We start from the raw sequence: 40,507 nt of genomic DNA on the forward strand, positions 1-40,507 counted from the left end.
CCGTATCGCCAGGAATGCCAGGCGTTCAGGGTGGTGGCATGTCGATGTCACCGGCCGGTCTCGGCCAGGGCCCTCAGCCCAACCTCGCCCAATCTTTCACGTCCGGCTTGGCGACCGGCCAGGCGACAGGCCCTGGGGGGCAAGCGTTTTCGGCGGGGACTCTAAACGCGTTCGACGGCGGGGCGCCTCAAACTGCTCAAGCGGCACCGGCAGTAACGCCGACCGTGCCCAGCGCCGGAGCATTCATCGCGGCAACGCCCCCCGTCGACGCACCCCCGGCCACGGCACCCGCGCCGTCGACCACGGGCGGTGCCACTCCAGTGTCACCAGCGGTGATGACCGGGGGTTGGTCGTCGCCCGCAGCGACCGTCGGAGGTGGTCCGTCCGTTCCCTCGGGGTCGTTGCCCGCCTACGGTTCTGACCTACGCCCACCCGTTGTGGCGCCCCCGTCCATGCCGTCCGCCCCGGCCGGTCCGGTCTCGGGCGCGCCGGTAGCGCCTTCGCCGGCGTCGTCGCCGTCGGCGGGCGGACCGCTGGTGTCGCCAGTAGAGCGGAGCGCTTCAGCAGGCGCTGCAGGGCAAGCCGGCGCGGGTTCTTCGGCGATGGCCAGCGCTTCGGCAGCGTCCGCGGCAACTGGCGCGACCGCCGGCGCGGCTTCCGCAAGGGCGGCCGAACAGCAGCGGCTCCAGCGGCTCGTCGACGCGGTCGCTCGCCAGGAGCCGCGGCTGTCGTGGGCGGCCGGGCTGCGCGACGACGGCACCACCACGCTGCTGGTCACCGATCTCGCCGGCGGATGGATACCGCCCCACGTGCGGTTGCCCGCCCACGTAACCCTGCTCGAGCCGACGGCGCGGCGCCATGACGCCAACGTCGTGGACCTGCTTGGCGCCATCACGGTCGCGGCCGCCCACCACGCCAACACCTATGTCGCCGAGCCGGGTTCCGACGAACCCGTGCTCAGCGGCGATCGGCCGGCCCGGTCGGCCGCGCCCCGCGTCGATGAGATCGGCCCCACTTTGGTCGAAGCGGTGCGCCGCCGCGACGGCCTGCCGCGGATCGCGCAGGCCGTCGCTGCGCCCGCGGTGCGAAAGACGGGTGTTCTGGAAAGCGAAATCGAGATGTTGCGCGAATGCGTCGCCGACATTCAGCACGCGGTGTTGGCTGCTTATCCCAATCATGAGCCGGCGTCGGTTGGGGATTGGATGCTTTTGGCGGCGATCGAGGCATTGATCGACGGCCATGAGTACCTCACCAATTATCACCTGGCCTGGTTCGACGCGATCAGCCACCGAGGCGGTTCGTAGCGGGTTCTCAATCGTCGGGTGAATACCGTTCGTGGCGCTTTGTGCCAAAATGACGGTACGAGTAATCGGCAGCGCCTGGATAAGCCTCGAACGTTTGCGGGCTTTCCGACTGGGGTGGAGGTGAGATTGTGGGTACTCCCGGCGGACCCATCCGATTTGATTTGCCAACTACTTTTGGGCTAGGTAGCGGGCCACCAGCGAATATCCCCAGGCCGTTTCCTGTTCCGCCGGGCGGCGCCTCGCCCGGCGACGGTGGGCAAGGGATGGTCGGAGCGGCCGGCAACGCTGGCGTCCCCCAAGACGCCGCCGACGCGGCAGCGGCCGACGCGGACCGCCGCGCTCATGCCGCCGACGCCGCGGCGAAGTTCCCGGCCAATGAGGCAAACGGGCAGCAAGAGATGCAGATGATCCAGCAGATGCTGTCCAGCGTGACGGGCGCACTCGGTGGCGCGATGGGTGGCGTCATGGGGCCGATGACTCAGCTTCCTCAGCAGGCGATGCAGGCCGGCCAGAGCGCCCTCCAGCCGCTGATGAGCGCGGTTCAGGGCGCGCATGGCGCGGCGGGCCTCGCCGACAGTGCGCATCTGGTCGACAGTGTCGGTGCGGGCGGCTCCGGCCTGGGTGGCGGCTCCGGCGGCGGTGGTGGCCTCGGGGGTGGCGGCACGGTTCCGGCCAGCTCGCTGGGTCCGCCGCCCGTGCCGACATCGTCGCCGCCGACGACGCCGGCAGGCGCCAAAGCTCCGATGATGCCGCCCGCCGGCGGCATGCCCGCCATACCCGGACAGACCGGAATGACCGGGATGCCGATGATGCCCCCGGGGGCGATGGGCGCCGGTGGCGAAGGCGGCAACAAGGACAAGCCGGTCGAGAAGCGGGTGACGGCCCCGGGTGTGCCCAACGGCCAGCCCGTCAAGGGCCGCCTGACGATCCCGCCGAGCGCTCCGGGCACCAAACCCGGCGAGGCCAAGCCGACGGTGGTCACCAATAGGCCCAACCGCCGGATCGTGATCATGCCGTCCGAGGACGAACCCAAGGACTAGCACCATCCGACCGAAAGGTGAGTGGTCGGGTAGTTCGGCCGCCAGTAATGTCGTCATGTAATCGCGGCCGGCCGACCCCAAGGCATACTGGATTGCCCGTTATTGACAGCAGAACTGTCAATACGTGCATGCTATGAGGTACGTCTGCAGCGACCGCGGAATCCGCGGCCAGGAGGGTGTGGGAGTACTAACTCGAGTGTCCGGCAAGGATGCGGCGCCGTGGCGGCGCGCAGGTGGATTGGTGCGGGGAGGTCGATGACCGATCCCCGGAGAATGCAAGCGGTCGCGGTGTTGGCCCGCGCCCACCATCTGTTCGCCGGTGCGGTGAGAACGGACCGTATCGGTGACGCACCCGCCCAGGCGGACGCGCACGCTGAAGCGAGATCGCACAGCGCCTCTGGGCTGCCCCCCGCGGCGTCGGCACGGGCGAGCGCCGCCCTAAAGCGGCTAAGTCGAGCGGGCCACACCGACCGGGCGCTCGGGGCCGTCATCGCGGCGGCGCGGGCCGATCACGCGCGCGGCCGCACGGCGACGCGAGCGGTCCTCGAAGACGCCGAAACGGACGCGACCCCGGCCGCCGATACGCCGATGGGTCGGCGAGAGGCCATGGCGCGCATGGCGACAAGGTTGCGGACACAGCACCGCCACATCGCCCGATCCCGACGGCGGGCAAGGCTGCTCGCGCGGCGGCTGCGACGCTTAAACTACCGACACAGGCCGTCGACAGCGATGCACAGCAACCAGGCCAGCGGACGCCCGGCGGTCCTGGCGGCCATCCGTAAAGCCCTGGACATCAAGGGTATTCACGGCCCGGCGGCGCGGGCCCGCTGGGAGCGCGGCATGGATCTGGTGGCCCGGCGCGAGTCCAACTACAACGCAAACGCGATCAACAATTGGGATTCCAACGCGGTACGGGGCACCCCCAGCAAGGGCGCCTGGCAATTCATCGCGCCGACCTTCGCGGCCTATCACCAGCCGGGAACATCGCGCGACATTCACAACCTGGTGGCGCAGGCGTGCGCGTTCATCAACTATGCGATGGGCCGTTACGGGGTCGCCGCCGACGCGTCGAATCTCGCCGATCGGATTCAGCAGGCCGATCCTCACCGAGCGCCCAAGGGGTACTGAGCATGCCGCTGAGTTTGTCCAACCGCGACCAGAATTCTGGGCACCTGTTCTACAACCGGCGGCTGCGCGCGGCCACCACGCGCTTCACGGTGCGCATGAAACACGACGACCGCAAACAGACCGCCGCGCTGGTGCTGTCGGTCCTCCTGGTGGCCATCGCCTCGGGCTGGATGCTGCTTCTGAACGTGCTGAAACCTACTGGCATCGTGGGTGATTCGGCGATCATCGGCGACCGCGACTCCGGGGCGCTCTACGCCAAGATCGACGGCCGGCTGTATCCGGCGCTGAATTTGACGTCCGCGCGACTGGCGACGGGGACGGCGAATCAGCCGACGTGGGTGAAACCCGCTGAGATAGCGAAGTATCCGACCGGGCCGCTGGTCGGCATCCCGGGAGCGCCGGCGGCGATGCCGGTCCATCGGGGTGCGACCTCGGCCTGGGCGGTATGCGACACGGCGGGCCGCCCGCGCAGCCCGGAAAGGCCGCTGGTGACCTCGATCGCCGGGCAACTCGATGCCTACGACCGCGCCACCCCGCTGAGCGACGACGCCGGCCTGCTGGTCACGTTCGAGGGCAACACTTATGTGATCTGGGGCGGCAAACGCTCCCAGATCGACCCGGTGAACCGAGCGGTCACCTTGAGCTTGGGACTCGACCCGGGAGTGACGCCGCCGGTGGAGATTTCACGGGCCCTGTACGACGCACTGCCCGCGACCGAGCCGCTTGGCGTCCCCGAGGTACCCCTGGCCGGCACCCCGTCGACGTGGGTGTCGGGCTCGCAGGTTGGCGCGGTGCTGCAGGCCCAAACCGCCAGCGGCGGCAAGCAGTTCTACGTTCTGTTGCCCGAGGGCGTGCAAAAAGTCACCAGCTTCGTCGCGGACCTGTTGCGCAGCGCCAACTCCTACGGGTCGACGGCGCCGCGCGTGGTGACGCCCGACGTGTTGGTCAACATCCCCGAGGTGACCTCGCTGGCTGTGGACTACTACCCGACCAAGCGCCTCAATTTCATTGATACCGCGGCCGATCCGACGACCTGCGTCGGCTGGGAGAAGGGGTCGACGGATCCGCGGGCCCGCGTCGTGGTCTACAACGGGCGCGGGCTGCCGACGCCGTCCTACCTGGACAACCGGATCGTTCATCTGGTGCGTGACGACCGCGACCCGGCGTCGGTGGTCGCAAACCAGGTCCTGGTGTTGCCGGGTGCGGCGAACTTCGTGACGTCGACCAGCGGCGTGGTCACCTCGGACTCCCGCGAATCGTTGTTCTGGTTGTCCGACAACGGGGTTCGGTTCGGGATCGCCAACGACGAGACGACGCTGCGGGCGCTGGGGCTTGATCCGGGCTCGGCGGTGCAAGCGCCCTGGCCGCTGCTACGCACATTCGCTGCCGGGCCCGCACTGTCAAGGGAGGCGGCGCTGTTGGCGCGTGACACCGTGCCGGCGCTGGGCAAGGTGGCTGTGGTGACGACATCGGCGAAGCCGGGAGGCTAGAGAATGTCCAAGAAAGCGTTCCCCATCAACCGCGTCAAGATCGAGCCGCCGAAACCGGTTCGGGTAGCACCCAGCGCGCCGATCGCACTGCCGGAACGCGAGCCGCGCAATATCTGGGTGATGATCGGTGTGCCGGCGCTGATCGTCGCGCTCATCGGCACCATCGTCATGCTCTACGTCTCCGGTGTCCGCAGCCTGACCACGGGATTCTTCCCGCTGATGGGGATCGGCGCGTTCAGCATGCTGGCGTTCTCCGGCCGCTTCGGCCGTGCCCGCAAGATCACCTGGGGCGAAATGGAAAAGGGCCGTCGCCGCTACCTGCGCGACCTCGACGGCAATCGCGACGAGATCCAGACCGCGGTGTGCGCGCAACGCGAATGGCAGAACTCCGTGCACGCCGACCCCCGCGGCCTGGGGGCCATCATCGGAGGCCCACGCATGTGGGAACGGGGCCGCTCGGACGCGGACTTCCTGGAGGCGCGGCTCGGCACCGGCGTGCAGCACGCACCGGACTCGGTGCTCTCGGTGACCTGGCCCGACATCGCTTCCGATGAGGAGCTCGAACCCGTCACCGGGCAGGCCCTTCGCGATTTCATCTTGGAACAGCGCAAGATTCGCGACATCGCCAAGGTGGTGAACTTGCGGTCAGCGCCCGGATTCAGCTTCGTCGGCGAGGATCTGAACCGGCTGCGGTCACTGATGCGCTCGGTGTTGTGCTCGCTGGCGGTGTTTCACAACCCACGCGACGTCAAGCTGATGGTGGTGACGCGCAACCCCGAGGTGTGGTCGTGGATCGTGTGGCTGCCGCACAACCTGCACGACGAACTCTTCGACGCGTGCGGGTTTCGGCGCCTGATCTTCGCCACACCGGAGGAACTCGAAGAGACCCTCGGCGCCGAGCTGCACATGAAGGGCAAGCGCGGCGCCTGGACGCCGCCCGCCGCGGCCAGCCCCACCGCCATGGGTTCGACGCTGGAATCCACAACGAACACGGTTGATTTGGGACCTCACCTGGTGATCGTCGACGACAACACCGGCAGCCCCGATGCCTGGGAGAGCGTCGTCGGCCAGGTCGGTAAGGCGGGAATCACGCTGCTGCGCATCGCCTCACGGATCGGCACCGGCGTGGGCTTCGCCACCGACCAGGTGTTCGAGCTCAGCGAGCGACACAGCACACCTAGCGGTTCGAACAACGGCGAGATCGCTCTGCACCGAAACGGCTCGGACTCCGACGGCGAAGACGGCCGGCCGGCTCCGCTGCTGCGGGTGCGCAACAAGTTCTTCGCCCACGCCGACCAGCTCTCCGTGCACCGCGCCTACCGTTACGCGCGGGCAATGGCGCGCTGGTCGCCGACCAGCCGCAGCGAGATCGCCGATTCAGTCAGCGGCGCAACGGAATTACTGCGAGCCCTCGGGATAAACGACCCGCGCGACCTGGACGTCGACCGGTTATGGGCCGAGCGGCGCGGTCGCGGCGACGAGCGCTGGTGCGAGGTCCCGGTCGGGGCCAAACCCAACGGCGAGCTGCAGAACGTCACCATCCGCGCCAAGGACTTCGGCGGCTTCGGGTTCCACTCCGTGGTCATCGGCACTAGCGGCTCGGGCAAGTCGGAGTTCTTTTTGTCGTTGGTCTACGGCATCGCGCTGACGCATTCGCCGGAGACGTTCAACGTCATCTTCGTCGACATGAAGTTCGAGTCGGCGGCCCAGGACATCCTGGGCATCCCGCACGTGGTGGCCGCGCTGTCGAACCTCGGCAAGGACGAGCGGCACCTCGCCGAGCGGATGCGCAGGGTCATCGACGGTGAGATCAAACAACGCTACGAGCTCTTCACCTCGGTGGGGGCGCGGGACGCCAACGACTACGAGGAGATCCGGCTCGCCGGGCGCGACCTGCCGCCGGTGCCGGTCCTGCTCGTCATCGTCGACGAGTACCTGGAGCTGTTCGCCAACCACGAGAAGTGGATCAACCTCATCATCCACATCGGTCAGGAAGGCCGCGGCGCCAACGTCTTCTTCATGTTGGGCGGCCAGCGCCTGGACCTGTCCTCGCTGCAAAAGGTCAAGTCCAACATCGCCTTCCGCATCGCGCTGCGCGCCGAGTCCGGCGACGACAGCCGCGAGGTGATCGGCTCGGACGCCGCCTACCACCTGCCGTCGAAGGAGAACGGTTTCGGCCTGCTGAAGGTGGGGCCGCGCGAACTGGAGCCGTTCCGCTGCTTCTACCTCTCGGCCCCCTTCGTGGTGCCCAAGACCAAGGAAGTCGCCGCGACCGTCGATATGACCCTGACCAAACCCCGGCTGTACAACTGGCAATTCCAGCCATTGGACAGCGCCGACGCCACGGCATTGGAAGCCGCCGCCGCGGTCGACGCCGAACCCGACGAATTCCTGTACTACGAGGACGGTTTCAAGCGGAAGAAGGTCGTGGACGTGCTGCGGGAGTCGTTGCACAGCGTGCCGCACCGCTCCCCGCGCCGGCCCTGGCTGGAGCCGCTGGAGGATCCGGAGCCCATAGACGTCCTGGCCGCGGGATACCGGGGCAAGCCGTGGCATGTCGACTACGGCCGCAACGCGGGCCTGATGTTCCCGGTGGGTGTCATGGACATCCCCGAAGAGTCCAAGCAGATCGTGCACGCGGTCGACGCGCTGCGCAGCAACGTGATCGTGGTCGGCGCCAAGCAGCGAGGTAAGACGACCACATTGATGACGCTGATGTGTTCGGCGGCAACGATGTACAGCCCCGCCCGCGTCACGTTCTTTTGCATCGGCGGGGCGACCCTTGCCCAGGCTGCATCGCTACCGCACGTCACCGACATCGTGTCGCCGAAGGACGCCGAGGGCATCGAACGCATTTTGAGCAGCATGGACGCCTTGATCGATGCCCGCGAAGACTCGTTCCGGCGGCTCAAGATCGATCTCGACGGCTTCCGCGAGCGCCGGTTCGGGCCCGGCAGCGACGGGCTGGGGGGCACCGACGCCAATGACCCGTTCGGCGATGTCTTCGTGGTGGTGGACGACTACGACGACCTGTATTCGAAAGACACCGTGCTCGGTGACCGCATCATCTCGTTGAGCAGCCGCGGTCCCGAGTACGGGGTGCATGTGATGTGCAGCGCCGGCGGCTGGATTCATGGGCAACGGCAGAGCCTGCTGCAAAACGCCACGGCGCGAATCCAATTGCGGTTGGCCGATCCGAGCGAGAGCCAGATGGGGCACTCGTCGCTCGAGTCGCGGGACGCGGCACGCCGGACGCTGAACCGGCCGGGCTTCGGGTTGACGGACAGCTTGCACGAGCTACGCGTCGGCATGCCGGCCCTGACCGACCCGGCCACCGGCGCGATGGTCAGCATCGTCGACGTCGGGGCCCGCATCGCGGACGTGGCCGGCGTGACCAAGCACGCAACCCTGCAGCGGCTGCCGCAGCGGGTGGAACTCAAGGCGATCCTGGAGTACGAGGCCGCTCACCCGACCGATGACGACCTGTCGATCTCGTTTGCCATCGGCGAACGCCACGAATTGGGACCGGTCCCCATCAAGCTGCGCGAAAGCCCGGGTGTGATGATCCTGGGCCGGCAAGGTTGCGGAAAAACCTTGTCGCTGGTGGCAATCGGTGAGGCGATCATGAACCGCTTCAGTCCCGAGGAAGCGCAGCTGACGCTGATCGACCCGAAGACCGCCCCACACGGCCTGCGCGATCTGCACGGTCCCGGTTACGTGCGCGCCTACGCCTACGACCAGGACGAAATCGACGAGGTGATCACGGCACTGGCCCAGCAGGTGCTGCTGCCCCGGCTGCCTCCCAAGGGCCTGAGCCAGGAGGAGCTGCGCGCCCTCAAGCCGTGGGAAGGCGCGCGGCACTTCGTGCTCATCGACGACATCGGAGACCTGCGCCCCGATCAGAGTTATCCGCCCAAGCCGCCGGTGGGCGCCGCGTTGTGGAAGCTGATGGAACGTGCCCGCCAGATCGGCCTTCACGTCTTCACCACTCGTAACAGCGCGAACTGGGCGACGCTGCAAATGGATCCGTGGATCAGGTTCCAGAACTCGGCGAAAGTGGCTCAGCTGTATATGGACAACGACCCGCAGAATCGGATCAACCGAAATGTTCGCGCGCAGGCACTGCCGCCGGGGCGTGGGCTGTTGGTGAGCGCGGACGGCGACGTCGAGGGCGTGCTGGTCGGACTGCCATCGTCGGTCATAACCCCGCAGTAACCAACTGTGGCGCAGGCGTTTTCACCGCATCGGCCGCGGCGCGGCGGGGGAGCGGACTCGGCCACCAGAACCACCGGCCCAGCAGCGCCACGATGGACGGCACGACGAACGCCCGAACCACCAGGGTGTCCAGCATCAGCCCGACCGCGATGGTCGTACCGATCTGGGCGATGCTGAGCACGCTACTACTCAGCAGCGCCAGCATGGTCAGGCCGAAGACGACGCCGGCGACGGTGACCACCCCGCCGGTGCCGCCGAAGGCGCGAACGATGCCGGTCTTGAGGCCCGCTGCCGCTTCCTGTTTGATCCGCAACGCCAGCAACAGGTTATAGTCCGCCCCGACGGCGATCAGCGCGATGAACGCGATCGGGGCCACGGCCCAGTGCAGGTCCTGATGAAGCAGGTGCTGCCAAATCAGCACGCTGGCACCAAGGGCCGAGGCGTAGGACAAAACGACCGTGCCGACGACGACGAGCCCCGCGACCGGGCTGCGCAACATCGTGGTGACGATCAAGAAGATCAGCACCAGCGCGGCGCCCACCAGCAGCGTGGTGTCACTGGCGACGAAGCGCTGCAGATCGGCGGTCACCGGTCCGACGCCGGCCAGGTCGACCTCCACCGGTGTCAGGGTGCCCTCCTTGGTGGCCTCCTTGATGGCGGCGCGGACCTGGCCTGCGCGTTTGGCGCCATCGGCGCCCCACTCCGACCCGTCGCCGTAGACCAGCAGGTAGGCGGCGCGGCCGTTCTCGGAGATCAGGTGGCCGAGCGCGGCGGTGTACCGAGGATCGGTCAGCGCCCGCTGCGGCATATAGAAATCCGCCGCGGCGCTGCCCTGGAATTGCGTGGCGATCTCGTTCAGGTAATCGGTCAACTGTCGCATCTGTGGGCCGAGCGAGTCGGCCAGACCCAGTAGGTCGCGGGTGGCCGAACGCGCTTGTCCCAACGCGTCTTTCATCGCGGCGACACTTTGCGGCAAGCCGGCCATCGCGGTGGCGGCCGTGCTGGAGCCGCTGGTCAGTTTCGCGACACCCACATCGAGGCGCGTCGAGGTCTGCACCAGGTTGTCGACCGGTTGTAGCACTCGGTCCACCGTCGAGCAGATCGGATTGACGGCGCAGTCGGGGGTTCGCCCGACGAAATCCCGCAGCGGGTCGAGGTAGCCCGACATCGTCGTGACGTTGCGCTGCAATCCGTCCATGCCGGCGCGCATGTCTTCGGCGGCGCCCGACACGTCGGCCAAACCCGCGCTGCCGCCACGCAATCCGTCGCCGAGGCGGTCCACCGCGCGCTGGGTCTGCGCCAACGCACCGTCCAGCTCGGACACACGGTTCAGACGCTGGGTCAGCGAGTCCATGGTGTCCCCGAACTGGCGGCCGAGCACGCCGGCCTGATAGCTCAGCGTCGCCTGTTCGGGCACCTTGCTGTCGGGCCGGCTGGCGGACTGCACCGCGCGCACACCCGGGACGGCCATGATGTGGCGGGTGATCCGCTCGATGGCGATCAGGCCGGCCGGGTTGCGCAGGTCGTGGTCGGCCTGGATCGCGATGACGTCGGGTAACAACGAGTTCGCGGCGAAATGCCGGTCGGCGCTGGCGTAGCCGCGGTTGGAGTCGGTGGACGACGGGGTGGCGGCGGGCTCGTTGAAACCGACCCGCATGCCGGACAGCGGCAGCGCGATCAGCAGGGTCACCCCCAACGCGGCCACCAGAATCGGCCCGGGCCAACGGGCCACGGCGGTTCCCAGGCGACGCCAGCGCCGCGCCGTTGTCGACGGCCGCGGTTCGAGATATCCGCGTCGCACCGCCAGGCCCATCAGCGCGGGCGTCAGGGTCAGCGCGGCCATCATCGTCGCCACAATGCCGATGGCGCAGGGTAATCCCGCGCTACGGAACGAGCCCACGTGGGCGAACACCAGGCATGCCAGCGCCACCGACACGGTCAGCGCCGATCCGATCACCACGGGCGCGATGGAGCGGTAGGCCTGCGACAACGCCTGGCCCGGCGCGACGCCTCGGCGGCGGCCTTCGTGATAGCGGCCGACCAGGAAGATCGCGTAGTCCGTGCCGGCGCCCAGTGTCATGGCCGCCATGAGCGCCACCGAGAACAGGGACACCTCAACCACATTGGCCTGCCCCAGCGCCGCGACGACGGCCCGAGCCAGGGCCAGCGCAAGCCCGACCGAGATCAGCGGAATCGCGGCCGCCACCGGCGAGCGGTACACCATGAGCAACAACAGCAGGATGAGACCGATGGTGGCGGCGGTGATTCCGAGCATCTGTCGATCGATCGCGGAGAATTCGTCGACGATCGTGGCGCCGGGGCCTGTGACATGGACTTCCAGGCCGGCCGGCGGTGACAGCTGCTGGGCGGTGGCGCGCACGGCGTTGACCGAATCGCGAGCCTGCGCGGTACCGAGCATCCCGGCGAGCCGCACCATCACGCTGACGGCCCGGCCGTCCGAGCTCTGCGCGCCGGCGGCCGTCGCGGGCTGTGACCAGAGGTCGGTCACCGCATAGACGTGACGCCGATCGGAACCCAGCGTTGTCGTCAACGCGTCATAGAACTGGCGGTCAGGCGGTGTCAGCCGCTGATTGCGTTCCAGCACAACGTAAACGAAGTTGTTGCTGGGGGTCTGGTTGAACAGTTGCGCTGCCCGGGCGGCGGCCACCGCGCTGGGCGCGGTGGGAGGCATGAAGGATCGGGCGTGGGAGTCGACAACTCGTTCCAGTTGGGGGACCGCCAGATTGGCGACCCCCGCCACCAGGACCCACAGGCCGACGACCAGGATCGCGTACCGGCCGGTCAGTCGCGCAAGCATCCCCGATCGGTCATGCAACGGTCTGCCGATTTCCGGCGGGCCCGCCGAAGAGGCCCACGGCCACATGTTCGCCGCGAGACAACGACCGCATCCGCGCCGACCGGCGTGACCCGATCTTCACCAGGGCGTGCAGGCCGGGCTCGGTGGCCTCGAGATCGGCCCGCGCCCGTTCGGCCGACGCGCCCTCGTGCGCCGCCTGGTCCAGCTTGGCCACCAGCATGGTGATCCAGCGCTGGCCGAGTGAAAGCATCAGGCCTTCCTCGTCGCCGAACAGCTCGGGCACCTCGGATGAGTTGTCGATCAACGCAAGTGCCGCCTGCGGGTCCGTCTCGGCGGCCTTGATCACTTCGGCCATGAAGGCCATACGGTCGTGCAGCAGTGTCCATGTCATGCCTCGACGTTAGGAAAGCGGCCGCCTGCTGCGCGTCGTGCCGAAGTGCAGTCTTTGTCTCCTACCAGGGGCGGAGACGGGCCCCGACCCCAGCATGATGTGAGGAGGCGCCGAGCTCTTCTAGGATTGGACGATGTTGCGCGCCACCGCGGATCACCTGCGGGAGCAGCTTCGCCGACGCAGCGAGCTGATCCCCGTCGGCATCACCTGGACGTCGTTGATCGCCGTGGACGCCACCGAACTGGTCGGCGGCGTGATCGCGACGCTGCAGCGACCCACCGCCGACATGCCCGTCGCGCTGGCCGCGATCGCGGTATCCATCTCACCGACGCTGTTCTTCTTCTTCCTCAATATGAAGCTCAAGCCGCTGGTCATGTGGGCGACCTGGTCGACGGCATCCGCCATGATGCTCTTCGCGACATCGACACCCGTGCACGCCGATTTCGCCCCGGCGTTCCTGGTGCTGATGGTTCTATCGGTCGCGACGTTGAGCTCCGTCCTGGCGGGATTCCTGGTGACTGTCTGGGCGGCCGCGATGCTGCTCACCGCGTCCGCGCTGCACCGCCTCGACGCGGTGGCGCTGTATCTGGGATTCATCGCGGCGGGCTGGCTGCTCGGTTACATCATGCGCACCCAACGGCTGCTGATGGCCGAGCAGATCGAGGCGCAGAAGCTGTTGGCCGAGCACGCCGCCGCCGACGAACGCCGGCGGATCGCGCGCGAAGTGCACGACGTCATCGCGCATTCGCTCAGCATCACTTTGTTGCACGTGACCGGTGCGCGCCGCGCGCTGCAGCAGGACCGCGATGTCGACGACGCGGTCGAGGCCCTGGAACAGGCCGAGAAGCTCGGCCGGCAGGCGATGGCCGACATCCGCCGTACCGTCGGGCTGCTCGACAATTGGCCGACCAAAACGGCACCGACCACGCCCGAACCCGGCATCGACGACGTCCCGGTGCTCGTCGAGGGCTTTCAGCACGCCGGCCTGGCCGTCACGCTGTGCGTCGAAGGACCCACCGATCACGTATCGGCCGCGGTCGGCCTTGCGCTCTACCGCATCACCCAGGAGTCGCTGGCCAACATCGCCAAGCATGCACCCGAATCGAAATCCAGCGTGGTGCTTGATATTTCACCTGTGTCGGTACGGCTTTCCGTCAACAATCTGCTTCCGGCCGCGGTCGCGGTCGCGCAATCGCCGGAGGGGCGCGGCTTGCGCGGCATGCGCCAGCGCGTTGACCTACTCGGCGGCGCCATCGACGTCGGCCCGACCCGCGACGGATGGTCGGTGTGCGCCGAGATACCGCTGCAGGAAGGCGACACCGCCTGGCGGCCATGGTGGTGTAAGCAATGACCGACCCAGCGCCCGAGATCGCCGTGCTGCTCGTCGACGACCAGGATCTGGTGCGTTCGGGCCTGCGCCGGATCCTGCGCCGCAAGGACGGTTTCGTCATCGTCGCGGAGTGCGCCGACGGCGACGAGGTGGCCGCCGCGGTGGCCGAGCACCGACCCGACGTCGTCGTGATGGATCTGCGGATGCGCCGTGTCGACGGCATCGAGGCGACCCGCAGACTGGGCGGCCGGCCGCCGGTGCTGGCGCTGACCACCTTCAACGAGGACGAGTTGTTGTCCGGGGCGCTGCGCGCCGGCGCGTCCGGCTTCGTGCTCAAAGATTCTTCCGCCGAGGAGTTGATCCGTGCGGTGCGCGCGGTGGCCAGGGGCGACAGCTACCTGGATCCCGCGGTGACCTCCCGCGTGCTCACCACGTACCGCAAGGCGGCCCCCGGCCCGCGCGGCACCGCGATCGGCGAGCTGACCACCCGCGAGCTCGACGTCCTGACCTTGATCGGCCAGGGCCTGTCCAACACCGAGATCGCCGGCGAACTCTGCATTTCCGGTGTCACCGTCAAAAGCCACATCGGGCGGATCTTCGGCAAGCTCGATCTGCGCGACCGCTCCGCCGCGATCGTCTACGCGTACGACAACGGTATCGTCGCCCCGCGCTGACGATTTACAGCGTCGCCGATTGCTCGGCCAGGTTCAGCAGCACGTAGGCCATGCACATCAGGAAGTTCAGCACCACCATGACCAGGCCCGCGAACATCAGTGAGCGGGTCCCGCGTTGCTTGAGCCGCCTGTATCGCGCTGCGCGGGACTCGCGGTCGAGCCGGATCGCGATCAGGGCGAAGTTCACATTGATCACTTCATGAGCGGCCAGCGGCGCGCCCGCCAGCATTTCCCGCAACCGCTCGGGCGCCGTTCGAACACCCACCCGTTCGAAACTGTGGCACAGCCGTCGCGCCCGCCTTCGGCGGAGCGTGTGATTCGACAGCCGCAGCTGCCGCGAAAGTTGCCCGCGATCGTCCCCCCAGGGGTAAGACGGGGTCATCACAAGCGGATTCTAAATCGCCCGGGGCCACTTTGGCCGCGTGTACACGAATTATGTGGAGACTGTTCGGCAGGGTCACTGGCCGGTGGGCAGGTCCAGGTAGCGCTCCAGGTTGCGGTGCATGTTGATCACACGGCGCTCCTCGCTGGACAGGACCAGATGCGTGAAGCCGGGCTGGTGCATCCCGCGCTGCAGCCCGGGGAGCACCGTGATGTCTTGGGTGAGCACGATCCCTGGCTCGGCCGCCTCGGCGGCCATGCGGACGTCGGTCGGCTTGGTGCGCGGCGCGCCCGGCGGCATCCGCGTCATCAAGAACATCACCAGCTCGCCTTGGTCAGGGGAGTGGCCGGGATCCGTGCCGGGGCGCGAACACATGACGGTCAGGTGGTCGGCGTTGGCTAGCAAGGTCATGTTGGGGAACACGTTGTACTGGTGCAATCGGGTCATGCGGTCGGTGTCAGCCCAGTTGAGATCGACGCCGCGGCCCGCGGCGAAGGCCCGGGTTCGCTCGGCGATCAGGTCGGCAACCGTTTGTCCGGGCCGGCGTTCGTCGGCGGGGAAGGGCGTGCCCTCGGCGGCGCCCATCAACGCTCCCTGCGTAACGACGTAGGCGTCCCACACCTGTTCGTCGCTCAGCGCACCGTCGAAGCGCGGGCTCTGCACGCCGTAGGGCTGATCCGACTTACCGGTATGACCCCAAATCTGTTGCGGCGCATGGATATCGTCGACGCAACGCAGTAGTTCGGGATGCAGGGTCTGGATGTGATAGGTCTCGCTGTAACCGTCGGCGATCGTTTTCCAGTTGGCGTCCACGTCGACGGTGAGTGTGGCGTAGCAGCGGAAGTCCTCGAGCTGGCACCAGGCGATGTCGTCGGGCACCGCCTCCAGATATTCCATCAGGGGCATCGCGTCCAGGTCGAGATTGACGAAGACGAGTCCCGCCCAGCTCTCGACCCGCGCCGGTATCAGCGGGAAGTCGGACATGCGCAGCGCGCCGAAGCCCTTGCGGTTGGGCACCCGTTTGAGCGCGCCGGCCAAGTCCCAGGTCCAACCGTGATAGCCGCACTTGAGTTCTCGCAGGCCCGAACCCGAGCCGGTGCACAACGAATTGCCGCGGTGCCGGCAGACGTTCTGGAACGCGCGAATCTCCCCGTCGTCGTCGCGGACGATGAGCACCCCGTACGGTCCGCAGCGGTACTCGAAATAGTCGCCCGGCGCCGCGATGTGGTCGACCATGCAGGCCAGCTGCCACACCCGCGGCCACATCCGCTCCACCTCGAGCGCCGCGAAGGCGGGGGAGTAGTAGCGCTCGGCGGGCACCAGCGTCGGGTGCGCCGGCGCGGTGCCGATCGCATCCTCCTGGATGTGCGAGCCGGTGCGCGCCGTTGCCATCGGGCGAGCTCTCAGCGGGCCCCGCGGACCAGCCGCCCGGGGCGGGCCCCGGTGTCGACGTCGTTGCGGCGGGTGACGGCTCCGCTGACGATGGTCGCCGCATAACCGCTGGCGCCCTGCAGGATCCGGTTTCCGCCGGCCGGCAGGTCGAACGCCATCGCCGCCGGGTGCAGGGTCAGCGCGTCCATGTCGATGACGTTGATGTCGGCCTTCTTGCCCGGTTCGATGGTGCCGCGGTCGGTGAGGCCGAACAGGTGGGCGGTGTCGCGGGACTGCTTGCGAATCACGTACTCGAGCGACAGCTTCTCGCCCCGGCGCCGGTCCCGTGCCCAGTGGGTGAGCAGAAAGGTCGGATAGGAGGCGTCGCAGATCATCCCGCAGTGGGCGCCGCCGTCGGACAGGCCGAGCACCCCGGCGGGGTGCAGCATCATCTCGCGGATCGCGTCGTGGTTGCCGTCGGCGTAGTTGAACAACGGCAGCATCAGCATCGAGGTCGCGTCCGCCTCGAGCATGAGGTCATACAGCGTCGACAACGGGTCCTCGCCGCGTGCCTCGGCGATGGCGGCGACGGTGCGTTCCGGTGTCGGCTCGTAGTCGGGCGGGTTGCCGAGCGCGTACAGCCGCCCCAGCGAGTGCTGCACCAGGGCGAACATGCCGTCGAACAAGAGGGTGGGGTCCGCCGGCAGGTCATCCTCGGACAGGATCGCCGCCTTCACCGCGGGATCGGCCAACCGCTGCGCGAGCTCCTCGCGACTGCACTCGGCCTTGAGGCGACGGAAGGTCGGCCGGTGGCTGAAGCCGTGATGGCCCTGGAACCCGATCATCATGCCGAACGGGCGCGCCGCGATCTGCGGGTAGAGCCGGGCGCCGGCGGCGTGCGCATCCGCGGACAGGTCCAGCATCTCGCGCCACAGCTTCGGGTCGGCGTCCACCTGGATGAGGGCGAACGACACCGGGCGGTCGATCTCGCCGCTCAGCCGCCGCATCCAGTCCAGTTCCTTTTTGGGGCCGATGATGTCTTCGCCGGCGGCCCCCTGCGGGGCCAGCTCGAACACCGCCTGCCCGCCGGCGGCCATGGCGCGACCGAGGCCGAACAGCTCATCTTCGGCAGCAAACGTGCCGGGAACCGGTTCGCCGTCCATTGCGCGGTGCCCCATCGTGCGCGACGTCGAGAAGCCGAGCGCGCCGGCTTCGATCGCCTCGCGCACCAGGCGGCCCATCGCCTCGATGTCGTCGGGGGTGGCGGGCTCGTTGCGGGCACCCCGCTCGCCCATCGCATAGGCGCGGACGGCGCCGTGGGCTACCTGGCTGCCCACGTCGACGGCGAACTTGTGCTTGCCGATCGCGTCGAGGTACTCGGGGTAGGTTTCCCAGCCCCAGGTGATGCCCTCGGTGAGCGCGGTGCCGGGGATGTCCTCGACGCCCTCCATCAGCTCGATCAGCCACTGCTCGGTGCCCGGCCGCACGGGCGCGAAGCCGACGCCGCAGTTGCCGGTCACGATCGTCGTGACGCCATGCCCGCTGGACGGCTCCAGCAATCCGTCCCAGGTCACCTGGCCGTCGTAGTGGGTGTGGATGTCGACGAAGCCGGGGGCCACCACATGCCCTGTGGCGTCGATGGTTTCGGCGGCTTCCCCACCCAAGACGGGTCCGTCTGGACCCCGGCGGACGACGTCGACGATCTTGCCGTCCTTGATGCCGACATCGGCGCGGAAGCGCTCGGCACCCGTGCCGTCGACGACGGTTCCGCCGGTGATCTTCAAGTCGAACATGAGACTCCTCTTCGCCGCGGCGGGCTGCCTTGGAGGGCTGAGCGGAAATCGCGCAGCATTTCGCTACGGTAAGTAGCGTAACTCGTGGGGCGGCGAAGGCAATAGCTTCAGCCGAATTCGCGAGTCCTACAGAGAACTCTTCAGGGCGGCGACGGTTTCCAGATCGTCGAGCGCGGCGACGCCCCGCCGCAGGCCTTCCATGGCGATGTCTTCAACCTGCATGCCGCCCATTCCGGTGGTGATCAGCGGGGCGACATAGGCGTACAGCGCGCCCTGGCGAAACCGCAGCCACAGGTCGTCGCGGTCCAGCTGCGGGCCGCCGGCGGCCACCAGCGCCCGTCGGTAGTCGTCGAGGAGGTCGCGTTGGGTGGCCCGCCGGTCCTCCGGGGTCAGGCTGGTGATCAGGGTGTAGGCGAGCTCGCGGGTGGGGTGTCCCCGCCGCACGGCCTGCCAGTCCAGCAGCCCGGCCTTGCCGCCGTGGAAGTACATGTTGCCCGGGTGGGCGTCGCCGTGCATGACGGTGTGGGGGGGAGCATCGATGAGCGCGGCGACGGCGCGATAGTTGTCGGCGATGAAGCTGCCCTTCTCCACGCGAATCGTGGTGCGTTCGGCGAGGCGCTTGATCGAGGTGTGCATCAGCGAGCCGGTCAACAACGACGTCACGTCGCTCGACGGTGTGTACAGCCAGCCCAACGGCCCGCGCCCGTCGCGGGGCAGCCGTCCCCAGAACGTGGCGTGCAGTTCGGCCAGCAATTCGATGATGAGGCTGGCCTGGTCGGTCGACAGCGGGTGCAAGGTGTCCGGGAAGTCGCACGACTCGGCCGGGAGATCCTCCAGAACCAGCAGGTAGCGGCCCGTCCACGGATCGAACGCCGCGCCGTAGCAGTAGGGGACGCCGTTGACCTGCGGCGCGAGCTGGCGATAGAAGCGCACCTCGGTGTGTCCGAGCCGGCCGAGCTCACCCATCAGCCGGGTGGCGGCCGTCTTCGCCGCGACCTTGGCGAACACCGACTCGGGGACGCTCTTGCCGGTCAACACCAGCCGGCCCCGCGAGGACGTGCCCGCGTCCCTGCTCAGCACGCGGACCGACCGGACGGTGGTCCCCATGACGCGGGAAAGGACCGCGGGGTCGATGTCTTCGACCGTGCGCGGCAAGCCGAACCGGCTGCCCACCACCGCATCGGTGGCCACCCGACCCGCGCCGCGCCCCAGGTGAGCGGCCAGGCCAAGGAAGGAAAAAGCGCTTCCCACAGGAGTTTTCATGCCCATCCATCCCGGTTTCCAAGCCGACCGCGACGCTGCGTTCTCAACACCAACGCCGTCGGAGAAAACCCATCGAACACCTGGACATCAGACAATATACGATTATTGTCTGATCTGTGGAACCAGGGCCCTCACCACGAGCTGTTCGACGAATTCGCGTTTGTCGGAGGCGGGACGGTATCGCCACGTGGGCGCCAGCAGAAACAGGGTCGCGCTGTGCAACCACTGGACGATCGACCGGAAATCGACGTCGGGGTAGATCAACCCCGCCGCTTTCCAGCGTTCCAGCAACGGCCCGTAATGGCGCAGCAGCAGCTCGACGATCGGTTCGGAACCCTTCTCGAGCGCCGCGGCCACCGCGGTGCTCTCGGCCGCGAACAGCGCTTCGTTCAGCGCGTTGCCGTCCACCGATTCCACCCGCGCCAGCACCATCTCGGGCACCGATCGAACGGGGTCATCGGGGGCGGGCAGCGAGCGCACCAGCTCGCCGAGCGCGCTGTCCACGCGCGTCAGCATCAGGCCCAGCAGGACGTCGTCACGGCCGGGAAAGTAGCGGTACACCGTCGAGCGTGACACCCCAGCCTCGTCGGCGACTTCGCCCATCCGGAACTGGGTGTTGCCGCGCCGGACAATACAGCGGCCCGCCGCATCCAGGATCCGGCTGCGGGCCTCCTCGTCGTCGAGGATCGCGCGGTCGTCGCCCCACCGCCGGCTCGGTTCCATGGCGGCAATGCTACGGGATGCGTTGCGCTGCTTCGGTATCGGATACCAGTGGGGGCCGACCGGGGCTCCGATGACGAAACATCTTGCAGCGCAAGGACAAGCCCAGCCAGAAAGGCCGATTGATGGCGTATTCCGCCGCGGACGAATCGTTCACCCACCAGCTTCCGACTACCTTCGACCAGGTGCACGATCCCGATCCGACGTGGTCGGATCGGTGCTACTTCTTCGCCGCATCACCGGACGGCACCATCCTGCTGGCCAGCGGCTACGGCAACAACCCGAACACCGGTAGCGGACTGGGCTACGTCAAGGTCAGCCTCGCCGACGGCCGGCATTGGGACCTCCTGTCCGGGCGGCCTGTCACCGGCGACGACCGCGGCGACCTGAGCGCCGGGCCGATGCGCTGGACCTGCATCGAGCCGCTGAAGAAGTGGCGATTGGACGTCGAGCCCAACAACTCGGGGATCGAGTGGGAGCTCTACTACGAACCCACCGCCCCGATGTGGGAGCTGTTGCCCATGAAGGTGCGAGGGAAGAACGGCCAGATGTTGGCCGACATGTACCACATGAAAGAACCCGGGCGATGGAGCGGCTGGGTGCAGATCGACGGCCAACGCGTCGGCGTCGACGGCTTTCACGGCGGCCGCGACCGCACTTTCGGCGTGCGGGTCTCGGACAAGATCGACTTCTGGTTGTGGCTCGACGCCGGGTTCGGCGACCATGCAATCGAAGCGTGGGTCATCGAATCCTCCGATGGCACAGTCAATTACGTTGACGGCGGCATCACCTACGCCGACGGGACGCTTTCGAAGCGATTCGTCAAGATCGAACACGAGGTCGAATTCGACGGCGCCCGCAAGCGGCCCACCCGCGCGGTCCTGGTGTTCACCGACGAAGACGGCAAGTCCCACCGCGTGGTCGCCGAGGCGCCCCATCTGGAGGTCAACGCCTACTACGGGCTGCCGATGGCGCACTGCCTATACGAAGACCTGGGCGGCGGCGCGTACTTCATCCATTTCGCTTGGGACAGCGGCGATCCCGATCAGCTCTCCGAAACCGAGGGCAAATCGATGGCGCTCGACCAGTTGATGCGGTTCGAGCGTGACGGCGACACCGGTTGGGGCATCTTCGAATTGCTGCTCGGCGGGCAGGGCTACCGCCGCTACCCCAACTGGACGGCGATGGACATGTCCGCGTTCACCCAGGACAAGACCCCGGTCGATCGCTTGCCGGCAGACAGCGAAGGGATTCAGCAGTGACGCTGGACGCCGATTTGGAACAGCGGCTGAGCGACTGGGTGCGCACCCAGGTCCCCGATGCCGACGGCGTCCGTCTCGAGGGCATCGATCGGGTGAGCTTTGGGCACTCGGCCGAGATGATGACGCTGAGCGTCGTCACCCGCCGCGCCGGCCGGCAAGACGTGGTGTTGCGGCTACGCCCCAAGCCGCCCGCGCTGCTGGAGCCCTATGACCTCGCGCGCCAGTTCGACATCCTGCGCGCGTTGGCGGATACGCCGGTCCGGGTACCGCGGGCACTGTGGCTCGAACCGACCGGCGAGGTGCTCGGTCGGCCGTTCTTCGTGATGGAACGCGTCGCCGGCGACGTGTACGAAATGGAGCCGCCGGCCGGTGCCGACGATGACACGGTGGTGCGGATGTGTCAGAGCCTGGTCGAGCAACTCGCCGCCATCCATACCGTCGACCTCACCGGGACGGGACTGGACGCCCTCGACGACGGCGCCAACCACCTGGACCGCGAACTGGGCCACTGGGCGGCGGAGATGAACCGGGTCAAGCGCGACCGCCTGCCCGCCCTGGAGCGCCTGCATCGGGCGCTGCTCGCCGGTAAGCCCGAGCCATATCCGAGGATCACGCTGGTGCACGGCGACGCAAAACCGGGCAACTTCGCTTTCACCGCCGGCGAGGTCAGCGCGGTCTTCGATTGGGAGATGACGACCGTCGGCGACCCGCTCACCGACATCGGCTGGCTTGAGATGCTGTGGATGCAGCCGGTGGGGATCAACAGCCACCCCGCGGCGCTGTCCATCGATGCGCTGCTGGCGCACTACGAGTCGACCAGCGGGATCAAAGTCGCGAACCGATCCTGGTACCGGGCCTTCAACGCCTACAAGATGGCCGTCATCTGCCTCATCGGCGCCATGCTCGTCGAGGACGGGCACAGCGACGATCAAAAGCTCGTGCTCGCCGCCTACGGCACCGGGCTGTTGACCAAAGCCGGGCTCACCGACCTCGGAATCGACGAACCCCTCGACGACGGGCCGGTGCTGCCGCGCGACGAGCGCATCCAGCAGGTACTGGCCGGATAGGCGGGGCGGCTCAGCGTTATCGGGGCTTATTCACCAGCGATACCGCTCAACGCGCCGTCCAGGCTGCTGTAGAGCGCGAGCACGCTGTCGATTCCCATCAGTTTGATGGGTCTGCTCGTGGCCGAGCCGTTGGCGACCACCGCGAACTGCGTCGGCGGTTCGACATCGGCCTGCGCGGTCACCAGCACGGTCATCCCGGCCGAGGCCAAGAAACCGACCTTGGACAGATCGACGATCAGCGCCGCGGGTTTGGTGGCCAGCGCGGTCTGGATGGCGTCGGCCAGCAGTGGCGCGCTAAGCATGTCCACTTCACCCGAGACGGTGAGCACGACCGCCTGATCTACCTGGTGTTTGCCCACTTCAAAAGAGGTCGGATCGACGACATCGCCGGATTGTTCGCCCATGGTCTATCACTCACATTCGGTCCCATGCGGGACACCGCTAGCCCTCGTACAGCCACTGCCATATCCGGGGGCTGCTGATTCAACCCCTCGGGAACACGCTTGCCACGGAGGAGATGCGCCCCGTCGGTCTGCGCTGCTAAATGCAGATGCAGTTACAAGTGTTTAGTCAATGGTAGGACACGCGGCAATCGGGGCCCAAAATGCTGAGTGATTTTCGACCAAGCGACGTGGTCCTGGCCGGCGCGGGGGCGACCATAGGTCTCACGCAGGGCGGTATCGCGGCAGTCAGACCAAGCCTGGGGTCGAGCCCGGACTGACGGCCTGCCTGCCCCTGCTGGCGCTGGCCGAATATGATCGGCACGATTCAAGCTTGAGCGCGCACGGTCTCTCCGGCCGGGCGTGCCCATCACGAGGGAGTGAAGAGTTCAATGTCGAACCAGCAGCAAGCGGACCGGATGACATCGGGCAAGGGGTTCATCGCGGCGCTCGACCAGAGCGGCGGCTCGACGCCGAAGGCGCTGCGCCTGTACGGCATCGAGGACAGCGCGTATTCCTCCGACAAGGAGATGTTCGACCTCATCCACGAGATGCGTTCGCGGATCATCACCGCCCCGTCGTTCACCGGTGACCGGGTGCTGGCGGCGATCCTGTTCGAACAGACCATGGACCGTGAGATCGAGGGCAAGCCGACGACCACCTACCTGTGGGAGACCAAGGGTGTGGTGCCGATCCTCAAGATCGACAAGGGCCTGGCGGACGCGTCCGACGACGTCCAGCTGATGAAGCCGATGCCGGGGCTCGACGACCTGCTGGAGCGGGCCGTGGGCAAGGGTGTGTTCGGCACCAAGGAACGGTCGGTGATCGGCGGCGCCAACGCCGACGGCATCGCCGCCGTGGTCGCGCAGCAATTCGAGGTCGCCCGTCAGGTGCTCTCGCACGGGCTGGTGCCCATCATCGAACCCGAGGTCACCATCTCGATCTCGGACAAGGCCGAGGCCGAAGCCGTCCTGCGCGACGAGATCACCAAGCAACTCGACACCGTGCCCGACGGCCAGCGCGTGATGCTCAAGCTGAGCCTGCCCACCGAGGCCAACTACTACCGGCCGCTGATCGAACACCCGAAGGTGATGCGGGTGGTCGCGCTCTCCGGTGGCTACTCCCGCGAGGAGGCCAACGAGCTGCTGGCCGAGAACGCCGGCTTGATCGCCAGCTTCAGCCGGGCGCTCACCGAGGGGCTCACTGTCAATCAGTCCGACGAGCAGTTCAACACCACGCTGGACAAGGCGATCCAATCGATCTACGACGCCTCGGTCGCCGGCTGATCTATCCCGATGGCGGCGACCCGCGTTCGCCCGGCTTGGACTATCCGGCGACCCGCTGCGCCCGGCTACGCCGCGCTTGCGATCGCCGCGGCCGCGCTCGCGATCGCCGCTAATAGCGGTGCTGGGCCATGCGCGGCGGCCCCTGCCCGCCGTCGCCGTCGTCCGACACCAACGCGGGCACCATTTCACTGGTCACCAAGCCCTCGCTGCTGGTCAATTCGTCGATGACATCGAAAGATCCGGCGATGTTGGCCGGGGTGTCGATCACCACGGTGACGACGGGTACCCGCCGGCTCAGCGAGAACAATCCGTCGCCGTGGGGCGGGTGATCGCCGTGAAAGCCCCAGACGCCGCGTAGGACGGTGGCGCCGTCCGCCATTTTGGCCTGACGCAGCCGCTGGACGATCGCGCGGTGGATCGGCATGCCGCCGTGGTGCGCCGACTCGGAGGTGTAGACGGTCAGCTGCTGAAACAGGGGCAAGCCGCGTTCGTCCACCCCGGGCAGGGCGTGCGGCCGCTCCAGCAGTTCGCCGTCGCGCTTGCACACGCGGATCCGTTCGAGCGTGAACAGGGGCTTGCGCAGCAGCGCAGCGATTTCCGGCAACACCCGACCGATACGCTCACCGGAACCGACGACCACGATCATCATCGGAACGTCGGTGTTGCGGCCAAAGAAGTTGGCGCGCTGGCGTTCTCCGTGCGCGACACCGTCCACGCCCAGCAGCACCGTGGCACCGTCGAGGCCGCGCCGGTGCATCAAATCACAGAGCGCGATGTAGGCCGGCGTCCCGTTGACGCGTTGCTTGCGGCCGACGTAAATCGTCAGCTTGACGGCGTCGCCCAGATCCTCGGGCAGCGCCGGGGAGCCGATGTCTTCGTGTAGCAGTCGCGCACGCTCCAAGGTGACCAATCCGCGTTGTTTGATGGTCAGCACCGGGTCGAGCAAGGCCTCGATCTTCTTTCTGGTGTCGACCGCGATGATCGCCACGGGCGGATCCTCGGACAAGGTCAAGGACTCATCGGTGCGCAGGTAGTGCCCGGTGCCGAACCCGCCGATACCGCGCAGCAGCACGCCACAGGCAACACGGTGCTGGGCGTACAGGCCGAGCAGCACATCGGAGACAAAGCTGTTCCCGGTCCGCCTCCGCTCGGCCAGATAGGTCGTGAGCTTCAGGCAATCGTCGTCCACGGCCGCTCCTGTCGCCTTGCGGCGAGCCTACCGCTCGCAGACATCAAGTGTCGCAGGGACGTTCGAAGCCAGTGGGCTACCTCATCGCAGCGGTTCGGTAGCTACCCCGTAGCGGTCCTGATAGGCGCCCACCCGCTCGCGGACCTCGCCGGCGTTCAGCCCGGTGTCCGACCAGGTGTAACGGCTGCGTCCGCCGTCTGAGGGATGGGAAGCGAGAAATTCGCGCATCTTGCGTTCGGCGTCGGGCCGCAGCTCGCGGTCCAGCCGCTGGTAGATGTCTTTGATCGTGGTCCACGGATCGGTCATGAAGTCGGCGTACCGCACATCGATCACACGGCCCGTGGGCACGGCGCCGCTGTCGCGCAACGCCATCTCGCGATCCAGGCCGATGACGATCTCCTCGTAGGACTGGGCCGCACACTCGGCGATGCTGGATTCGTCGCTGCACATCCGTCGCAGGTGATGGGTGAGCGCGGCGATCGACGAGATGACGTTGACCGGATCGCGGTGCGTCTGCACGATCAGCGCGTCCGGATATTCGGCCAGCAAATGGTCAAGCTGCCACAGGTGCGCGGGAGATTTCAGTAACCACCGGCCGGGCACACCGGACTGTAAGTGTTGCAAGAAGATTCGGTGAAAACGATATGCACCGGCGTGGTCCGCCTCATACAGCAGCCAACGGTAGTAGCCCGGCAACCGATACTGCACCGAAAAGATCATGCTGACGAACTCGGCCGCGGTGATACGCACGCACTCCTGCCCGACCAGGGCACCCATCGGATGAAAAGCCAAGAAGCCGGGCATGATTTGTTCGGACATGTCGATGCTGGCCTGTATCTGGGCGATGCGCGGATCGTCGTGGTACGTCTCGGGCTGCGGGACCGGACAGGGCTCGTCGACCTCCCAGGTGAGCGGGGCGCGCAGCTCGGGGTCCTGGGCGAGCAGGTCGTAGAGGATCGTGGTCCCGGTCCGCGGCTGGCCGACGATGAAGATCGGCGCCGTGATCGCCTGGCCGGCGACCTCGGGATGCTGCTTGCGCCAAGCGGTTACGCCGAGCCGGTTCTTCAGGGCTCGCATGATGTCGAGGTGGGCGATCTCGACGCCGATGTCGGAGAGCCGCGCATCGTTGATCAGCCCGTCGGTCAGACGGTGCAGGCCGGGACGCCAGCCCTCGGCGCCGAAGTCGTCGCTGCCGGCTTCCTCGCAGGCCGCTGCTATCAGTCGTTCCGGGGCGAATCGGTCTCGCAGTGGCATTACCGCTCCTGTCCGTGGCGCACCGTCACCGTGACTTCGGGTGGGCTTGGGTTGTCCAGCCAGCGCAGGACGATGAAGCCGCGATGACGGCCGCCGGTGTCGAGCCAATGGCCAAACCCGAAGTCTTGCGCGGAGATTGCGATCCGCACCCGCCCGTCGGCGTCGGGCCGAACGCCGCGATTCGTCACCGAGCTGTGCCGGCGGCGGGGCTCCAGGCATTCGTGCCAGATGCTTTCCAGCGTGACATTCCAGTACCGCGTGTCGGGCGGCGCGATGTCGAGGACGAGGGCCTGGCCGGGCTCGAGCCGAAAGGTTCCCATCATGTAGAGGTTGTCGGGCGTGGTGTCGGCCGCGCCCAGATCGGCGGCCTGGGCCGTCAGCAACGTGTTCGGGGTTTCCAGGAGTTCCGGCTTGATGGTGCGGTGCAGGGTCGTGAGCTTCATCAACGACCACGCCATCGCGGTGAACTGATCGGCGAGCTCGTCGTCGGTCAGCGTCGTCAGCGGCCCGGGGTCGAGCGCCTCGATGTGCAGCGCGGCCAATTCCTCGCCGGCCCGGTCACCGATGTACTCCCGAACCACCACTGACGAGGCGTCAGCGGGGATCTTCACCCACTGCGCGCCGGCCAGATCGGGCGGCTCGTCGGCGGAGAGCACGAGCGCGAAGTCGCCCGAGTTCAGCGCCAGGTCGGTGTCGCTGACGTAAGCCGCCATCCGCCGCGGGGTCAGCCCGGTGCCGGCCAGGACCTGAAAGCCGAGGTAGGCGCTGGTGCCACGGGAACCGGTGATCCGGTAGCGGCGGTCCCCGCGGATCATCGTCAGGTAGTAGTTGCCATCGGGATTGGGGCCGCCGACCATCCGGTTGTCCGAACACATATCGAAGAACGACGGCTGTTCGGGGTCGGCCTCGACCGACATCTGTGCACACAGCGAGGACACCCGGGCCACCATCCGCAACCCTTCGGCCAGTTCCCGCTCGGACTCGGCGTCCTCGGCCACGATCTTGGTGACGTCGGTGAGCATCTGCTGGAAGAACGACAGCGCGGCCCGCGCCTTCGGCGCGGTCTGATCGGACGGATCACCAGTCTGAGACATCGTCTCATGCTAAGACTATGTCTTAGGGCTTTGGTGTCGATTCGCGAGAACAGGGTGGGGCATGTCTGGTTCAGCACCGGCTTCGGTGCCTGCTCCCGTGCCTGCGACGTCGCTGGCCGAGCGGAAGAGGGCGGCGATGCGTCAGCGCATTGCCACCGCCGCCGCCCAGTTGGTCGCCGGCCGGGGGCTCGCGGGGGCGACCGTGGATCGCATCGCCGACGCCGCCGATATCGGCCGGGCGACGTTCTTCCGCTACTTCAATTCCAAGGAAGACGCCGTGGCCGAGGGCATGAACGCCCACTGGCTGAACCGGATCACCGCGGCCCTCGCGGCGCAACCACCGGAACTGACGGCCCTCGAGGCGGTCATCGGCGCCTTCGGTGAACTCGGTCACGGCTTCGCCGGGATCGAAAATCAGATCCGCGAATTGGCCACGCTGACAAGGTCATCCGAGACGCTGGACGCGTGGACGCTGCACATCTACGTACGCTATGAGGTGGCGATCGCCGAGCTCGTCGCGCCGCGGATGCCGCGGCTGACCGCGCAGGACCCGCGGCCGCGCCTGATCGGTGCGCTGGCGATGGCGGCCGTGCGCATCGCCCTGGACGACTGGCTGAGCCACGGCGGCTCACTGCCCGACCGGGTCAGCCGGGGCCTGGCCGCGATTGCGGTCCGGTGACCGGCGGCGGTCAGCTTCCGGTGAGGGCATCCACGATGAGGCGGGTGGTCCGTTCGGCCCGCCGTCGTGAGTAGTGCTGCGCGCCAGACAGGATCGGATAGACCACGCCACCGACGATGGCATCCGCCGCCGACTCGGCGGTGCCCGTATCGATGCCGTCGGCAAGCAGCCGGGCCCGCACGCGGTCGTGCAGCGGCGCACTGAATCCGGCACGCAGCTTGACGGCGGTGTCCTCATGTTCCATGCAGGCGACGGTCAGCGTTCGCAGCATCGCCGAGCCGCGCGGTGTTGTCAGGCTGGTGAACAGCTTGCCCACCCAGCCCACCAGGTCGGCGGTGAGACTGCCGCTGTGGTTGACCGACGAGAGAAGCTTGTCGGCGTCTTCGAGCATGACGTCGGCGACCAGCGCGGGACGGGTTGGCCACCAGCGGTAGATGGTTTGCTTGCCCACACCGGCGCGCGCGGCGACCGCCTCGATGGTCAGCCCGTCGAACCCGCGCTCGAGCAGCAGTTCGCGCGTGGCGGTGACGATCGCCGTGCGGGACTTTTCGCTGCGACGCCGGGGGGAGTTCGCCGGCGTGCTCACCTGGGTGAGATCGCTTGGCATCTGGTGGTCCTCACTGCTGCGCTGGCCCGCTTTACATATCCTGACTACCCCCGGTAGTCTGCCACACGACGAGACGGTCCGTCTCGTCAACGCGGTGATCGCAAGCGCGGTGAAGCCGGGCGCAGCGGGTCGTCGCCATCGAAGTGGCGGTGATCGCAAGCGCGGTGAAGCCGGGCGCAGCGGGTCGTCGCCATCGGAGTCGGAAGGGTAGCAGTCAGTGCGGCCAACGTCAGCCATCTCTCGGCCGCCCGCATGACCCTGGGACTGAGCCCGGAGCAACAGGAGCTCAGCGACGCCGTCGGGCAGTTCGCCGCCCGGAACGCTCCCATCGCGGCCACGCGTGACGGCTTCGACGAGCTCGCGGCGGGCCGTGTTCCCGGATGGTGGGATGCGCTGGTCACCAATGGGTTTCATGCCGTGCATCTGCCGGAGGACCTCGGCGGCCAGGGCGGACGTCTGATCGACGCCGCGTGCGTGCTGGAGTCGGCGGGCAAGTCGCTGTTACCCGGTCCGCTGCTGCCGACGGTGGCCGCGGGCGCGGTCGCGTTGCTCGCCGATCCGGCACCGGGCGCGCAATCGCTGGTACGCGACCTCGCGGCGGGCATGACCGCCGCGGTGGTGCTTCCGGGTGACGGCGATCTGCACGCCCGGGCCCAGGGCGGCGGATGGCTGATCAGCGGTGCATCGGAGGTCACCGCGGGCGTGTGCGCGGCGCGGATGATCCTGGTCGGTGCGCGGACCCAGGACGGCGAGGTCGTCTGGGCGGCGGTCGACACCCAAAAGCCCACGGTGACGGCCGAACCCGTCGCCGGCACCGACCTCGTCGCCGATACCGGGATCCTGCGCCTCGACAACTACAGCGCGACCGACTCCGAAGTGCTCACCGGCATCGACCCCGAACGTGCCCGCTGCGTACTCGTGGGACTCGTCGCCAGTGTGACCGCCGGCATCGTCCAGTGGTGCCTGCAGGCCGCCGCAGCCCACCTGCGCAGCCGCGAGCAATTCGGCAAGGTGATCGGCACGTTCCAGGCGTTGCAACACAGTGCGGCAATGCTGTTGGTCAACAGCGAGTTGGCCACCGCGGCCGCCTGGGACGCGGTGCGCGCCGTCGACGAATCACTCGAACAGCACCGGATGGCCGCCGCCGGCGCGGCCGTGATCGCCATCTCGCCGGCCCCGGATCTGGTGCTCGACGCGCTGACGATGCTCGGCGCCATCGGTTTCACCTGGGAACACGACGTGCACCTGTATTGGCGGCGGGCCATCAGTCTGGCGGGATCGATAGGTCCGGCGAACCGCTGGGCGCGACGGCTGGGGGAGCTCACGTGCACCCAGACGCGCGACATGTCGGTGAATCTCGGCGACGCGGAACCCGAATTCCGTTCCTGGGTGGCCGAGACGCTCGATGCGGCCCTGCAGTTGCGCAACGACAAACCCGCACCGCACGGCGATTATGAGCACCTCGCCACCGGGCCGCAACGCACGTTGATCGCCGACGCCGGTCTCATGGCGCCGCACTGGCCGGCGCCGTGGGGCGTCGATGCGGATCCGTTGAAACAGCTCATCATCGACGAGGAGTTCGCCAAGCGACCCGCTCTGGTCCGGCCCTCGCTGAACATCGCCGAATGGATCCTGCCCTCGGTGTTGGCCGCCGCACCAAAAGATCTACAGGAGCGGCTGATCCCGGCGACGCAACGCGGCGACATCCTGTGGTGCCAGCTGTTCAGTGAGCCGGGAGCCGGCTCCGACCTCGCGTCGCTGGCCACCCGCGCGACCAAGGTCGATGGCGGCTGGCGGATCAACGGCCACAAGATCTGGACGTCGTTGGCCCAATACGCCGATCTGGGTGCGTTACTCGCGCGCACCGACCCCGAAGCCAGCAAGCACCGCGGTATCGGCTATTTCATCCTCGATATGCGGTCCCCCGGGGTGGAGATCCAGCCGATCAAGACGGCGACCGGTCAGGCGCACTTCAACGAGGTCTTCCTCAACGACGTCTTCGTTCCCGACGAGATGCTGCTGGGCGGCCCGACCGATGGTTGGAGCCTCGCGATCGCCACGATGGCCGAAGAGCGTTCGGCCATAAGCGGATACGTCAAGTTCGACCGTGCCGTTGCGCTGCGGCACCTCGCGTCGAAACCCGGGCCGGACCGCGACGACGCGCTACTCGAACTCGGCAAGCTCGACGCCTACACGAACGCGATCAGGGCGCTCGGGGTGCGGGAAACCATCCGGCTGCTCGACGGCCAGGCATCCGGCCCGGCGTCCAGCATCGCCAAGGTCGCGATGAACGTGCTGCTGCGCCGCACCTTCCAGGCCACGTTGCAGCTGACCGGGCAGGTCGCGATGGTCGACGACCCCGACACCGCGGTCGTCGAACCCTATCTGCATCTTCCCGCCGAGCTGATCGGCGGCGGAACGAGGGAGATTCAGCTCAACATCATCGCGCAGATGATCCTCGGATTACCCCGAAAGTAGGACAGCTCATGGGATTACGCGGAGAAGCCGCGATCGTCGGATACGTGGAGCTCCCGCCCGAGCGGCTCAACAAGGCCTCACCCGCGCCGTTCGCCATCGAACAGTGGGCGGAACTCGGCGCCGCCGCACTCGCCGATGCGGGGCTACCCTTCGAGCTTGTCGACGGCATTGCGGCGTCACACCTCGCCGAATCGGAGATCTTCGTCCCCTCCACCATCGCCGAATACCTCGGAGTGGGAGCGAGATTCGCCGAACACGTCGATCTGGGCGGGGCGAGCGCCGCGGCCATGGTGTGGCGCGCGGCCGCGGCCGTCGAGCTCGGCATCTGCGACGCCGTGTTGTGCGCGCTGCCGGCCCGGTACATCACCCCGATGTCGCCGAGAAAGCCCAGATCGCTGGGTGACGCATTGTATTTCGGGTCGTCGAGCAATCAATACGGTTCTCCCCAGGCCGAATTCGAAATTCCGTACGGCAACCTCGGCCAGAACGGACCGTACGGCCAGGTGGCTCAGCGTTACGCCGCGGTCTACGGCTACGACGAGCGGGCGATGGCCAAGATCGTCGTCGACCAGCGCACCAATGCCAATCACACCGAAGGCGCGATCTGGAAGGACAAGCCGCTGACAATCGACGACGTCCTGGCCAGCCCGGTCATCGCCGACCCGCTGCACATGCTGGAGATCGTCATGCCGTGCGTGGGGGGCGCCGCCGTCGTGGTCGCCAGCGCCGACGTCGCCAAGCGCTCGCGCAATAGGCCGGTGTGGATCAAGGGCTTTGGCGAACACGTGCCGTTCAAGACTCCGACCTACGCCGAGGATCTGCTGCACACCCCGATCGCTGCCGCCGCCGACACGGCGTTCGCCATGACCGATCTGAGCCGCGACCAGATGGACATGGTCTCGATCTATGACTGCTACACCATCACCGTGCTGCTCTCGCTGGAAGATGCCGGGTTCTGCGAGAAGGGCAAGGGGATGGAATTCGTCGCCGGCCATGACCTCACCTTCCGCGGCGACTTCCCGCTCAATACCGCCGGCGGCCAATTGGGTTTTGGCCAAGCGGGTTTGGCGGGGGGCATGCACCACGTTTGCGATGCCACCCGCCAGATCATGGGCCGCGCCGGAGCCGCGCAGGTCGGCGACTGTCACCGCGCGTTCGTGTCCGGCAACGGCGGCATCCTGTCCGAACAGACCACCCTCATCCTCGAGGGAGACTGATCACCCGTGACCACCTTCGAGCGGCCGATGCCCGTCAAAACACCCACCAGCGCGCCGTTTTGGGATGCGCTCGCCGAGCATCGCATCGTCATCCAGTATTCACCGTCGCTGCAGGCGTATGTCTTCTACCCGCGCGTGCGCGCGCCGCGCACCCTGGCCGACGATCTGGAATGGCGCGCGATCTCCGGGATGGGGACGCTGTACTCCTACACGGTGGCCCACCGCCCGGTCAGCCCGCATTTCGCCGACGCCGTGCCGCAGCTGCTCGCCATCGTCGAATGGGACGAGGGGCCAAGGTTTTCCACCGAGATGGTCAATGTCGACCCGGCCCGCCTCACGGTGGGGATGCGGGTGAAGCCGGTGTTCTGTGACTATCCGGAGCACGACGTCACACTGCTGCGTTACGAGCCCGCCGACTGACGCTCAGGTTGACGACCGCACCACGAGATGGGCGATGTCCGTCAGCTCGGGCGAGGGCGGGGCGGGTTGCCCCAACCGGTCGAAGACGGCGGCAAGCGCAGCGTCGGCGACCGCGGAGGGATCGAATTGAACGGTGGTCAGCGGTGGCGTGCTGACCATGCCCATCGGGCTGGCGTCGACGCCCATCACCGCGAGGTCGCTGGGGCAGCGCAGCCGCGCCTGATGGATGCCGTAGAGGACGAGACAGGCGATCTCGTCGCTTTGGGCGCAGACGGCGGTCACCCCGTCGCCGACCCACCCGGTGACCACGTCGGCGGCGTTGTCCAGCGTGACCTGATCGACCCGCACGGGCGGGAGGTCGCGCAACTGCGCCGCCCGTGAAACACCCTCGAACCAGTAGTCGCCGAGCGGCCGCCATCGGGCAATCCCGGTGTAGGCGAACGCGATCCGTCGATGACCGCGCTCGACGAGGTGCTCGACGCGCATTTCGCCGACCGAAAGGTGCGGGTTCTTGAGCGCGGGCAGCGTCCCGATCTCGATGTGCGGGATGCCGGCTTTGGTCACCGCTTGACGGGCGGCGGCGCTCAGCGGGAACAGGCTGGTGATCGCGACCGGGTCCAGGTTCTCGATCGCGTCGACCACATGACGATCGTCGTCGGTCTCGAAAATCTGTACCTGAAGCAGACCTTCGCGCGCCAGTGCCGTGGTCATGCGGCTGCCCGCCTGCATCGGCATCTCGCCCACGGCCACATGCGGCACCACGTAGAGCACCACACCGCTCTTGCCGCGCGCGAGGTTGCGGGCGGCGAGGTTGGGCCGGTAACCCAGGAGTTTGGCCGCCCGGTTGACGGCATCCCGGGTTTCGGGGGAGATCCGGCGACCCTGCGCGTTGTTCAGCACATAGCTGACGGTGGCGGTCGACACGCTGGCCAATCGGGCCACGTCGGCGGTGGTCGGACGCGCAGCTTTGTTGGTGCTCAACTTCCGTTACCTTCCGGCCCGGTCATGCTCCATGGTGGCATGCGAGGCCAACGCGCACCGCACGATGCCTTGCGGCGTTGCCACGATGATGGACTATTAGTCCACATACGTTGCCAGGGTGCCGCCCCGCCATTCGGGGCGCTGGCACTTCAAACCAATGCCCCTGTGCCATTGGAACACAGCACAAGCACCAGGATGCGCGGCCAAGCCAAAACGCCGCGCGACCGTTGACACTGTGACGAACACCATTATCTACTAGTCACTATAAATTGAGCGAGGAGCGCGGCATGAACAAGGACGATCTGATCCTGATCAGCGTGGATGATCACATCGCCGAGCCGGCCGACATGTTCGACGCCCACGTTCCCGCCAGATACAAGGACCGCGCCCCGCGGGTGGTCCTCGAACCCGACGGCATCCAGCAGTGGTACTACGGCGAGGTCCGCGGCCGAAACATGGGGCTGAACGCCGTGGCCGGCAAGCCGCGCGAGATGTACAACATCGACGCCTCGCGCTACGACGAGATGCGGCCGGGCTGCTTCAACGTCGACGAGCGGGTCCGCGACATGAACGCCGGCGGCCAGCTGGCGGGGTTGAACTTTCCGAACTTCACCGGCTTTTCCGGCCAGGTGCTCAACCAGGGCCCCGACCGCGACGTCAACCTGGTGATGATCAAGGCCTACAACGACTGGCACGTCGACGAATGGTGCGGGGCGTATCCGGGCCGGTTCATCCCGTGCGGCATCCTGCCGCTGTTCGATGTGGCCGAGGCCGCCAAGGAGGTCAAACGCCTGGCCGACAAGGGTTGTCACGCCGTCACGTTCTCGGAGAACCCAGAGGCGTTGCAGATGCCCAGCATTCACACCAAGTACTGGTATCCGCTGTTCGAAGCCGTGTGCGAGAACAACACGGTGCTGTGCACCCATGTGGGCTCCGCCTCGCGCTCGCCGCAGGTGTCGACGGATGCACCGCCGAGTGTGCAGATGACGGCGTCGTCGATGATGAGCATGTTCACCTTCACCGAACTGATCTGGGCTGAGTTCTGGGCGGACTTCCCGCAACTGAAGTTCTCGCTCACCGAGGGCGACGTCGGATGGATGCCGTACTTCCTCTGGCGCGCCGAGCACGTCTACAACCGACACTCGGGGTGGACACTGGCGACCTTCCCGCCGGGTTACAGTGGCCCCACCGATGTGTTCAAGCGACACTTCTATACCTGCTTCATCAGCGACAAGGTCGGCGTACACAACATGGATTGGTTCAACGAGGACATGCTGTGCTGGGAGTCCGACTTCCCGCACTCCGACAGCAACTGGCCGTTCGCGCCGGAGGACATCATCACCACCATGGGCCATCTCGACGACCGGGTCATCGACAAGATCACCCACGAAAACGCCATGGCCGCATACTCATTCGATCCGTTCCGGCACATCTCTAAGGAGCAGGCGCGGGCCGGCCAGCTGCGCGCCCAGGCCACCGATGTCGACGTGGTCACCTACGTCGGGCGCCAAGCCAGCCAGCGTGACCGGGACGCGTGGACCCGGATGACGCAGTTCGCCCTGCAGGCCGGAGCCGCCGCGCCGGTCACGGCGGAGGCGGTCGGTATCGCCGGGCGCGTCACCACCCTGGGCAACTGAGCGTGGGGGCCCAGCCGCCGTTCGCGGACTGGCGCGTGCTGGAGTTGTGCAACGGCCTGGCGGCGTCCTATTGCGGCAAGATGTTCGCCGACGCCGGCGCCGACGTGGTCAAAATCGAAGCGACGCGGGGTGATTCACTGCGAGGCTGGTCGGCCGGGGGTCCGCCCGGAGCGTTGTTCGGATATCTGGCCGCGGGCAAGAAGTCGGTGGTCAACCGCGGCCAGGCCGAGATCGCGTCGCTGCTGGCCGGCGCCGATATCGTGCTCACCGACCTGACCGACGGATGGACGCTCGACGACATCACCGCGTACGTCGCGGCCTCGGCGGTGGTAGTGGCCGTGACACCGTTCGGCACCACCGGCCCCTACGTCGAAAGCCAGTTGGCGGCCAACGAATTCATCCTGCAGGCGTTGTGCGGGTCGATCGCCGGACGGGGCTGGCCGGACGACGAGCCGGTACAAGCCGGCGGCCGGCTTGGCGAATGGCTGGCGGGCACATTCGCCGCGGCGGCCGCCGCGGCCACGGCCCGGCACGCCGCCCGAACCGGCAGTGGCCAGGTCATCGACGTCTCGACATACGAGGCCATGGTGATCGCCATGGGCGGGCTGTCCGCGATGTCCGCCAGCGTGCTGGGCGCCGATTCGCTGCTGCACGAACGCAGTTTGGAACTGCCGTCGATCGTCCCCACCGCCGACGGCATGGTCGGCTTCTGCACCATCACCGCGCAGCAGTTCCAGGATTTCCTGGTGATGATCGACCGCGCCGACCTGGTCGACGACGCCGAGCTGGCGTCCTTTGCCGGCCGGGCCGAGCGCCGCGACGAGTTCCTGGGCATGGTCACCGCATGGACCCGGAGCCGAACCACCCAGGAGATCGTCGAACTCGCGGTGGCATTCCGGATCCCGGTGGCCCCCATAGCGTCTCCGGAGATGCTGCCCAAAGTGGACCACTTCGTGGAACGCGGCGTGTTCGTCGAATCACCAGCCGGGGTGCTGGCGCCGCGGGTACCGTATCGCAGCGACGCGATAGCGACCAGGGCGCCCGAAGAGCCGCCAGCACTCGGCGCCGACAACGGACGGTTGCAGTGGCCCGCACGACCCGAGCCGCCCCGAAGCGCCGACGTCGACGCCCTTCCGTTGTCCGACGTGCGGGTCACCGACTTCACCGCGTTCTGGGCGGGCCCGGTCGCCACCCAACTGCTCGGCGCCCTGGGCGCCGACGTGATCAAGATCGAGGGAGTGCGACGGCCCGACGGCATGCGGTTCTCCGCGGGCCGCCCGCCCGACTGGGATCAGTGGTGGGAGTGGGGCCCGGTATTCCTGTGCAGCAACAACAACAAGCGCGGCGTCAGTATCGATCTCGGTACCGACGCCGGGCGGTCCCTCGCGTTGGAGCTCATCGCCGCAAGCGATCTCGTCATCGAGAACTTCTCGCCCAGGGTGATGGCGAACTTCGGCCTGGAATGGGACGCGGTGCGCGCGGCCAACCCGCAGGCGATCATGGTGCGGATGCCCGCGTTCGGCCTCGATGGTCCCTGGCGCGACCGCGTCGGCTTCGCGCAGACGATGGAGCAGGCGACGGGCATGGCGTGGATGACCGGGCACGCCGACGGTCCGCCGGTGATTCCCCGCGGGGTGTGCGACCCGATCGCGGGTCTGCACGCCGCTTTCGCCGCCGTGGCGGCGCTGGTGATCCGCGACCGCGGGGGCGCCGGAATGCAGGTGGAATCGACCATGGTCGAGGCCGCGCTCAACGTGGCGGCCGAAATGCTGGTCGAGTATTCGCGCAACGGGATCGTGATGCGCCGCAACGGAAACCGCGGGCCCGGCGCCGAGACCCAGGGTGTGTACCGGTGCCGCGGCGACGACGAATGGGTCGCGCTCGCCGCGATGGACGCCCCCGCCCGCGCCTCGCTGGCCGGGCTCCTCAACCAACCCGAGCTAACCGGCTCGGACGAGCGGGCCGACGACATCGACAAACTGATCTCCGACTGGGCCGCGGGGCGCTCGGTGACCGAAGCGGTCGACGCGCTGCGTGCGGCGGGCGTGGCCGCCGCACGGGTCACCCCGGCCGCGGCGCTGCTGACCGACCCGCACCTGCACGCCCGGGGTTTCTGGGAGACGGTCGACCATCCCGTCGCGGGCTCTTTCCTGTGCACCGGAATGCCTTTCGCGTTCCTCGGCCAGCCGCGGCGCTGGGTTCGGCGGGTGCCGCCGCTCTACGGTCAGCACACCGGTGAGGTCCTCACCGAGATTCTCGGGCACAGCGAACGGGATCTGGCCGATTTGCGGCGGTCGGGCACCATCAGCGACCGGCCGGCGGGCCTGTGACATGGCGGTCAGCCTGTGCGTTCCGCCCCGCGCCGGGGAGCTGTGCGCACCGGTGCGCTTCCTGGTGCGTCAGGACTCCGTGGTGATGGAGCTGACCGCCCGCCACCGCATCACCAGCGTCGAATGGGACGAGGACGAACGCGCGGTGGCGATGGTCGTCGAGATCACCGACCCGCAAACGGCGCGGCCCGTCGATGTGCGGATCGATGTCGTGGAAGCGGCGGCGGACGTCGGCCACTCCGATGTGCACACCACCATGATCGGCACCATCACCCGCGATGGCCGGCGATACGAGGTTAGGGGCACCTACCTGGGTGTCGTGGCGGACGAAAACTGAACGGCGGCAGAAGAAATGGAGCCTCAGTGACAGTGGCGAAGCGAAGAGCGGCGATCGTCGGTGTGCACAACACCCGCCAAGGGCGGCGCCTGGACGACGAAACGTCGCGCGGCCTGGCGATCAAGGCGATTCTGGGCGCGCTCGACGACGCCGGTCTCTCGCTCGACGACGTCGACGGCATCAGCGCGAGCCCGCACTCGACCTCGCTGATCTACGACCTGCGTCTCGGGCCGGCCTGGCAGGGCCTGGCTTTCGGCGTCGGCATGATCACCGAGGCGGTCACCGCCATCGAGCACGGCATGGCCGACGTAGTGGTGCTGGTCGCCGCCCAGGCCGGCGAATACCGCGACCACGAGGCCACCGCGCCCTGGACCCGACCCGAAAACGAATTCGTCGCGCCCTGGGGCATGTTCACCACCGCCGAGTTCGCGCTCATCGCGCGACGCCACATGCACGTCTATGGCACGACACGCGAACAGCTTTCGATCGTCGCGGCGACCATCCGCAACAACGGGTCACGCAATCCCGAAGCCGTCTACTACCAACGCGGGCCCTTCGCGCCGGACGACATCACCGCGTCGCGCCCCATCGCCGACCCGTTCCATCTCCTGGACTGCGCGACCACGTCCGAAGGCGGGTGTGCCCTCGTCGTCGCCAACGTCAACGCCGTCGACTTCAAGAGCCAACCCATCTACGTCCTGGGCAGCGGCGCGGACTTTCACGGCCCGTCGTATCAGCATCCCCCGGCGTACGACCTCGCCGGGCGGCGCGGCGACCACGTGAACGGTGTCGTGGGCCGGCGGGCGGCTGAGCGCGCGTTCGATCACGCCGGGCTGCGCCGCGACGACGTCGACGTCCTGGAACTGTACGATCCGTTCTCCTTCGAAATCATCCGCCAGCTCGAGGCATTCGGCTTCTGCGGCGACGGCGAGGGTGGACCGTTCGTCGCCGACGGCGACATCGCCATCGACGGCAGCCACCCGATCACCACCGACGGGGGAACCATGTCGTTCAGCCACGCGGGTGCCAATCCGCAGATGATGCAACGGGCGACCCGGGCCGTTCAGCAGCTGCGCGGCCAGGCCGGTGAGCTTCAAGTCCCCGATGCGCACATCGCGTTGTGCAGCAACGGGGGAGCGGGGGCCTTGTTCACGACGGTGCTGATTCTGGGAGACGAACCACGGTGACCTCTGATCCATTGCGACCCCAAAACGGGCCGGTCCCACACGCGAGTAGCCATGTCAGCGGGCCGTTCTGGGAGGGATGCCGATCGCGGCAGCTGCGCTACCAGCGTTGCGAGGCGTGCGGTCTCGCGAATTTCCCCCCGGCCGAGCATTGCCGCCAATGCCTGTCGGACGACATCACCTGGCGGCAGGGCAGTGGGCGCGGCGAGATCTATAGCTGGACCGTGGTTTATCGGCCCGTGACGGCGGAGTTCGAACCGCCGTACGCACCGGCGATCATCACGCTGGACGAGGGCTATCAGATGCTGACCAATGTCGTCGGCGTGCCCCCGGAGGACGTCGACGTCGGCCTGCGCGTCCGGGTGCAATTCCACGACGTCGGCCCCGACGTGACGCTTCCGTACTTCACCGCCGACGAGGCCGACAGTTCGTGAGTCCCCGCACCAGCAACGGACTTCCGGCCACCGCCTACCTGGTCCTGGGCGTGCTGGCGGCCAACGACGAGCAACTCACCGCCGGCGAGATCAAGATGCGCGCCGAACTGTCGGTCGGCCACTTCTACTGGTCCCCCTCGGTGAGTCACGTGCGGCGCGAACTGACCCGGCTGCTGGCCCGCGGAATGGTCAGCGAGACCGGCGCCCAATCCGGCAAGCGCGCCATCACCTTGTACGAGACCACCGAGGCGGGACTCGACGCGCTGCGTCGCTGGGTCCAGCACTTCCCGGGCCAGGAGCAAGTGGTTATCAAACACCCCGTCATCCTCAAAACCTGGCTGGCCCGCGGCGAGGATCCCGAGCACGTCCTGGACACCCTGGACCGGCATCTCGACGCGACCCGGGCCCGGCTCGACGAGGCGCTGTGGTCGCGGCAGCGCTCCCACGAACTCGGCATCAGCGAGGACCCGGACCAGCGGTACTCGTTCGCCGTTCTGGACTACGCGATCCGGGGCCTGTACGCGGAGATCTCCAACATCTCCCAGCTGCGTGACGAGATCGCCGGTGGCACAAGCCGCGACCCCGTCAGGCGGGTGCGACGGTCGAAGGGGCAGATCCGCCGTCGGACGCCGCGGAGCCCGGGGTAGCGGTATACGCCGTCCCCCGGGATTCGCGCTCCCACAAGGCTTCCC

At 67.6% G+C, this 40,507-nt stretch carries 33 protein-coding genes; 20 read left to right on the forward strand and 13 right to left on the reverse strand.

The features are described from left to right. Positions 1-602: 602 nt before the first annotated feature. The 5 genes from Q0W90_RS06575 to eccCa all read left to right on the forward strand — a co-directional run bounded on the left by Q0W90_RS06575 (position 603) and on the right by eccCa (position 9,177). A complete protein-coding gene (locus tag Q0W90_RS06575; protein ID WP_297773724.1) occupies positions 603-1,304 on the forward strand; it encodes a DUF5631 domain-containing protein in 702 nt (233 codons plus the stop codon). A gap of 263 nt (positions 1,305-1,567) precedes the next feature. Continuing rightward, the gene (locus Q0W90_RS06580; protein WP_363319561.1) at positions 1,568-2,344 is read left to right on the forward strand and encodes a hypothetical protein; all 777 of its coding nucleotides are present in this window, start codon (positions 1,568-1,570) and stop codon (positions 2,342-2,344) included. 273 nt (positions 2,345-2,617) lie between these two features. Then, entirely contained in the window at positions 2,618-3,472 is an 855-nt protein-coding gene (locus tag Q0W90_RS06585; protein WP_297773771.1) for a transglycosylase, read from the forward strand. A 2-nt stretch (positions 3,473-3,474) separates the two neighbouring features. Beyond that, complete coding sequence (gene eccB / locus Q0W90_RS06590) at positions 3,475-4,962, forward strand: type VII secretion protein EccB (protein WP_297597098.1); 1,488 nt, start codon at positions 3,475-3,477, stop codon at positions 4,960-4,962. A 3-nt stretch (positions 4,963-4,965) separates the two neighbouring features. Then, positions 4,966-9,177: a type VII secretion protein EccCa gene (gene eccCa / locus Q0W90_RS06595; RefSeq protein ID WP_297773729.1), complete on the forward strand. Its 4,212-nt coding sequence runs from the start codon at positions 4,966-4,968 to the stop codon at positions 9,175-9,177. On the opposite strand, the gene Q0W90_RS06600 is transcribed toward eccCa, so the two are convergent. Then, positions 9,161-12,013, reverse strand: a complete 2,853-nt coding sequence (locus Q0W90_RS06600) for an RND family transporter (protein ID WP_297773732.1) — start codon at positions 12,011-12,013, stop codon at positions 9,161-9,163. The two genes, eccCa and Q0W90_RS06600, sit on opposite strands and share 17 nt — an antisense overlap. Next, on the reverse strand, positions 12,006-12,386 hold the full coding sequence (locus tag Q0W90_RS06605) for a hypothetical protein (RefSeq protein ID WP_297773734.1): 381 nt from the start codon (positions 12,384-12,386) through the stop codon (positions 12,006-12,008). The genes Q0W90_RS06600 and Q0W90_RS06605 overlap by 8 nt, the downstream gene beginning before the upstream one ends. Before the next feature lie 133 nt (positions 12,387-12,519). Between Q0W90_RS06605 and Q0W90_RS06610 the strand changes: the two genes are divergently transcribed. Together Q0W90_RS06610 and Q0W90_RS06615 are read left to right on the forward strand one after the other, a co-directional pair. Further along, positions 12,520-13,737, forward strand: coding sequence for a histidine kinase (locus Q0W90_RS06610; RefSeq protein WP_297773736.1), 1,218 nt, complete (start codon positions 12,520-12,522; stop codon positions 13,735-13,737). Continuing rightward, entirely contained in the window at positions 13,734-14,390 is a 657-nt protein-coding gene (locus tag Q0W90_RS06615; RefSeq protein WP_297597108.1) for a response regulator transcription factor, read from the forward strand. The genes Q0W90_RS06610 and Q0W90_RS06615 overlap by 4 nt, the downstream gene beginning before the upstream one ends. A gap of 4 nt (positions 14,391-14,394) precedes the next feature. Here the strand turns inward: Q0W90_RS06615 and Q0W90_RS06620 are convergent, their stop codons facing one another. From Q0W90_RS06620 to Q0W90_RS06640, 5 genes are all read right to left on the reverse strand, one after another. After that, a complete protein-coding gene (locus tag Q0W90_RS06620) occupies positions 14,395-14,655 on the reverse strand; it encodes a hypothetical protein (RefSeq protein ID WP_297597110.1) in 261 nt (86 codons plus the stop codon). A 192-nt stretch (positions 14,656-14,847) separates the two neighbouring features. After that, positions 14,848-16,164, reverse strand: coding sequence for an aromatic ring-hydroxylating dioxygenase subunit alpha (locus tag Q0W90_RS06625; protein WP_297699139.1), 1,317 nt, complete (start codon positions 16,162-16,164; stop codon positions 14,848-14,850). An 11-nt stretch (positions 16,165-16,175) separates the two neighbouring features. Beyond that, complete coding sequence (locus Q0W90_RS06630; RefSeq protein ID WP_297597114.1) at positions 16,176-17,936, reverse strand: amidohydrolase family protein; 1,761 nt, start codon at positions 17,934-17,936, stop codon at positions 16,176-16,178. 126 nt (positions 17,937-18,062) lie between these two features. Beyond that, positions 18,063-19,199: a phosphotransferase gene (locus tag Q0W90_RS06635; protein ID WP_297773739.1), complete on the reverse strand. Its 1,137-nt coding sequence runs from the start codon at positions 19,197-19,199 to the stop codon at positions 18,063-18,065. A gap of 102 nt (positions 19,200-19,301) precedes the next feature. Further along, positions 19,302-19,922: a TetR/AcrR family transcriptional regulator gene (locus Q0W90_RS06640; protein ID WP_297699143.1), complete on the reverse strand. Its 621-nt coding sequence runs from the start codon at positions 19,920-19,922 to the stop codon at positions 19,302-19,304. A 122-nt stretch (positions 19,923-20,044) separates the two neighbouring features. On the opposite strand from Q0W90_RS06640, the gene Q0W90_RS06645 reads away from it, so the two are divergent. Both Q0W90_RS06645 and Q0W90_RS06650 read left to right on the forward strand, forming a co-directional pair. Then, positions 20,045-21,181 (forward strand): hypothetical protein, encoded by a 1,137-nt coding sequence (locus Q0W90_RS06645; RefSeq protein WP_297597123.1) that lies wholly within the window; start codon positions 20,045-20,047, stop codon positions 21,179-21,181. Then, the gene (locus Q0W90_RS06650) at positions 21,178-22,248 is read left to right on the forward strand and encodes a phosphotransferase family protein (RefSeq protein ID WP_297773741.1); all 1,071 of its coding nucleotides are present in this window, start codon (positions 21,178-21,180) and stop codon (positions 22,246-22,248) included. Before Q0W90_RS06645 ends, Q0W90_RS06650 begins: the two co-directional genes overlap by 4 nt. Positions 22,249-22,274: 26 nt before the next feature. Here the strand turns inward: Q0W90_RS06650 and Q0W90_RS06655 are convergent, their stop codons facing one another. Then, positions 22,275-22,652 (reverse strand): STAS domain-containing protein, encoded by a 378-nt coding sequence (locus Q0W90_RS06655; RefSeq protein WP_297597131.1) that lies wholly within the window; start codon positions 22,650-22,652, stop codon positions 22,275-22,277. A gap of 428 nt (positions 22,653-23,080) precedes the next feature. Between Q0W90_RS06655 and Q0W90_RS06660 the strand changes: the two genes are divergently transcribed. Beyond that, on the forward strand, positions 23,081-23,974 hold the full coding sequence (locus Q0W90_RS06660) for a fructose bisphosphate aldolase (RefSeq protein ID WP_297597134.1): 894 nt from the start codon (positions 23,081-23,083) through the stop codon (positions 23,972-23,974). A 109-nt stretch (positions 23,975-24,083) separates the two neighbouring features. On the opposite strand, the gene Q0W90_RS06665 is transcribed toward Q0W90_RS06660, so the two are convergent. From Q0W90_RS06665 to Q0W90_RS06675, 3 genes are all read right to left on the reverse strand, one after another. Next, complete coding sequence (locus tag Q0W90_RS06665) at positions 24,084-25,163, reverse strand: DUF190 domain-containing protein (protein ID WP_297700683.1); 1,080 nt, start codon at positions 25,161-25,163, stop codon at positions 24,084-24,086. Positions 25,164-25,244: 81 nt separating this feature from the next. Further along, on the reverse strand, positions 25,245-26,417 hold the full coding sequence (locus Q0W90_RS06670) for a sulfotransferase (protein ID WP_297700685.1): 1,173 nt from the start codon (positions 26,415-26,417) through the stop codon (positions 25,245-25,247). Beyond that, entirely contained in the window at positions 26,417-27,511 is a 1,095-nt protein-coding gene (locus tag Q0W90_RS06675) for a DUF1214 domain-containing protein (RefSeq protein ID WP_297700687.1), read from the reverse strand. The genes Q0W90_RS06670 and Q0W90_RS06675 overlap by 1 nt, the downstream gene beginning before the upstream one ends. 61 nt (positions 27,512-27,572) lie before the next feature. On the opposite strand from Q0W90_RS06675, the gene Q0W90_RS06680 reads away from it, so the two are divergent. Further along, a complete protein-coding gene (locus Q0W90_RS06680) occupies positions 27,573-28,190 on the forward strand; it encodes a TetR family transcriptional regulator (protein ID WP_297773746.1) in 618 nt (205 codons plus the stop codon). 10 nt (positions 28,191-28,200) lie between these two features. On the opposite strand, the gene Q0W90_RS06685 is transcribed toward Q0W90_RS06680, so the two are convergent. Then, on the reverse strand, positions 28,201-28,797 hold the full coding sequence (locus Q0W90_RS06685; protein ID WP_297598627.1) for a TetR/AcrR family transcriptional regulator: 597 nt from the start codon (positions 28,795-28,797) through the stop codon (positions 28,201-28,203). Between the two features lie 252 nt (positions 28,798-29,049). On the opposite strand from Q0W90_RS06685, the gene Q0W90_RS06690 reads away from it, so the two are divergent. Genes Q0W90_RS06690 through Q0W90_RS06700 form a run of 3 tightly spaced genes read left to right on the forward strand, consistent with a single transcriptional unit; the run spans position 29,050 to position 32,912 of the window. Continuing rightward, positions 29,050-31,275 carry an acyl-CoA dehydrogenase gene (locus Q0W90_RS06690; RefSeq protein ID WP_297773751.1) on the forward strand — a complete coding sequence of 742 codons (2,226 nt, stop codon included), beginning with the start codon at positions 29,050-29,052 and terminating at the stop codon, positions 31,273-31,275. A gap of 8 nt (positions 31,276-31,283) precedes the next feature. After that, positions 31,284-32,492, forward strand: coding sequence for a thiolase family protein (locus tag Q0W90_RS06695; RefSeq protein ID WP_297598631.1), 1,209 nt, complete (start codon positions 31,284-31,286; stop codon positions 32,490-32,492). Between the two features lie 6 nt (positions 32,493-32,498). Then, positions 32,499-32,912: an OB-fold domain-containing protein gene (locus Q0W90_RS06700; RefSeq protein ID WP_297773756.1), complete on the forward strand. Its 414-nt coding sequence runs from the start codon at positions 32,499-32,501 to the stop codon at positions 32,910-32,912. A 3-nt stretch (positions 32,913-32,915) separates the two neighbouring features. Here the strand turns inward: Q0W90_RS06700 and Q0W90_RS06705 are convergent, their stop codons facing one another. After that, the gene (locus Q0W90_RS06705) at positions 32,916-33,893 is read right to left on the reverse strand and encodes a LacI family DNA-binding transcriptional regulator (RefSeq protein ID WP_297598636.1); all 978 of its coding nucleotides are present in this window, start codon (positions 33,891-33,893) and stop codon (positions 32,916-32,918) included. Positions 33,894-34,180: 287 nt separating this feature from the next. Here Q0W90_RS06705 and Q0W90_RS06710 point away from each other — a divergent pair, with 287 nt between their 5' ends. Genes Q0W90_RS06710 through Q0W90_RS06735 form a run of 6 tightly spaced genes read left to right on the forward strand, consistent with a single transcriptional unit; the run spans position 34,181 to position 40,462 of the window. Next, on the forward strand, positions 34,181-35,530 hold the full coding sequence (locus Q0W90_RS06710; RefSeq protein ID WP_297773761.1) for an amidohydrolase family protein: 1,350 nt from the start codon (positions 34,181-34,183) through the stop codon (positions 35,528-35,530). Between the two features lie 2 nt (positions 35,531-35,532). Beyond that, positions 35,533-37,860 carry a CoA transferase gene (locus Q0W90_RS06715; RefSeq protein WP_297773766.1) on the forward strand — a complete coding sequence of 776 codons (2,328 nt, stop codon included), beginning with the start codon at positions 35,533-35,535 and terminating at the stop codon, positions 37,858-37,860. A 1-nt stretch (position 37,861) separates the two neighbouring features. After that, entirely contained in the window at positions 37,862-38,197 is a 336-nt protein-coding gene (locus tag Q0W90_RS06720) for a hypothetical protein (RefSeq protein ID WP_297598648.1), read from the forward strand. A gap of 26 nt (positions 38,198-38,223) precedes the next feature. Beyond that, positions 38,224-39,384 (forward strand): thiolase family protein, encoded by a 1,161-nt coding sequence (locus Q0W90_RS06725; RefSeq protein ID WP_297773768.1) that lies wholly within the window; start codon positions 38,224-38,226, stop codon positions 39,382-39,384. After that, complete coding sequence (locus tag Q0W90_RS06730; protein WP_297598652.1) at positions 39,381-39,815, forward strand: OB-fold domain-containing protein; 435 nt, start codon at positions 39,381-39,383, stop codon at positions 39,813-39,815. Before Q0W90_RS06725 ends, Q0W90_RS06730 begins: the two co-directional genes overlap by 4 nt. Further along, positions 39,812-40,462: a MarR family transcriptional regulator gene (locus Q0W90_RS06735; RefSeq protein WP_297700705.1), complete on the forward strand. Its 651-nt coding sequence runs from the start codon at positions 39,812-39,814 to the stop codon at positions 40,460-40,462. Before Q0W90_RS06730 ends, Q0W90_RS06735 begins: the two co-directional genes overlap by 4 nt. Positions 40,463-40,507: the final 45 nt, after the last annotated feature.

The organism is Mycobacterium sp. (assembly GCF_025933915.1).
GTDB lineage: Bacteria > Actinomycetota > Actinomycetes > Mycobacteriales > Mycobacteriaceae > Mycobacterium.

Excerpts from the sequence above, each read along its gene's own strand:
- Q0W90_RS06630 (WP_297597114.1), bottom strand. The coding sequence starts at position 17,936 with ATGTTCGACTTGAAGATCACCGGCGGAACCGTCGTCGACGGCACGGGT.
- Q0W90_RS06610 (WP_297773736.1), top strand. The coding sequence starts at position 12,520 with ATGTTGCGCGCCACCGCGGATCACCTGCGGGAGCAGCTTCGCCGACGC.
- Q0W90_RS06645 (WP_297597123.1), top strand. The coding sequence starts at position 20,045 with ATGGCGTATTCCGCCGCGGACGAATCGTTCACCCACCAGCTTCCGACT.
- Q0W90_RS06660 (WP_297597134.1), top strand. The coding sequence starts at position 23,081 with ATGTCGAACCAGCAGCAAGCGGACCGGATGACATCGGGCAAGGGGTTC.
- Q0W90_RS06695 (WP_297598631.1), top strand. The coding sequence starts at position 31,284 with ATGGGATTACGCGGAGAAGCCGCGATCGTCGGATACGTGGAGCTCCCG.
- Q0W90_RS06675 (WP_297700687.1), bottom strand. The coding sequence starts at position 27,511 with ATGTCTCAGACTGGTGATCCGTCCGATCAGACCGCGCCGAAGGCGCGG.
- Q0W90_RS06580 (WP_363319561.1), top strand. The coding sequence starts at position 1,568 with ATGGTCGGAGCGGCCGGCAACGCTGGCGTCCCCCAAGACGCCGCCGAC.
- Q0W90_RS06615 (WP_297597108.1), top strand. The coding sequence starts at position 13,734 with ATGACCGACCCAGCGCCCGAGATCGCCGTGCTGCTCGTCGACGACCAG.
- eccCa (WP_297773729.1), top strand. The coding sequence starts at position 4,966 with ATGTCCAAGAAAGCGTTCCCCATCAACCGCGTCAAGATCGAGCCGCCG.
- Q0W90_RS06720 (WP_297598648.1), top strand. The coding sequence starts at position 37,862 with ATGGCGGTCAGCCTGTGCGTTCCGCCCCGCGCCGGGGAGCTGTGCGCA.
- Q0W90_RS06605 (WP_297773734.1), bottom strand. The coding sequence starts at position 12,386 with ATGACATGGACACTGCTGCACGACCGTATGGCCTTCATGGCCGAAGTG.
- Q0W90_RS06685 (WP_297598627.1), bottom strand. The coding sequence starts at position 28,797 with ATGCCAAGCGATCTCACCCAGGTGAGCACGCCGGCGAACTCCCCCCGG.
- Q0W90_RS06575 (WP_297773724.1), top strand. The coding sequence starts at position 603 with ATGGCCAGCGCTTCGGCAGCGTCCGCGGCAACTGGCGCGACCGCCGGC.
- Q0W90_RS06640 (WP_297699143.1), bottom strand. The coding sequence starts at position 19,922 with ATGGAACCGAGCCGGCGGTGGGGCGACGACCGCGCGATCCTCGACGAC.
- Q0W90_RS06680 (WP_297773746.1), top strand. The coding sequence starts at position 27,573 with ATGTCTGGTTCAGCACCGGCTTCGGTGCCTGCTCCCGTGCCTGCGACG.
- Q0W90_RS06585 (WP_297773771.1), top strand. The coding sequence starts at position 2,618 with ATGCAAGCGGTCGCGGTGTTGGCCCGCGCCCACCATCTGTTCGCCGGT.
- Q0W90_RS06670 (WP_297700685.1), bottom strand. The coding sequence starts at position 26,417 with ATGCCACTGCGAGACCGATTCGCCCCGGAACGACTGATAGCAGCGGCC.
- Q0W90_RS06635 (WP_297773739.1), bottom strand. The coding sequence starts at position 19,199 with ATGAAAACTCCTGTGGGAAGCGCTTTTTCCTTCCTTGGCCTGGCCGCT.
- Q0W90_RS06690 (WP_297773751.1), top strand. The coding sequence starts at position 29,050 with ATGACCCTGGGACTGAGCCCGGAGCAACAGGAGCTCAGCGACGCCGTC.
- Q0W90_RS06625 (WP_297699139.1), bottom strand. The coding sequence starts at position 16,164 with ATGGCAACGGCGCGCACCGGCTCGCACATCCAGGAGGATGCGATCGGC.
- Q0W90_RS06710 (WP_297773761.1), top strand. The coding sequence starts at position 34,181 with ATGAACAAGGACGATCTGATCCTGATCAGCGTGGATGATCACATCGCC.
- Q0W90_RS06655 (WP_297597131.1), bottom strand. The coding sequence starts at position 22,652 with ATGGGCGAACAATCCGGCGATGTCGTCGATCCGACCTCTTTTGAAGTG.
- eccB (WP_297597098.1), top strand. The coding sequence starts at position 3,475 with ATGCCGCTGAGTTTGTCCAACCGCGACCAGAATTCTGGGCACCTGTTC.